The organism is Janthinobacterium rivuli (genome assembly GCF_009208735.1).
In the GTDB taxonomy this organism is placed as follows: Bacteria; Pseudomonadota; Gammaproteobacteria; order Burkholderiales; family Burkholderiaceae_D; genus Janthinobacterium.
In genome coordinates, this window is the sequence record NZ_WFLJ01000020.1 from 113,804 (window position 1) to 162,369 (window position 48,566).

A 48,566-nucleotide genomic window follows, 5' to 3' on the forward strand; every position below is an offset into this window, starting at 1 on the left:
CCAGTTTCTACTACAGCTTCCTGTTCCTGCCGGCCGAACGCCGCAAGGCCATCACGGCCCTGTACGCGTTTTGCCGCGAAGTCGATGACACGGTCGACGAATGCACGGACGAAGCCGTGGCACGCACCAAGCTGGTCTGGTGGCGCAAGGAAGTCAAGGCCATGTACGAGGGCAACCCCACGCATCCCGTGATGCGCGCGCTGCAGCCGCACCTGGACATTTATAAGCTGGAAGAAAAGCATTTGCAGGCCATCATCGACGGCATGGAAATGGATTTGAACCAGACCCGTTACCTCGATTACCAGGCCATGAGCCGCTATTGCTGGCACGTGGCCAGCGTGGTGGGCATCTTGTCGGCCAGCATCTTTGGCGCGACGCGCCCGGAAACCCTGCTGTACGCGGAAAAACTGGGCCATGCCTTCCAGCTGACCAACATCATCCGCGACGTGGGCGAAGACGCGCGCAAGGGGCGCATCTACCTGCCGATCAGCGAATTGCAGCAATTCAATGTGACGGCGGCCGACCTGCTGAACGCGCGCCACAGCGAGAACTTCGAAAACCTCATGCGTTTCCAGGTGGCGCGCGCGCAGAAAGCCTATGACGAGGCGTTCGCCCTGCTGCCAGCAGAGGATCGCCGCGCCCAGCGCCCGGGCCTGATCATGGCCGCCATCTACCGCACCCTGCTCAATGAAGTCGAGCGCGACGGCTACCACGTGCTGAAACAGCGCATCTCGCTCACGCCGATCCGCAAACTGTGGCTGGCCTGGAAGACCTGGGTTCGTGGCTGAGAGTAAGGTGAAGCAACGCTACGCCGTCATCGGCGCCGGTTGGGCCGGTTGCGCGGCGGCCATGGAACTGGCGCGCGCCGGCCATGCCGTCACCGTCTATGAGGCGGCGCGCGTCCTGGGCGGACGGGCGCGCCGGGTCGAACGCGAAAGCACTGTGCTCGACAACGGCCAGCACATCCTGCTGGGCGCGTACACGGAAACCTTGCGCCTCATCAAGCTGGCGGGGCAAGATCCCAGCGAGCTGATCCTCACCCTGCCCCTGCAGATGCGCTATCCGGCCGACAGCGGCGGGATGGACTTCATCGCGCCGCGCCTGCCCGCGCCGCTGCACCTGGCGTGGGCCTTGCTGCGCGCCAAGGGGCTGGAGCGCGCCGACAAGCTGGCCCTGATGCGCTTTTCCACCGCCATGCGGTGGATGGGCTGGCAACTGTACAACGATTGCACCGTCAGCGAATTGCTGCAGCGCTTCGATCAGACGGACACTTTGAGCCGGCTGATGTGGCATCCGCTGTGCCTGGCCGCCTTGAATACCCCGCCCGAGCGGGCCTCGGCCCGCGTCTTCATCAATGTGCTGCGCGACAGCCTGGGCGCGAGCCGCCGCCGCGCCTCCGACATGCTGATCCCGCAGGCGAACCTGAGCGCCCTGTTGCCCGAGGCGGCCGCCCGCTATGTGGAACGGCTTGGCGGCGAAGTGCGCACGGGCGCCAAGATTGCCGCCTTGCACGCGCTGTCCGATGGCCGCTGGCGACTCGATGATGCGGATGTCTTTGACGGCGTCATCGTGGCCACCTCGTCCGTGCAAGCGGCCAGCCTGCTGCAAGGCGTGCACGACGCGCGCCTCGACGACGTCATCAATCGCATGCAAGCGTTCACGCCGGAAGCGATCAGCACCTGCTACCTGCAATACGAGGCCAGCGTGCGCCTGGACTTGCCGTTCTACGCGCTCGTCGATGCGCCGGAGCGGCAGCACTGGGGCCAGTTCGTGTTCGACCGGGGTCAGCTCGACGCGAAGCAGGCGGGCTTGCTGGCCGTCGTCATCAGCGCCTCCGGCCCTGCGGCCGAGCAAGGCCATGGGCCGCTGGCGCAAGCGATCGCCGCGCAACTGGCGCAAGTGTTGCAGCGTCCGGAACTGGCGCAGCCCGTCTGGACCCAGCTGATCACGGAAAAGCGCGCCACGTTCGCCTGCACGCCGGATTTATTGCGTCCCGGAAATGACAGTGGCGTGCCGGGCTTGCTGCTGGCCGGCGACTACACGTCCAATGAAGACCGGACACAAGACTATCCGGCCACCATCGAGGCGGCCGTGCGCAGCGGCGTGGCGGCGGCCAGGATGGTGAACACGGGCAAGGCGTCAAAATAAACTTGACAGTGCATCCCGCCCTGGTGTCGCTCGCCCCCGCGAAATTGCATTCTGTCGCACCGCGCTGGTGCGCTCGCGTGCGCTTGGGTACAGTCTGATCATCGACAACGGCCATGCCACGGGGAATACCATGCACACCACCTTGCACTTGAAAAACAGCTTGAAAGCCCTGGCGTTGCTCGCTTGCGTGGTGCTGGCCACCTTGATCGTCATTCAGGTACAGCAGACGCCACCAGCGCCATTGCTGCTGAGCCAGGCAAGCATGCTGCTGCCGGCCATGGGCTGACGCGGCGCACAGGAAGAATATGATGAACAAGCAAGATTACCTCGACTCTCTGCGGCGCGCACTGGCAGGCTTGCCACCGGACCTGGTGGCCAAGACCCTCGATTATTATGAACAGACCTTCATCGAAGGCGCGGCGGCCGGCCGCAGCGAGCGCGAGGTCGCCGACGACCTGGGCGACCCGAAAAAAATCGCCCTCACCTTGCGCAGCAGCACCCACCGCGAGGCGTTCGAACAAAAGAAAACCCCCGTCAACCTGTTGCGCCTGCTCGTCTCGCTGGTGGGTCTGGCCATCTTCAACCTGTTCATGGTCGTGCCTGCCGCCGTCTACGCGGCCCTGCTGGCCACCCTGTATGCCGTCGGCCTGAGCTTTTACCTGGCCGGCATCGCCATCACGGCCAGCGGCTTGTCCGGCGCCAACGAACTGGTGCTCGATGGCCCGCTGCGCCACGTCTTCATCCATGACGATGACGGCGGCGAAGGCGGCGAGCGGCGCGAAACGCGCATCACCATCGGCGACACGGGCATCGAAGTCGACCACCTGCCCGGCCCCGTCAAGGCTGAGTCAGATTCACAGGCGCCGGGCGCGTCGTCGCGCGTGATGGAGCGGGCCGAAGCGCTGGCCGGTGGCGGCATCCGCATCTCCACCGACATGGACCGCGATGCGCGCACCACGCAAACCGTCTTCGGCGTGGGCATGCTGCTCGGCGGCATCGTCATCTTCCTGCTCAGCCTAGTCGTCACGCGCTATACCTTGATCGGCATCAAGCGCTACGTCGCCATGAATATCTCCCTGCTCAAAGGTCACTAGAAAGGCTGCCATGAAACGCTTGCTCAAAGTTGGCCTGTCCATGCTCTTGCTGGCAATGGTCCTGATCGCCATGTCGTATGCGGCGCTGCGCGCCAAGGGAATCAGCAATCCCAGCAGCGCTGCCGGCCGCGCCGTGCGCAGCGAAACGCGCCCGATTGCCGCCAATATCACCAGCATCGACCTGGCCGGCCCCATCGACCTGGTGCTGCGCCGCGGCGCCACGCCATCGCTGAAGGTCAGCGGCGAGCAGCGCTTGCTGTCGAACGTCGACACGACGGCCGATGGCACGACCCTGCATATCGGCCCGAAAGGCATGCTGTTCCACCATCGACAGCCGCTGCAGGTGGAACTGGTGCTGCCAGCCCTCGTGCGCATGGAAGTGCACGGCAATGGCGACAGCAAGATCACGGGCTTTTCCGGCGACAGTTTCATCCTGGAATTAACAGGATCGGGCGACGTCAGTTTCACGGGACGCTACAAGCAAGTACAAGCCACCGTCAACGGCAGTGGCGACCTCGACATCAATGCCGGCAACAGCGACAGCGTGGTGCTGGAAATGGTGGGCTCCGGGCGCATCGCCGCCAGCGGCAACACGAAATTCCTGCGCGCCGACCTGAGCGGTTCGGGCGACATCGATGCCGAGCACCTGGCCGCCGACAAGGCCAGCGTCAGCCTGCAAGGCTCGGGCACGAGCACCGTCTTCGTGCGCGACGCCGCCAACCTGACCCTGCGCGGCAGCGGCGACATCCACGTCCACGGCAACCCGCGCCAGCGCGAGGCGCAGAAAAGCGGCTCAGGCGAAATTACCTGGCACTAAGGTTCTCTTCCAGCCAACTGACCGCCTGCTCGCCGGCCGCCTTGCCTTGCGCCAGGCAGGCCGTCAGCAGGTAGCCGCCCGTCGGCGCTTCCCAATCCAGCATTTCCCCCGCCACGAACACGCCCGGCATGGCGCGCAGCATGCTGCCGTCGATGCCGTCAAAATCCACACCGCCGGCGCTGCTGATGGCTTCATCGATGGGGCGCGGCCGCTGCAAGGTGACGGGCAGCAGCTTGATGGCGGCGGCCAGCTTGGCTTCATCGGCAAAGTCGGCGGCGCTCAGGCATTCGCGCAGCAAGCCCGATTTCACGCCCTTGATGCCCAGGCGGCTTTGCAAATGGCTGGACATGGAACGGGCGCCGCGCGGGCGCGTCACTTCCTCGAACACGCGTTCCTGGCTGTGGTCGGGCGCCAGGTCGAGCCAGATGGTGGTGTGACCGTCGCGCGCGATCTGCTCGCGCAGCGCGGCCGACAGCGCATAAATCAGGCCGCCTTCGACGCCGCCCGCCGTGATGACGCACTGCCCCTGGCGCTTGACCGTCAAGCCGTCGATGTCATGCGCCGTGATGGCCACCGTGGCCAGGTGCTCGCCCGCGTAACGGCTGCTGAAATGTACGCTCCAGTCCACGTCGAAGCCGCAATTGGCCGGCGCCAGCGCCGCCACGGACACGCCCTGCCCTTGCAGCAGCGGCACCCAGGCGCCGTCGGAACCGAGCCGCGCCCAGCTGCCGCCGCCCAGGGCCAGGATCACGGCGTCGAATGCGCGCAGGCGTTCGCCGTCCGGCGTGGCGAAGGCCAGCTGGCCATCGCGCCAGCCCGTCCAGCGGTGGCGCATGTGAAATTGCACGCCCGCTTCGCGCAAGCGGTGCAGCCAGGCGCGCAGCAAGGGTGCGGCCTTCATGTCGGTCGGGAAGACGCGGTTCGACGAGCCGACGAAGGTCTCCACGCCCAGCCCATGCACCCAGTCGCGCACCTTTTGCGGGCCGAACTGGTCCAGCGCCGGTTTCACACGATGCGCCTGCCGGGCATAGCGCGAGACGAAGGCCTGGTAGCCTTCCGCGTGCGTGATGTTCATGCCGCCGCGCCCGGCCAGCAGGAATTTGCGGCCGACGGACGGCATGGCGTCGAACAGTTCCACCCTGGCCCCCTGCTCGGATGCCGCCTGGGCGGCCATCAGGCCGGCGGGGCCGCCGCCGATGACGGCGATATGAAACGGAGGGGAAGTCGATTGGGTCATGGCAAGCTGGGAAGACGGTGAAAACCCCGGCATTTTAGTCGAGATTGGCCCGAATATGGCCGGGCGATGGCGATCGCGCCAAAAAATGAGGCATACTGCGCCAGACATGCCGCAACGATCGGCAGTTTCATATCACTTGACGACAAGACACGAGAGGAGATAGACATGGGCGCAGGATTCTGGATTTCCCGCTATTTTCTGGCCAGTTCGATTTTATTCATCATCCTGACGGTGGTCGAATACAGCAAGGGCACCACCAGCCAGGCCGACATCCTCAGCGCGCTGGCCTGGTCTATGGTCGCGTCAGCCATCTTCATCGGCTCGAAATACTGGCGCTACAAGAAAGCCATCGCCTGCGCGACGTGCAGCGGGGACAAGGCAAAAACCAAGTCGTCATAAAAAATGGCCGCTTCAGCGGCCATTTTCTCCAGTGGACATTCTCAGCCGCCCGTCACGGGCGGGAAGAACGCCACCTCGTCGCCTTCGCCTATCGCGGTATCGGCATCGCACATCACCTGATTATGCGCCATGCGCAGCGCGCGGCCTTGCGCCAGCGCGTATTCCCAGTTGCCGCCACGCGCGATCAGCAGGGCTCTCACCTCGCCCACCGTCAGCCGTGGAGCGGCCGCTTCGTCCACCTCCAGCACTTCCTGGCCCGTGCCCACCAGCTCGCGCACGCTGGCGAAAAAACGCAGATTGATCTTCATCGATACTTCCTCAGTACAGCAATTCGTTAAACGGGATAAAGCGCAGCATGTCGCCACGCGCGATCGACAGGCCCGGCGGGCAATCGATCAAGCCATCGCCCCACACGGTGGACGTCAGCACGCCGGAACTCTGGTTGGCGAACAGTTCCAGCTCGCCCTCGTCATTGACCCTGGCGCGCAAGAACTCGTTGCGCTTGTCCGCCTTCAGGCGTTCAAACGCGGCCGGCAGCTTGTAGCTGCGCGGCGCCAGATTCCCCGCCACGCCCTGCAGGCGCAGAATGAACGGCCGCACGAACAGCAAAAACGTGACGAAGCTGGAGACGGGATTGCCGGGCAAGCCGACAAAGAACGCATCGCGCACTTCGCCGAAGGCCAAGGGTTTACCCGGCTTGACGGCGATCTGCCACATGTTCAGCCGCCCTTCCGCTTCCACGGCCGGCTTGATATGGTCTTCCTCGCCCACGGACACGCCGCCCGAGGTGATGATCAGATCATTGCCCTGCGCCGCCTGGCGCAGCACGGCGCGCGTCGCCTCCAGGCTGTCGGGAACGATGCCCAGGTCCGTGATCTCGCAACCCAGATTTTCCAGCAGGCCGCGCAAGGTAAAACGATTCGAGTTGTAGACGGCGCCCGGCGCCAAAGGCTCGCCCGGCATGGCCAGCTCGTCGCCCGTGAAGAACACGGCCACGCGCAGCTTGCGCAGCACCGGCACTTGCGCCAGGCCCACCGAGGCGGCCAGGCCCATTTCCTGGCTGCGCAGGCGCCGGCCCGCGCCGAGGATCTCGCCGCCGGCGCGGATATCCTCGCCCTGGCGGCGCACCCATTCGCCCGCTTGCGGCACGTGGTTAACCGTCACCACGCCATCGAGCAAGGTGCACTGCTCCTGCATCACGACGCAATCGGCACCGTCCGGAATCAGGGCGCCCGTGAAGATGCGCGCCGCCGTCCCCGGCTGCAAGGGCTGGCCCACGTGGCCGGCCGCGATGCGCTGCGACACGGGCAGGCTGGCCGCGCCGCTGGCGCAGTCAATCGCGCGCACGGCATAGCCATCCATCTGCGTGTTGTCGCGCTCGGGCACGTTCAGGGTCGACGTCTGGGCGGCCGCCAGCACGCGGCCGTTGGCGCGCATGGTGTCGACCAGCTCCACCTCGGCCAACGGGCGCGCCGCGCCCAGCATGAAGGCTTGCGCCTCGGCCACCGACAGCATCGGTTTGCGTACAGTGCTGGCGTCAGTCATCACAGCCCCGTATTTGAGGCGATGTACGCCTTCATTTTGTCCACGTCCGTGCCCATCACAACGAACTTCTGCGGCAAGTCCTCGATGTTCTCGAAGCCGGCCGGGCGCTCCGCGTCCACGCCCAGCGCTTCGAGGATTGTTTCGTTGAACTTGGCCGCCAGCGCCGTTTCCAGCACGATCATCGGCACGTTCGGCTCCAGGTGCTCGCGCGCCACCTTGATGCCGTCGGCCGTGTGCGTGTCGATGGTGATGCCGTAGTCGTCGGCCACGTCGCGGATGGTGTCGAGGCGGTCCTGGTGCGTGGACTTGCCCGACTTGAAGCCGTACTTGGCCACCAGCTTGAATTCGTCGCCATCGCTGCCAGGCTTGCCGGACAGGTCGAAGCCGCCGTGCGTTTCCACTTTCGTGAACAGCGCGCGTACGCGCCCGCTGTCGCGGCCCACCAGGTCGTAGACGAAGCGCTCGAAGTTCGACGCTTTCGAGATATCCATCGACGGGCTGCTCGTGTGATACGTCTCGGCGGATTTGCGCACGCGGTAGACGCCCGTGCGGAAGAATTCGTCGAGCACGTCGTTTTCATTCGTGGCCACCACCAGTTTCGAGATCGGTAAACCCATCATGCGGGCGATATGGCCGGCGCAGATATTGCCGAAGTTGCCCGATGGCACCGTGAACGACACCTTTTGCTCGTTGCTGGTGGTGGCCGCCAGGTAGCCGCGGAAGTAATACACCACCTGCGCCACGACGCGCGCCCAGTTGATGGAGTTGACGGTGCCGATCTTCTGTTGCGCCTTGAACGGCAAGTCGTTCGACACGGCTTTCACCATATCCTGGCAATCGTCGAACACGCCTTCGACGGCGATGTTGTAGATGTTCGGGTCTTGCAGGCTGAACATCTGCGCCGTCTGGAAGGCGCTCATTTTCTTGTGCGGCGACAACATGAAGACGCGGATGCCCTTCTTGCCGCGCATCGCGTATTCGGCCGCGCTGCCCGTGTCGCCGGACGTGGCGCCGAAGATATTGAGTTCGGCGTCGTGCTTGGCCAGCGTGTATTCGAACAGGTTGCCCAGCAACTGCATGGCCATGTCCTTGAAGGCCAGGGTCGGGCCGTTCGACAGCGCCTGCAGGATCAGGGTGGTCTGGCCGCCCTTGACGACGTTTTCTTCGAGCACGCGCAGCGGCGTGATGTCGGCCGCGTTTTCACCGGCGCGGGCGTTCTTGTAGACTGCCTTGGTATAGGTTTTCGCCGTCAGTGCCTTCAGGTCCGCGGCCGGGATATCGGTGGCGAACTTCTTCAGGATTTCGTAGGCCAGGTCGGCATACGACAATGTGCGCCAGGCGTTGAGCTCGGCACCAGTGACTTGCGGGTAGTGTTCAGGGAGATACAGTCCGCCATCGGGGGCCAGGCCGCCCAGGAGGATGTCGGAGAATTGCTGCGGATTCAATGGCGCTTTTTCAGCGCGGGTAGACACGTAGTGCATAGATTTGAAGAGTCCAGTTGAGCTGAGTGCGGTTGATCATGAATGGCAGCGGATATTATAGTGCCAGCCGCTCCCCAAGGCGAATCGCATGCGTACGCTGCCGTCCTGGCCGGCGCGCTTGTTGTCAAACAGCAGCGCCCGACAGACATAAAACATTGCAATTTGGAAATTTTTTATGACGAGATCAACGCTCCGTACAAAGATGCATGCGCAGACTGGCGCGGGCGCCTGATTTGCGCCACACTGGTGTTTGTCGGCCCGCCTGCGGGCCATTCATGGAACCGGCCATGTCGCTGAGTAAAAAACCGTATCTGCAAAGCGCCGCGCTGCGCCCCGACGCCGTCGTCGACCTCGACCACTATCCATTCACCATCCCCGCCATCCGCGACTTCGTGCACATGGATTTCCACCCCGACGTGACGTTCTTCGTGGGCGAGAATGGCAGCGGCAAGTCGACCATGCTCGAGGCGCTGGCCGTGGCGCTGGGCTTCGGCAAGGATGGCGGCACGCGCAACGTGCGCATCGCCCTGCCCTCGGACGAGGAATCGGGCCTGCACGCGCATCTGCGCCTGAGCAAGAGCTACAAGAAACCGGACGACAGCTATTTCCTGCGCGCCGAAAGCTTTTTCAACGTCGCCACCTACATGGACGACATGCCCGAATACCTGGCCAGCTATGGCGGCAAGTCGCTGCACGCGCAATCGCACGGCGAAGCGTTCATGGCGACCCTGATCAACAAGCTGCGGGGAAAAGGCCTGTACCTGCTGGACGAGCCCGAGGCGGCCCTGTCGCCCAGCCGCCAGATGGCGGCCCTGTCCGTGATCCACCAGCTGGTGCAGGACGACTCGCAGCTGATCATCGCCACCCATTCACCGATACTGCTGGCCTACCCGAACGCGAAAATACTCAGCTTTACGGGCGGCGGCATCCACGAGATGGCCTATGAAGACACGGAACATTACGCCGTGACGCGCGATTTTTTGAATCACTACCCGCGGAGGCTGGAGCAGCTGTTTGAGGAAGATTAAGGCGATTCCGTCTTTATATCAGCGCCCGGGACGTCACGGCGGCGCGAGAAACCGTAGCGAGCAAGCCCAATGTCGCGTTGAGTAGCGCAGCCGTACCAGGGTACGGCGAGCAACGCCGACGCGAGAGTGGGCTGCGCAGTAGGTTTATCGCGTCGCCCTCAGCAAGCTGCGTGGTTCACGGTAATGACGTGAACTGCCAGGCCGCCCAACGACGTTTCCTTGTACTTGTCCTGCATGTCCGCGCCCGTCTGGCGCATGGTTTCGATGACTTCGTCGAGGCTGACGAAATGCGTGCCGTCGCCCTTCAGCGCCAGCGAGGCGGCCGTGATGGCTTTCACGGCGCCCATGCCATTGCGCTCGATGCAGGGGATCTGCACCAGGCCGCCGATCGGGTCGCACGTCATGCCCAGGTGGTGTTCGATGCCGATTTCGGCCGCGTTCTCGATCTGTTCATTGGTGCCGCCCAGGGCCGCCACCAGGCCGGCCGCCGCCATGGCGCAGGCCACGCCCACTTCGCCCTGGCAGCCCACTTCGGCGCCCGAGATCGAGGCATTGCGCTTGCACAGCATGCCGATGGCGGCGGCCGTCAGCATGAAGCGGCGCACGCCGCCGACCGGATCGCTGGGGCGGCAATCCTGCGCATAGTAGCGCAGCACGGCCGGGATGATGCCGGCGGCGCCGTTCGTCGGCGCCGTCACCACGCGCCCGCCGGCCGCGTTTTCCTCGTTCACGGCCATCGCGTACAGGCTGACCAGGTGCACGGCGTCGTGCGGCAAGTCGTTGGCGCGGTTGTCGGACGCCTTCGCCTCCTGCGCCAGGCGCCACAATTTCGCGGCGCGGCGCTTGACGTTCAAGCCGCCCGGCAGGTTGCCCGTCGTTTCCAGGCCGTGCGCGATGCAGTCGCGCATGACGTGCCAGATGCGGTCCAGGCCCGCATTCAATTCCTCGTCGCTGCGCTTAACGCACTCGTTCGCGCGCAGCATTTCCGGAATCGACAAGCCGCTTTCCAGGCCATGCGCCAGCAACTGCTCCATCGTGTCGAAGGGGAAGACGACGCGAGCAGCAGCGGCCGACTCCACCGCCGCTTCCGCCTGCGCCTCGCCCGCTTCGCGGATAAAGCCGCCGCCGATCGAGTAATACACCCTGTCGACGCGGCTGCCGTCCGCCAGTTTCAGGGTGAAGCGCATGCCGTTCGGGTGTTCGGGCAGCGATTCGCTCTTGTGCCAGACCAGGCCCGTGGCGGCCGTGAATGGCACCACGCGCGTGCCCAGCAGCGCGATCTCGCCGGCCGCCTCGATGGCGGCCAGCTTGCTGTCGACGGCATCGGGCGCGACGTCCTGCGGCGTTTCGCCCATCAGGCCAAGAATGACGGCCTTGTCCGTGGCATGGCCCACGCCAGTCAGCGCCAGCGAGCCATACAGGGCCGCCTCGACGCCCACCACCTGGTCCAGCGGACCGTATTCGACCAGAAAACGCCGCGCCGCCACCATCGGCCCCACCGTGTGGGAACTCGACGGCCCGATGCCGATCTTAAATAAGTCGAATACGCTCATATCCATGTAGTGTCTCTTTATATTGGTATGTTTTTATGAATTGCGGTGCTGGACTCAGGCTGCCTTGGCAGCCTGCCCCGCGTCGACATTGGCCAGCATGTCGGTGACCATCTGCTCGACGCCGATCTGCGCCTTCCAGCCCCAATCGGCGCTGGCCTTGCTGTCGTCCAGGCTTTGCGGCCAGCTGTCGGCGATGGCCTGGCGGCTGTCCGGCTTGTAGCTGATCTTGAAGTCCGGCACCATGTGCACGATGGCCTTGGCCAGCTGCTCGGGGTTGAACGACACGCCCGCCACATTGTACGAAGAACGGATCTTGATCGATGCCGCCGGCGCGTCCATCAATTCGATGGTGGCGCGGATGGCGTCGGGCATGTAAATCATCGGCAAGGTGGTGTTCCCATCGAGGAAGCAGTCATAGCGTTCGCCGCGCAAGGCCGCATGGAAGATGGCGATCGCGTAATCCGTGGTGCCGCCGCCCGGAGGCGACTTGTAGCTGATGATGCCCGGGTAGCGGATGCTGCGCACGTCCACGCCATACTTGTTGAAGTAGTACTCGCACAGGCGCTCGCCGGCCAGCTTGCTGATGCCGTACATCGAGGTCGGATCCATCACCGTCATTTGCGGCGTGTTCACCTGCGGCGTGTTCGGGCCGAAGGCGGCGATCGACGACGGCCAGAAGATGCGCAGCGGCTTGCCCGCCTCGCCCCGCTCGCGCGCCAGTTCCAGGATATTGAGCAAGCCATCCATGTTCAGGCTCCACGCCTTCAATGGCGCCGCCTCGCCCGTGGCCGACAGCATGGCCGCCAGCTGGTACACCTGGGTGATGTTTTCATCGGCGATGATGGCCGCCAGGCCGTCCTTGTCCAGCACATTCAATTGCGCATAGCGCTTGGCCTGGTACAGATTATGCGTGCCGATGTCGCTGGCGATGACGTTGTCCGCGCCGTGCTGCAGCGCCAGCGCGCCCACCAGTTCACTACCGATTTGGCCGTTTGCGCCGATGACTAAAATGCGTTCCATTGTCTTGTCCTGATATCTTGTTAGTTATTCGTCGTGGTCGTAGGCAGCAGGCCCAGTTCCTTGCCCGCCTGCTCGAAGGCGGCCAGCACTTGCACCAGCTGTGCGCGCGTATGCGCGGCCGACAGCTGTACGCGGACACGGGCCTGGCCCATCGGCACGACCGGGTAGAAGAAGCCCGTCACCAGCACGCCCAGTTCATACAGGCGGGCGGCGAATTGTTGCGCCACCGGGGCGTCGAACAGCATCACGGGAACGACCGGATGGGTGCCCGGCTTGATGGTGAAGCCGATGCGCTCGATCTCGCTGCGGAAGAACGCCGTGTTGTCATGCAGGCGGTCGCGCAGTTCCGTCGACTTGGCCAGGCGGGCCAGCACCGACAGCGAAGCGCCGGCGATCGATGGCGCCAGGGTGTTCGAGAACAGGTAGGGGCGCGATTTCTGGCGCAGGGTGTCGATGACTTCCTTGCGCGCCGAGGTGAAACCGCCCATGGCGCCGCCCAGGGCCTTGCCCAGGGTGCCCGTGATGATGTCGATGCGGCCCATCACATTGTGGTGTTCGTGCGTGCCGCGGCCCGTCGCGCCCATGAAGCCGGAAGCGTGGCATTCGTCGATCATCACCAGCGCGCCATACTTGTCGGCCAGGTCGCAGATCTTGTCGAGTTGCGCGATCGTGCCGTCCATCGAGAACACGCCGTCCGTGACGATGACTTTATGGCGCTTGCCGGCGGCGATCGCCGCTTGCAGCTGCACTTCCAGGTCGGCCATGTCGTTGTGCGCATAGCGGTAGCGGCCAGCCTTGCACAGGCGGATGCCGTCGATGATGGAAGCGTGGTTCAGCGCGTCGGAGATGATGGCGTCGTTTTCATCGAACAGGGGCTCGAACACGCCGCCGTTGGCGTCGAATGCGGCCGCGTACAGAATCGTGTCCTCGGTGCCCAGGAAGCTGGAGATGGCCTGTTCCAGCTCCTTATGCACGGTTTGCGTGCCGCAGATGAAGCGCACGGACGACAGGCCGTAGCCATATTTTTGCGTAGCGGCAATCGACGCTTCCTGCGTCTGCAGGTCGCCGGACAGGCCCAGGTAGTTGTTCGCACACATATTGATCAGGGTACGGCCATCGTCACACACCACTTCGGCGCCCTGGCGCGAGGCGATCACGCGCTCGGGCTTGTACAAGCCCTGCTGGCGCAGTTGATCGAGATTCTGTTGCAGACCGCTGAAAAAGGTGTTCTTCGCTTGCTCGCTCATGATGTTCCTTGTGTGTCCCTGTTGTATGCGTATGGTGTCCGTGTGCTCTCAGCCGTCATAGGAGGAACCGTCGCTTGACCGGCGCGCGCACAATGCTGTACCGTGAAGCGCTGTTTGAAGTCTACACGTTTCCGTGCTTTTCCTCAAAATCCACTATTTCGAACTGAAATTCAATATAGTGGATATTACCCAAGCCTATTGAACTTTGCAAGCCACCTGCCGATGAAAACCAGCGTTTCGACCAATTCCCCCCCTGAAGTGGGTGCCACACTGCAACGGCTGCGCCTGGCGCGCGGCCTGACACTCGAGGATTTGTCGCGCATCGCGGGCGTCTCGAAGTCCATGCTGTCGCAAATCGAGCGCGAAAAAGCCAATCCCACCATCGCCATCACGTGGCGCCTGGCCAACGCCCTGGGCGTGCAGATCGGCGAATTGCTGTCGAGCGCGGAAAAAGCCGTGGAAACCATCCGCATCACGGACGCCCATGAAACCCCCACCCTGCCCGGCGACCACGCGGGCTACGTGCTGCGCATCCTGGGGCCGATGGAACTGGCCGGCAAATACGAATGGTATGAAGTGACCCTGGCGCCGGGCGGCGAACTGGCGTCGCAGCCGCACGACCCGGGCACCACCGAGCATTTGACGGTGATCCACGGCAACCTGGAACTGGAAGTGGGCGCGGCGAAGAAAAAGGTCAAGAATGGCGGCACGGCGCGCTATCCGGCGGACCAGCCGCATACGATACGCAATCTGGGCAAGACGGAAGGCAAGGCCTTATTGGTGGTAATCCATAGATAGTTGCTTTTCAGCGGTGTGCAATAAGCTCTTTCGCCCATGCTAAGATTTTGGATTAGACAAGATTTTCACTGTCTTTCATGGAGCCTTAGCAATGACGATTTCCGACAGCACCACCACCTTCCACAACAAGAAAGTCGTCCAGTACGACCCGGACCTGCCGTTCGACGCCTCGCCCGGCATCGTCTACCGGCTGTCGCTCGAATACGACGACAAGCGCAAGATGGACGAGCTGATCGCCGGCTTCCTCGCCAAGGCCGACAAGGGCGCGCTCGAAGCGCTGATCATCGGCATGTGGGGCGACCCATACGAATCGGGCGCCGATGAAGTGATGGCCGCGCTGATCGCCCACGCCGCCGAACTGCCCAACTTGCGCGCCCTGTTCATCGGCGACATGACGTACGAGGAATGCGAAATCTCGTGGATCGTGCAAGGCAGCTACAAGCCCCTGCTGGACGCCTTCCCGCTGCTGGAAGAATTGCGCATCCGCGGCGGCAATGAGCTCGTCATCGAACCGTTCGCGCACCAGCACCTGCGCCGCTTCACCATCGAAGCGGGCGGCCTCGATCAAAAGATCGCCGAAGCGCTGGCGCAATCGAGCATGCCGCAGCTGGAGCACCTGGAATTGTGGCTGGGCACGGACGACTATGGCTTCTCGGGCGACGTCGACCTGTACCGCAAGGTGCTGGCGCAGCTGACCGTGCCCACCCTGCGCTACCTGGGCTTGCGCGACGCGGAAATCGCCGACGACCTGGCCGTGTGGCTGGCGGAAGAACCGCTGGTGGCGCAGCTCGACACCCTCGACCTGTCGCTGGGCACCATCGGCGACCTGGGCGCCGTGGCCGTGCTCAATCACACACAGCTGGGCAAGTTGAAGCGCCTGGACCTGTCGCACCATTACATTTCCGAGGAAAACCAGGCGAAGCTGAAGGCGCTGCCTTTCGAGGTGGTGCTGGACGACCCGCAGGAAGCCGATGAAGACGACGGCGAAAGCTACCGCTACGTGGCCGTGGGCGAATAAGCGGAGCGGCACCCCTTGCAAACGCCTCTCACCCTGCTGGCCACCGCCGGCAGCAAGCGCGTCCTCCTGATGCAGGCGGCGCGCGCGCAACTGCGCCTGCCGCCCGCGCACGTGCTGGAATGGCGCGACTGGCTGGCGCAGCCGACGCTGCTCGATGCTGCGCTGAGCCAGCCAGGCCTGCTGAAAGTCGAGCCACCGGGCGACGATCCCGCCGCCCATTTGTTATTGCTGCAGGCGGGCTGCCGGCTGCAGGATCGCGCCCCCGTGCCTGCGCCCGAACATGGCGAGCTGCTGGCCATGGATGCGTGGTTTGCCGGTTTCAACGCCGCCATGCAGGCGCTGGCGACACAACTGGCTGGCTGGCCGCGCGCGCGCGTGGTCAACGCGCCCGCCGAGATCAGCCTCATGACGGACAAGCTGGCCTGCCAGCGCCATCTGGCCGCGCACGGCATCGCCATCCCCGCCCTGCTGGGGCCCGTGCATGGCTACAACCATCTGCAGTCGCTGCTGCACGAACACGACCTTGACCGCGTCTATCTGAAACCGCGCTATGGCTCGTCCGCCTCCGGCGTCGTCGCCTACCGCAGGAATAGAGCTGGCCGCCAGCAAGCCACCACTTCTGCAACATTATCGCGGGCGGACGGCCAGATACGCTTGTTCAACGTCAAGCGCATGGCCCGCTACGAGACGCGGCACGACATCGCCGCCCTCGTCGACGCGCTGGCCGCCCAGGAACTGTACGCGGAAGCGTGGCTGAACAAGCCGCGCTGCGGCGACAGCCACTACGACCTGCGCGTCGTCACGCTTGGCGGCCGGCCCGCGCACCGGGTGGCGCGTATCGGCGACCGGATGATGACCAATCTGCACCTCGACAACCGGCGCGGCGACGCATCCGGCCTGTTGAACGCAGCCGACCTGGCGGCGCTGGAAACGGCCAGCGCCCAGGCCGCGCGCGCCTTCCCCGCCAGCCACGTGACGGGCTACGACCTGGTCGTGCGCCAGGGCCAGGCCCACGTGCTGGAAGCGAACGCCTTCGGCGACCTGCTGCCAGGCCTGCTGTGGCAAGGCGCGGACACTTATACAGCGCAATTGAACCATGTTTAACGACACACCGGCCATCCCCGACATGCACGCCATCGTCGGCAGCCACGACATCATCTTCCTCACGCTCGACACCCTGCGCTACGACGTGGCGCAAGCCCTGTACGCGGCGGGCGAACTGCCCGTGCTGGGGCGCTTCTTGCCGCCGGGAGGCTGGGAACGGCGCCACTCGCCAGCCACGTTCACGTATGCGGCGCACCAGGCCTTCTTCGCCGGTTTCCTGCCCACGCCGGCCGCGCCGGGACGCCATCCGCGCCTGTTCGCTTCCGCCTTCGCGGGCAGCGAAACGACGTCAAAGCACACGTTCGCGTTCGAGGAAGCGGACCTTCCCGCCGCGCTGGCCGCGCGCGGCTACCGCACCATCTGCATCGGCGGCGTGGGTTTCTTCAATAAACAGACGGCGTTGGGCACGGTGCTGCCGTCGCTGTTCCAGGAAAGCCACTGGAGCGCGGGCATGGGCGTGGCCAGCCGCCATTCGACGCAAAAACAGGTGGCGCTGGCCATAGCCCGCCTGGCGGACGGCGACCAGCGCACCTTTTTGTTCATCAACGTGGCCGCGCTGCACACGCCGAACCGCGCCTACCTGCCAGGCTGCCGCGCCGACTGCCTGGAAAGCCATGCGGCGGCCCTGCGCTATGTGGATGGCGCGCTGGCGCCATTGTTCGCCGCCTGCGCCGCGCGCGCGCCCACGTTCGCCATCGTCTGCTCGGACCACGGCAGCGCGTATGGCGAGGACGGCTACCGCGGCCACCGCATCGCCCACGACAGCGTGTGGAGCGTGCCCTACGCGCACTTCCTCATCGCCCCCGATACCGATACACATTCCCAGGAGTCCCCACCGTGAACCCAGCCGAACAACCTGGCACCCTGGCGCAGCGCATGCGCCACACGCCCTACCAGGCGTATTCGTACTCGTATCCGCACAAGGCGGCCTACCGCGCCTTGCCGCAGGCGGCGCCGCTGGCGCCCGTGTGGGCGCGGCAGGACCGCTCCGCCCTGTTCGCGTACATCCACATCCCGTTTTGCGAGATGCGCTGCGGCTTTTGCAACCTGTTCGCCATGGCCCGCCCCGGCGCCGACATGGTCGAACGCTACGTGCGGCAAGTGCTGGTGCAGATGCGCGCGCTCGACGGCGCGCTGGGCGAACGGCGCTTCGCCCGCTTTGCGCTGGGTGGCGGCACGCCCACCTATCTGTCGCCGGCGCAGCTCGACACCCTGCTGTGCGGCGCGCGCGACATCCTCGGCATTGATTTGCAGGCCACGCCGGCCGGCATCGAGGCGTCGCCCGAAACCATCACGGCGGAACGCCTGGCCGTGTGCCGCGCGCACGGCATCGACAGGGTCAGCCTGGGCATCCAGAGCTTTGCCGCCGGCGAGATGCGCGCCCTGGCCCGCCCTCAGCAAAACGCCACCGTCCATCACGCCATCGGCCTGATACGCGCGGCCGGCTTTCCCACCCTGAACCTGGACCTGATCTACGGTATCGCCGGCCAGACGGTGGCCAGCCTGCTGGCCTCCATCGACAGCGCGCTGGCCTTCGCGCCAGAGGAAATCTACCTGTATCCGCTGTACGTGCGCGAGCAGACGGGCCTCGGCAAGATCGCGCGCCGCCAGGGCGCGGATTCGCTCAACCCCATCATGCTGGCGCGCGATGGCGACAGCCGCCTGGCCCTGTACGCGGCCGCGCGCGACCATTTGCGCGCGCAAGGCTATGAGCAAGTTTCGATGCGCATGTTCCGCGCACCGCATGCGCCGGAACAGAATGGTCCCTCCTACTGCTGCCAGAACGATGGCATGGTGGGCCTGGGCGCGGGCGCCCGCTCGTACACGGCCAGCCTGCATTATTCGAGCGAGTACGCGGTGGCGCGCACGGAGACCATCGGCATCATCGACAACTACCTGGCGCTGGACGAGGCGCGCTTCGCGCAGGCGGAACACGGCTATGTGCTCGACGAGGCGGAGCAACGCCGGCGCTACGTGATCCAGTCGCTGCTGACGGAACCGGGCCTGGACCGCGACGCTTACACGGCGCGTTTCGGCAGCCGCTGCGAAGCGGACTTGCCGCAACTGGCCGAGCTGCACGCGCTGGAATTGGTGGAGCAGGATGGTCCGCTGCTGCGCCTGAACGACCGTGGTTACTCGTATGCCGACACCATCGGCCCATGGCTGGCCTCCGAGACGGTGCGCGCGCTGATGGCGCAAGAGGGCCAGGCGTGCTGACAACGCAGCCTGGCACCTTGTCGCTGCTGTACCGGGGCACGCTGGCGAGCTGCAACTACGCGTGCGGCTACTGCCCGTTCGCCAAGAAGCGCGACAGCCGCGCCGCGCTGGCCCGCGACGCGCGTGAAGTGATACGCTTCACGGACTGGGTGGCGCGGCAGACGCGCCCCATCGGCGTGCTGTTCACGCCATGGGGCGAAGCGCTGGTGCGGCGCCACTACCGCGCCGCCATGCAAACCCTGGCCAGCATGCCCCACGTGCGCCAGGTGGCGCTGCAGACGAATCTGTCCGGCCCCCTGGACTGGCTGCGAGGGATGGATGGGCTGAACAAGATCGGCCTGTGGTGTACCTACCACCCTGACCAGACGACGCTGGCGCGCTTTCTCGCACGCTGCGCGCGCCTGGACGCCATGGGCGTGCGCTATTCCGTCGGCGTCGTCGCGATGAATGAACACCTGGACGCCATCCGCGCCCTGCGCGCGGCCCTGCCGGCGCACGTCTACCTGTGGCTGAACGCGTATGACCGGCGTGGTCCCGGCTACTACGGCGAGCAAGACCTGGCCTGGCTGGACGCCGTCGACCCGTGGTTCGCGCAAAACCGCAGACCATCCCCTTCGCGCGGCAAGCCGTGCCTGGCGGGCGAAGCGTCGCTGTCCGTCGATGGCGATGGCGAGCTGGCGCGCTGCCATTTCGTGCCCGAGCGGCTGGGGAATCTGTATGTGGATGAACTGGAAGACATGCTGCAGGAACGCCGCTGCCCGCGCTTCAAGTGCGATTGCTATATCGGCTATGCGCAGCGCAAGGATTTGCCATTCCAGTCCACGTTTGGAAACGGCGTGCTGGCGCGCATCGCGCCTTTGCACCGGACGTAAAAAAGCGCGGGCCAACCGCACCCGCGCTTTTTACCTGAATACTACCCGATTACTGCGCCGCCACCTTGGCCGCTTCCGCAGGCACCGCCGGCGTCATCTTCAAGGAACGGCTGAGGAAGCCCCAGCGATCGGCCACTTCCTCGATCTGCTTGGTCGTCGGCTTGCCTGCGCCATGGCCCGCCTTGCTGTCGATGCGGATCAGCACGGGCGCCGCGCCGCCTTGCGCTGCCTGAGCGGCGGCGGCGAACTTGAAGCTGTGGGCAGGCACGACGCGGTCGTCGTGGTCGGCCGTCGTGATCATGGTGGCGGGATAGCAGCCGCCCGCCTTCAGGTTGTGCAGCGGCGAGTATTTCACCAGCGCCTTGAACTGTTCGGCGTCGTCCGACGAACCATAGTCAGGCACCCAGCCCCAGCCCACGGTGAACTTGTGGAAGCGCAACATGTCGAGCACGCCCACTTGCGGGATGGCCGCGGCGAACAGGTCGGGACGCTGCGTCATGGCCGCGCCCACCAGCAGGCCGCCATTGCTGCCGCCGCCGATCGCCAGCTTCGATGGCGAGGTGACCTTGTTGTCCACCAGCCATTGCGCCGCGCCGATGAAGTCGTCGAAGACGTTTTGCTTGTTCAGCTTGGTACCAGCCTGGTGCCATGCTTCGCCGTATTCTCCGCCGCCGCGCAGGTTGGCCATCACGTAGACGCCGCCCATTTCCACCCAGGCAAGATTGGCCACGGAGAAGCTTGGCGTGAGCGAAATATTGAAGCCGCCATAGCCGTACAGATAGGTCGGATTCGTGCCGTCGAGCTTCATGCCTTTTTTCGAGACGATGAACATCGGCACCTTGGTTCCGTCGCGGCTGGTGAAGAATTGCTGGCGCGTTTCAAAGGCGTTCGGATCGAAGTCGACCTTCGGCTGGCGGTACACCGTGCTCTTGCCCGATTTCATGTCGTAGCGGTAGATGGTCGCTGGCGTCGTGAAGCTGGTGAAAGAATAGAACGTTTCCGTATCACCACGCTTGCCCGCGAAGCCGCCGGCCGAACCGATGCCCGGCAAGGCCACTTCACGCACCAGCTTGCCGTTCAGGTCGACGATCTTGATTTGCGTTTGCGCATCTTTCAAGTAATCGAGCACCAGCTGGTTGTTGATCAGATTGACGGCGACAAGGGTTTCCGCGCTTTGCGGCACGATTTCCTTCCAGTCAGCAGGCGCGGGCTTGCGCGTGTCGATGGCGATCACGCGCGATTTCGGCGCCTTGTTATCCGTCTTGAAGAAGAACACGGGACCGTCATTGTCGATGAAGGAATACGACGCATCGAACGCTTCCAGCAAGCCGACCACCTTGGCATTCTTCTGGCGCAAGTCCTTGTAGAAGATGCGGTTCTTGCGTTCCGTGCCCTGCGTGGCCGTGATGATCAGATAATTGCCGTCGTCGCTGACGGTGCTGCCGCCGAACGCCCATTCCTTCTGGTCGGGACGGTCGAAGACGAGCACGTCGTCGCTTTGTGGCGTGCCGATCTTGTGGAAATACAATTTCTGGAAGTAATTGATATCGGCCAGCTTGGTCGCTTCGTTCGGCGCGTCATAGCGGCTGTAGAAGAAGCCGGTGTTGTCCTTGGTCCACGAGGCGCCCGAGAACTTGGCCCACTTGATGTGGTCCGTCAAATCCTTGCCCGACTCGATGTCGCGCACTTTCCACTCGTTCCAGTCGGAACCGGAGGCGGACGTGGCATACGCCAGGTATTTGCCGTTCGGGCTGATCGAGGTGCCGGCCAGCGCCACCGTGCCATCCGTGGACAGGGTGTTCGGGTCCAGCAACAGGCGCGGCTCGTCCGTCAGTTTTTTCACCGTGTACAGCACGGCCTGGTTCTGCAAGCCGTCATTGCGGCTGTAGAAATAGCGGCCGCCCTGCTCCGTTGGCGTAGAGAAACGCTCATAATTCCACAGCTTGGTCAGGCGCTGCTTGATCGCGGCGCGCTCGGGAATGGTGCCCAGGTACGACTGCGTCAGCTTGTTTTGCGCCGCGACCCACTCGCCTGTTTCCGCGCTGTTGGCGTCTTCCAGCCAGCGGTACGGGTCGGCAATGGTGGTGCCGAAATAGTTGTCTTGCTGGTCGACTTTTTTGCTGAGCGGATACGTCACGGCGGCACCGTCGCCGCCCGGGCACGATGGCGTCGCAGCGTTTTGCGCGAGGGCATTGCCACCGAAAGCGGCCAGCAAGCTGAATATGAGGGTTGCACTACGTAATTGCATGGGTTTTTGTCTCATTGTTGGATGTCGAGGAAAGCAGGCCGCACACACACGCCGCGGCTGCCCATGTTGACTTTCGCCAAGAGAAATCATAGCGCGGATCGCCACTTTTAAAGCACAGTTATCCGGTGGATTTGCCGTCTTTTGTTTGGGGAATTCACAGGAATCACCGTGATAAATCGCGTTTTTGGCGAGAATCGGCAAACTGACGGCTAGGGAAGAAATATTATCAAAAGCTAATACGTTTCATCAAGCCGTCATAAATCTTCTTTACTATCGGCAACATGTTCATGGCCCGTCCAGAGGCCGTGCCGCCACATCCGCCTATGCACACTCTCGCCCTCCCCACCGCCACCGGCGCGACGCCATCGAACGTGGCTTACCTGAAGCCGCCCTCGGCCCCCATGAGCATCGAAGGGACGGATGCCTTGCACGAGATCCTGGCGGGCCGCAAGCTCAGTGCGCTGTTCCAGCCCATCATCCACATGCACAGCGGCGACATCATCGGCTACGAAGGCTTGATACGGGGGCCGTCCGACAGCCCCCTGCACGCGCCGATGAATCTGTTCAAGGTGGCGCGCGCGCATGACCTGACCCTGGAAGTGGAGCACCTGTGCCGGCAAGTGGTGCTCGAACGCTTCGCCGAACTGCAACTGCCGGGCAAGCTGTTCCTCAACGTCAGCCCTGAATGCCTGTTGCTGCGCAATGCGCGCCATGGCGAAACGCTGGAATACATCGAACACATCGGCATCAATCCGGACCGTGTCATCATCGAGCTGACGGAAAACCAGCCCACCTACGATTACGAACTGATGCGCGAAGCGGTGCTGCACTATCGCAACATGGGTTTCCAGATCGCCATCGACGACCTGGGCGAAGGCTTTTCCAGCCTGCGCCTGTGGTCGGAACTGCGCCCGGAATATGTGAAAATCGACATGCATTTCATCCAGGGCATCAATAACGACCCCGTGAAACTGCAATTCGTGCGCTCGATCCAGGAAATCGCGGAGAAATCGGGCACTCTCGTGATCGCCGAAGGCATCGAGGCGCAAACGGAATTGCTCGTCTTGCGCGACCTGGGCGTGGCCTTCGGACAAGGCTATCACCTGGGCCGGCCCCATGCCGTGCCGGCGCGCGCCCTGCCAGCCGAAGTGGTGCAGGCGTTGGGGCGCAACGGCGTGGCCGTGTATCCGCAGCGCAGCAGCCTGGAAAAGAACGGCGCCAGCATCCGCAAGCTGCTGCACCGCGTGGCGGCCGTCTCGCCGCAAGTCAACAATAACGAGGTGTACGACATCTTCCTGAAAGACCCGAAGCTGATGATCATCCCCGTCGTCGACGACGGCATGCCGCTGGGCCTGATCAGCCGCTTCGAGATGATCGACCACTTCGCCCGCCCCTACCAGCGCGAACTGTATGGCAAGAAATCATGCAGCCTGTTCATGGATGCGACGCCCCTGATCGCCGACCACGAGACGAGCTTGCAGGAACTCAGCTACACCATGGTGCAGTCGGACGCCCATCACCTGTTCAACGGTTTCATCATCACCGAACGCGGCCGCTATCTGGGCATGGGCACGGGACATGACCTGATGCGTGAAATCACGCAGATGCAGATCAACGCAGCCCGTTACGCCAACCCGCTCACGCAACTGCCCGGCAACGTGCCCATCAACGAGCATATCGACCGATTGCTGCACAGCGGCGCCCGCTTCTGGGTCTGCTATTGCGATCTCGACCACTTCAAGCCCTTCAACGATGTGTACGGCTACCGCAAGGGCGACGACGTGATCCAGCTGACGGGAGAAATCCTCAGCAGCCACTGCGACCCGAACCGCGACTTCATCGGCCACATCGGCGGCGACGATTTCATGATCCTGTTCCAGAGCGAAGACTGGGAAACGCGCTGCCAGGCCATGCTGGACGACTTCGCGGCCGCCATCCTCGCCTATTACAGTACCAGCGACTGCGAACGGGGCGGCTACATCAGCGAAGACCGGCAAGGCAAGAAAGTGTTTTATTCCTTGATCAGCCTATCCTTGGGCGTCATCAAGGTCGAGGCGCACCAGTACTACACGCACCATCAAATTGCCACGCAGGCAGCCGAAGCGAAGAAGCAGGCGAAGAAAATCCACGGCAACAGCCTGTTCCTGGACCGGCGGCAAGGCGTGGGCGTGACGCGCATGGATGCGTAGTCAGGGGCGATAGCGGGAAGCCGGACGGAAATGGTCTACGCGCGATCAAATACGCACGAGGTCGCCAAACGCATTGCTGCTGCGCGCATCGGGCACGAATGCCAGGCGGATCAAGTGGCCATCGCGGCGCGCCTGCACGCGGCAGCCGCCCACGGGCACGTCCACGAACAGGCCGCCATATGCCGTGTCCGGCTCCAGGCCGCCGCCCGTGACGTCTTCCCCGGCGCCGATGAAGACGCGGCCCGAGACGATCGCCAGATGCACGCTCGCGTGCGGTTCGGCAAGTTCGGCGTGCAAGGCGATGTCATACGCGCCATCGCCGCCCACGTTGAAAAACGCCACCTGCCCCCCATTCACGGCCGCCAGTTCCGCGCCGGGAATACTCCACCAGTCGCAATCATCTTCCAGCTTGTGGCGCACGAGCGCAGGATCGAACACGCACACGGTTGCCGTGCCGGTCACGATTCTGATGGACGTGCCTCGTGTCATGCCGCCAGCGGCGCCGGTCCCAGCAGGGGCTGGCTTTCCATGTACTGTGCGCTGGCCCCCGCATCCCACGGGAAATGGCCATCGCGCGACGGCCAGACGATCTGGTACACGGTGAACTCATCGCCCTGGTAATACCAGCGCGCATAGCCGACATAGTCGCGGTATTGTTCGACGGGCACGCGCACGAAGGCGCACGGATGGCCTTCCAGCAAGGCCTCCGTGGTGGCCGTGAAATCCGTGACGGCGCCGCTGCGCACGGCGTCCAGCGCCACGTCGAGTATCTGGTGGGCCATGGAACGCGGCAAGCCCATGATGAGAAATTCGGGTTGGCCGAAGCTGTGGCAGGCACCTATCGTGAAGGCATAGCCGGGACCGTCTTCATCGGCACTGATATGCACGCCATGCCAGCCATGCGTGGCGATGTCGTCGATGACTTTTTGCTCGGATGCGTCCTCGCCTGCCTGCCTTACCATGTTCCACCTTTCACTGTGCTCAACACCATGTCGCCTTCGCGACATGCCTGTCGGCAATTATCGCATGCGGCGCGCGTGCATGCGCGCACGGTGACGGTGCCTCAGTCGCGCGGCGGCTGCGGCGGGGAGCGCCCCTGATGCCACTGCCGCATGCGCTGCTGCGCCTCCTGCAGCTGTGCCGGCTCCAGCCTGGCGGCTGCCGCTTCACGGGCCCTGGCCGCCCCGCTATCGCCACCCTCGGCCGCCAGCGCCAGCCACATGTAGCCGCAAACGGGATCTTTCTCCACGCCGCGCCCGCTGTTGTACATGCCGCCCAGGTTGTACTGCGCCAGCGCATGGCCCTGGCCAGCCGCGCGCGCATACCATTGCACGGCCAGGCCATCGTCCTGCGGCACGCCATGGCCATTCGCATACATGACGCCCAGGTTGTTCTGCGCGCTGGCGTCGCCCTGCTCGGCCGCCGTGCGGTACCAGCGCACGGCGCACACCTCGTCGCGCTCGACGCCCTGGCCATTGGCATACATCACGCCCAGGTTGAACTGCGCATTCGACGCGCCCTGGGCCGCCGCCCTGGCATACCAGTCCAGCGCCTGGCGCAAGTCGCGGGCGACGCCACGTCCGCCCGCGAACATGCCGCCCAGATTGTATTGCGCCATGCAGTGGCCTTGCAGGGCGGCACGCCGGTACCAGACGACGGCGCGCGCCTCGTCCTTGTCCACGCCCTGGCCGCGCGCCAGCATCAGGCCCAGGTTGAACTGGGCGTCGGCGTCATCCTGCTCGGCCGCCCGCTGCAGCCAGGCGTAGGCGCGCAACTGGTCGGGCGCCACGCCCAGGCCCTCCGCATAGGCCACGCCAAGTTGCCGCTGCGCCACGGCCAGGCCCTGCGCGGCGGCCTGGCGGAACCAGGCCAGCGCCTGCGCATCGCTTTGCGCCACGCCCTGGCCCCGCTTGTAGACGAGCCCCAGGTTCAGCTGCGCCTGCGCATCGCCCTGCAAGGCGGCCTTGCGGAACCAGGCCAGGGCCAGCGCATCGTTCTTTTTCGCGCCCAGCCCCTGCGCATAGGCTTCGCCCAGCAAGGATTGCGCGCTGGCCACGCCCTGTTCCGAGGCGCGGTAAAACCATGCCAGGGCCAGCTCGTCGCTCTGCAGCACGCCCCGTCCCTTGCGGTACATCTGCCCCAGGTTTTGCTGGGCCGAGGCATCGCCCTGGGCGGCCGCGCGGCGAAACCACAGCACGGCGTCCTCGTCGCTCTGCGCCACGCCGCGGCCGTGGTAATACAGGGCCCCCAGGTGATTCTGCGCGAACGCCAGCCCTTGCAGCGCGGCCAGCCGCAGCCAGACGAAGGCGCGCGCATCGTCCTGCGCCACGCCCTCGCCCTTCTTGTACATCAAGCCCAGGTTGAACTGCGCGTAGGCATTGCCCTGCTCGGCAGCCGTGCGGAACCAGATATACGCCTGGTGGCTATCTCTGGCAGTATGGTGCTTGTCCATGTGCGCCCCCATCCACATTGCGCTTGCCGGCAGCACGCGCAAAACGGCGGCCCAGGGCGGCGAAATCGTGTGTTGCTTAAATTTTAAATTCGATACGGGGAAAGGACTTGAGCAGGCTCAAACGAAATAACAAAATTATATCGTTTTGATGAGCCCGCTTAGAGGGGAAACGGAGATCAGCGGCGCGACGGGTGCTTTTGCAGGAATTGCTGGACCTTGGCGGCGGCCAGCTTGTTCAGCGACACCAGCAAATCCGCGTCGACATCGGCGATGCCATAGCTGCTGCGCAAATGCCGGCCGATATGGATCAGCACTTGCGCCGCCACTTCCGCATCGGACTCGGCCCTGTGGGCCGCGCTCTTGAAGGCGATGCCCAGCTGGCTGGACAGCAAGCCCAGCTTGTAGCTGGTCATGCCGGGAAACACGCGGCGCGACAGTTTCAATGAACACACAAGCGACTGATGCGCGGGCGTCAGGTTCAGCCTGGCGCTTTCCGCGCGCAGGAATTTTTCATCGAAGCTGGCATTGTGCGCCGACAAGGCATCGCTGCCGATGAAGTCCAGCAACTGCGGCACCACCTCGGCCACGGGCGGCGCCTTGTCGACCATCGCCTGCGTGATGCCCGTCAAGCCGGTGATGAACGAGGGGATGCGCGCATTGCAGTTGATCAGGGTCACATAACGGTCCGTGATCTGCCCGCCCTCGATGCGCAGCGCCGCCACTTCCGTGATGCGGTCTCCCATGTCGGGAGACAGGCCGGTCGTCTCGAAGTCGATCATGACGATCGGTTTGTCAAACACATTCATGAAGTCAGGCTCTTTCTGCGTTGCTGCGGTGGGCCAGCTTAGCCGAACTTGCGTACGGCGTCCAGCGCCAAACCCGCACCGATACTGCCGAACAGATCGCCCTCGACCTTGCGCGCGGCCGGCACCAGGGCGGCGATCTTTTCGCGCAGCAGGCGCACGCCGGACGAGCCGCCCGTGAAGAACACGGTGTCGACGGCTTCCGGCGCCACGCCCGCGTCGCGCAGCAGGCGCAGCACGGTCTCTTCGACGGAACCGCACAGGTGGCCGATGGCATCATCGAATTGCGTACGTTTCAACAACAGGCTTTGCGCGGGCGACAAACGGTCCAGTTCCAGCTGCACTTCGGCCGCGTCGGACAGGGCAATCTTGCCCTCTTCCACTTTCATGGCCAGCCAGTGGCCGGCCCGCTCGTCGATCAACTTTTGCAGACGCCCCATCTTGTCTTGCTCGCGCGCATCGCGGCACACGTCGGCCAGCTGCACCCAGATCTTCTTGGTGTAGGCCAGGTTGATCGTGTGCCAGGTGGCCAGGTTGAAATAATAGCTGGACGGCACTTCGCTATTGTTATGCAGACGGCTGCCATAGCCGAGCAAAGGCATGACGGAAGACAGGCTCAGATATTTATCGAAGTCCGTGCCACCGATGTGCACGCCGCCGGTGGCGAGGATGTCGTCGCGCCGCTCGGTTTTTTTCGCCCGTTCCGGCGACAGCCGCACCAGCGAAAAGTCGGAAGTACCGCCGCCAATGTCGGCGATCAGTACCAGCTCTTCCTTGGCGATTTGCGACTCGTAATCGAAGGCGGCGGCAATCGGCTCGAACTGGAAGGCGACGTCCTTGAAACCGACGGAACGGGCCACTTCGGCGAGCGTATCCTGCGCCAGCTGGTCGGCTTGCGCATTGTCGTCGATAAAGAAGACGGGACGGCCGAACACGGCGGACGAAAATTCGCGGCCGGCGGACTGCTCGGCGCGGCGCTTCACTTCGCCGATGAATTGCGCCAGCAACATGCGAAATGGCAGCGCGCGGCCGCCCACTTCCGTCTGGCCATCGATGAGGCTAGTGCCCAGCAAGCTTTTCAGCGAGCGCATCAAACGCCCCTCGTAACCGGCCAGATAGCCGGCCAGCGCCGCGCGGCCAAAACTGACTTCCTCGTCTTCCGCATTGAAGAAGACAACGGACGGTAAGGTCGTCTTGCCATCTTCCAGGCCGAGCATGGTGCTCTGCCCGGGACGTGCCCAGCCTACCGTGGAATTTGACGTGCCGAAATCGACGCCGCAAGCATTGGCCATGTCGACCCTTCCCTGAATAAAGGGGCGTTATGTTATCAGAAGGCAGGCCATTGCACCAGCAAAACCGGTTCGGCGGGGTCAACAGCATAAGCTTGCTTTGCATCAAGTACCCGCCGCGCGCAAAAGCTACTCTTGGGAAACTAACGCCGAGCAACTCGGTCAGCTCCCGGAGACCCATCGTGCCCCTTACCCGCCTGCGCCGCCCGCGCCACCTGCCCGCCGCTGTGCTGGCGACCTTCCTCGTTTCCCTGGCCGGCTGCGGCGGCGGTTCGGCCGATACCCAGGCCAGCGCCGGCTGCGCGCTGCACAGCACGGCAGGCTGCGGCGGCAGCCCGCCCCCCGTCGTGCCGCCCGTGACCCCGCCTGTCACGCCGCCCGTGACACCGCCCGTGATTCCGCCCGTCACGCCACCCGAGCCGGCCAGCCTGGCCAGCGCCGTCAACCTGGTGTTTTCCAGCACGGAACTGGCCTCGGCGGGACTGGCCGGCAGCGAGGTGGCCGTCACCGCCCTCGTCAAGGATGGCGCCAACCTGGCCTTGCCAAACGCAAAGATTACCTTTGCCGCCGATTCCGGCATGCTCGGCAGCGTCGACGCCGTGACGGACAAGAATGGCCAGGCGCGCGCCTTGCTGGGGACCGGAGGCGCCAACAGCAACCGCAGCATCACCGTGACGGCGAATGTCGGCACGCGCAGCGGCAAGGGCACCGTGGCCGTCACGGGCAGCAGCGTGGACCTGCTGGGACCAGCCGCCCTGATGCTGGGCCAGGGCGCCGATCTCACCGTCACCGTGCGCGACTCGGCGGCAAAACCCGTGGCCGGCGCCGCCATCGCCTACAGCACCGGCGCCGGCAACGGCGTGCGCGTCAAGGATGGCGGCGCGGCGCTCAGCAATGCGCAAGGCCGGCTGGTGTTGCGCCTGACGGCGGGCAGCCTGGGCAAGGATGCCGTGTCCGTCAGCGCGCTGGGCGCCGCCGCCACGCAAGCGTATGCGGTGGCGGGCAGCGACCTGCGCCTGAGTCCGGCCGTGGTCCAGGACGCCAGCGGCGCGGACGTGCTGCCGGAGGTCGCCACCCTGGCATGCCAGCCCATCGACGCGCGCTATGACAAGGCGGGCGTGGCGCAAGCGGGCAGCGCCAGCCTGTCGACCTCGCGCGGCAGCCTGTTTGCGGACAGCGCCTGCAGTCAGGCCTTGCCTGCCAGCTTGATTTTCAGCAATGGCAACTTGCCGCGCAGCTATGTGCAGTCGGCCAACGCAGGCGTGGCCACCGTCACGGCCGCCGTGGCCGGTGGGCCCACGGCGCAGACGCGGCTGGAATTCGTCGCGTCCCTGAGCGGCGCCAGCAAGCTGGCCGTGCAGGCGGAGCCGGCCGTGCTGCGGGCGAACACGACCACTTCGGCGGCCTCGGCCGACAACGCCAGCACAAGTATCAGCACAATCAGCGCCGTGGTGCGCGATGGCGCGGCCAACAACCTGGTCAAGAACGCGCCCGTGCTGTTCAGCATCTTGAGCGACCCCAGCGGCGGCTACCTGCGGCAGGCGGGCCGGGTGCTGACGGGCAGCGACGGCCTGGCGCGCGCCGTGTATGTGGCGGGGCCGGCCGACAGCGGCCGCGACGGCGTGCTGATCCAGGCCCGCATCGAAGGCGCGCCGCAAGCGGCGGCCACAGCCCTCGTGCGACTGACGGTGGCGCGGCAAGCGCTGTCGATCAAGCTCGGCACCAGCAGCCTGCTGCGCGAGTATTCAAGCAGCGTGCTGCAAAAGGACTTTACCGTGTTCGTGTCCGACAGCGCCGGCAACGCCGTGTCCGGCGTCGCCATCACGGCCGCCGCCTGGCCCAGCCGCTATGCCAAGGGATCGTACGTATGGCAGGCGGACAAGCCCGAGTTCCCCGACACGGGCGTCTGGCACCTGGCCCTGCCCCACTACAGCTGCGCCAATGAAGACGTCTTGCGTAACGGTATTTTTGACGCCGCCTACGACCGCAACGGCAATGGCGTGCTGGACCCGGGCATCCCCCTGACCGTCAGCGCCAGCGGGCTGAGCGACGCGCTGGGCATGGCCACCGTCACCGTCAGCTATCCGCGCAACTATGGTTCCTGGGTGCACGTGGCCCTGACCGTGCGCGGCACCGTCAGCGGCACGGAAGCGAGCACCACGGCGGACTTTCCGTTACCCACGCTGGCCAGCGATTTCGGCACCCGCCGCGTGGACCCGCCGGGTCGCCTGAGCCCCTATGGCAGCGGCCCCTGCGACAGCCCCGATTGAGGGGCGGTCAGGCACTTGTCATTCAATCACATTTTTTGCAACATGGATAAGAAAACACTCTTGCCATAGGGCAATCTTTTACGCTATGCTCATTCTGCCCGCCCTGGCCGCCACGAGCGGCCGGGCCTGCAAGAATTTGTTGAGACAGGTTGCTTGCCAGACCAATATGCGAAAAAAGAATACTGTAGCCCGGACACCCAGCACCACCAGCCGCGCCATACCCGGCGCGGGACGGCGCGTGACCTCGTATGACGTGGCCCTGCTTGCCGGCGTGTCGCAATCGGCCGTGTCGCGCTGCTTCAAGCCGGGCGCCAGCATCTCGCAAGCCACGCACGCCAAGGTCATGCAGGCGGCCATCAGCCTCGACTACATCCCCAACGCGGCCGCGCGCAGCCTGATCACGCGCCGCTCGAACCTGGTGGCCGTCATCATTTCCAACCTGGCCAATCTCTATTATCCGCAAGTATTGTCCGACCTGAGCCAGCAAATCGCCCGCCAGGGCAAGCGTCTTCTATTGTTTACACTGGAGCGCGAAGCGGACATCGGCAAGGTCTTGAACGACGTGTGGCAATACCAGGTCGATGGCGCCGTGGTGGCCGCCTGTCTGTCGGACGAGCAGATGGCGGAATTCGGCCGGCGCGACGTGCCGCTGGTGCTGTTCAACCGGAGCCCGCGCGAACACGCCGTGCATGCCGTCCTGTGCGACCAGGCCGAAGCGGCGCGCCTGCTCGTCTCGCGCCTGGCCGAGGCCGGCCACCGCCAGTTCGCCATCATCGACGGCCCCGGCGACTCGGCCGTCGCGCAGGAACGCAAGGCTGGCGTGCTGGACCGCTTGCTGGCCCTGGGCTTGCCCGCGCCCATCGTCGTCAGCGGCAACTACGATTACGCCAGCGGCGGACGCGGCTTGCGCAAGGTCATCGACCGCCTGGGCCGCGTGCCGGACGCCGTCATTTGCGGCAACGACATCATGGCCATCGGCTGCCTGGACACGGCGCGCCACCAGATGGGCATCCAGGTGCCGCTGCAAATGTCGGTGGCCGGTTTCGACGCGCTGGAAGCATCAGGCTGGCTCAGCTACGACATCACCACCCTGCGCCAGCCCGTGCAAAAGATGGCCACCGACGCCGTCGCCATGCTGGGCGAACTGATGGAGCGGCGCGGCGGCAGCGCCGAGCGGAGACGGTATTGCTCGTATCTGGTGGAGGGGAGTACGGCCAGACTGACCAGCGAACCGGCGTATATGGCGCAACGTCTCGGCATGATGGCCGCCGCCTGAAAACAAAAAAACCTCGCATCGCTGCGAGGTTTTTCACTTGCAAGACCAGGGAATCAACCGAAGATCTTGCCCTTAAGCATATTCAAACCCTGGCTGACGAGGTCATTGCCTTCCGGTACCTGACCATTTGGCGTCAGCTTGTCGATCAGCTGCGGCAGCAAGGCTGCCAGGCCGCCCGAGGCCGCGTCCGGTGCGACGCCCGCTTTTTCGGCGATCTGGGTGATCGTGTCGGCACCCAGCGCATCCTTGATCTGTTCGCCGGAGACGGGCGCATTGGCGCCGGTGCCGATCCAGCTGGCCACCTGGTCGCCCAGGCCGCTTTCCTGGAATTTCTGCAGCAGGCCGGGCAAGCCGCCATGCTGGTTGACCAGGTCCATCACACTGGCCATCAATCCCGATGGCGCTTCCCCATCCGCACCCTTGTTGCCCAAAGCGCTCATCGCCTGTCCTGCAAGTTGGTCTAGCAAACTCATCGTATTCTCCTGAACGCTATCGATTCGTGCCGCGTGACCACGGCGTCGGCATGGCGCAGACTATTCTCCACCATGGAAATCATTATACTATGAATAATAAACATACCATAATTGCAATTACAATTGCAATTTCGAGACGAACGCACGGACAGGCTCAATGTCGAGTCGCCCACCTCCATCATATTTAGTTCAGCACAACTTGCAAGCGTAAATTGACGGTTCGCAAAAACGTGTAGAATTAATTTTCCTACTTACTGAGGAGTATCAACACATGAACATCAATAAAGCGGTAGATAAGGCTTACGAGAAAAAAACGTTCAAGGAAATCGCTGATGCCCCCGTCGATGCGCTGCAAGGCGTCAGCGAGAAGGATGCGGAACTGCTCAAGCAGGCATTCAATGTCAAGACCGTGCGCGACCTGGCGAACCTGAAATACGCGAAGTGGGCGCGCGCCATCGTCACCCTGGCCGACACGGAAGAATAAACCGGCCCATGCCCCGGGCATTCCCGTCAGCACAGCCCGCCCCAGTCGGCGGGTTTTTTCATGCCATCCCAATATCGGCTCGCAAGCCGCTAGCGGGGCGGAGGCGCCATTGGCTACGCCGCTGACCCTGCCCGGCATCTGCTGGCCCCTGCACGCGAGCACGGGCCATCTCGCCGTCACCACGTCCCACATCACGGGCCACTTTCGCGCCGGCGCGGGAGAGGATGCCATCATCGTCTGCGATCTGCTGCCAGCCGGAAAATTTCGCAATGGCGCGGCGCGCCACTGGTGCCGCACGCACCAGTGCTACTGGGGCACGCAAGCCGACCTGGCCGGCTGCCCATCCGCGCAGCCCATGCAGTGCCGCCAGCACGCCAGCCCCATGGGCTATGTGCTGTATCCGACGCTGTTCGACCCCAGCCAGTTTCACGCCACCACCTTGCGCCTGGGCCAGGACGGTTTGATCCGACTGCGCGCCCGGGCCGCTGACGGCGGCGCCCTGTTCAGTCGCGACCTGCCTGCCCTGGCCATCGACTGCCGCGCCCTGCCCGGCCTGTTCCCTCGCGACGTCGTGCAACTGAACGTCACGCCAGCCGCCGCGCAGGCATTCGCCGCCGCCTTGCAGGCCGGCGCGCCGCTCGACTGCAGCGACTGCGCGCGCTGCGGCCACCCGCACCTGGACCTGGGCGACTTCGCGCTGGCGCCGCACCGGCGCCACAGTTGCGGCCATTGCGGCCATGACGCCTCGCACAGCGCCGCGCCCATCGTCTCGACACCCCTGTGGCGCTTGCGCCACCACATCACGCAATGCTTCTGAAGGTGCGCCGGGCCACAGTCGGCCCGTTCGCTTGTGCGTAGACTGTCCCCATCACCACCACGAGGACGCTTCCATGCCACACGCGCAACACCAGGATGACGATGGCCAGCCAGGCGATGAGGGCGATCTGTCCGACCTGCTCAGCGAATTGCGCATCCTCTTGCCGGGCGCGCAGATGCTAACGGCCTTCCTCATCATCCTGCCCTTCAACGGCGGCTTCGCGAAGATCGTGCAAACGGAAAAGATCGTCTTCCTGCTGACGTTTTTTCTCTCCATGACCAGCCTGGTGCTGCTCAGCGCGCCCGCCATCCAGCACCGCGTGATGCGCCCCCTGCAAGACCGCGAACGTTTCAAGCGCGTGGCCGACCGCATCATGATGGCGGGGGCGCTTTCGCTGGCGCTGGCGTTCATCCTCGGCACCAATCTGGTGATGTCGGAAGTGTTCGGCCACCTCGCCGGCATCATCGCCTGCGTGCTGATGGGGTCACTCATCGTTTGCATGTGGTGGTGGCTGCCCTTGCACTTGAAGCACGCGAAGAAAATCTAGAACACCTAACCAAACCTACTGCGCGTCGCGATTTGCGGCCTCCGATGCTCACTGTGCTCAAGCACAGCTCCGCTTCTCAGCCACAACTCATCCCGCTCGCTACGGTTTTGTTAAATGTTGCTAAGCGGCTGCGCCCGCCTGCCGCAGCAAGGTTGCGCGGAAGATGCCCACCAGCGGACGCAGGTTCACCTTGTGCCAGGCCAGCCACAAGGGCGTGCGGTAGCTGAACCAGGGCAATTCCCGCACGACGACGCCGGCCGGCGCGTGCTGGCGCAGGCTGTGCTGGATCATGGCCATGCCCAGCCCGGCCGCCACCAGACCCAGCGCCGTCAGCGGCTCCGTCGCTTCCATGCGGATGTCGGGCGTAAAACCGGCGCGCGCGCAGGCGGCGATGAAGTTGTCGTGTTTCAGCACGCTTTCCTTGTGCAGCACGGCGATCCACTCCTGGCCCGCCAGATCCTCGGGCGTGAGATCGGCCTTGTGCGCCAGCGCGTGCGTCTCCGGCAGCGCCAACAGCATGGGGTCGCTCAGCACTTGCGCGCAATCGAGGTCCGGGTCGTTCGGCAGCGGCGGCTCGCACAGCAGCGCGATGTCGAGGCTGCGCTGGCGCAAGCCTTCGATCTGCTCGGCCGAATGCAGGTGGTACAGCGCCACGTGCACCTGCGGCCGCGTGGCCCGCAAGGCGCGCAAGCCATCGGGCAACACGCCCGCGTGCATGGCGTTCTCGATGTAGCCGATGCACAAGCCCCCTTCGTCGCCGCGTCCCAGGCGCTTGGCCAAAGCTTCCAGGCGGTTGCCGTGGGTGATGAAGGCGCGTGCTTCGGCCAGGAAGGTATGACCGTCGCGGGTCAGGCGGATGCGCTGGGCGCTGCGCTCGAACAGGGTCAGGCCCAGCTTGTCTTCGAGCTGGGCGATTTGCCGGCTCAGCGGCGATTGGGAAATATGCAGACGCTCGGCGGCACGCCCCACGTGTTCTTCCTCGGCGACGGCGATGAAGTATTGCAATTGGCGTATGTCCAGCATGTCAGACCTTTCAGGACTCAAGTTCGGCAAATTATGTCTTGGACAGGCTTAACTTGTCCAGCTATTCTGTCTGCACTGACGCACTCATTGAAGGAAAACACCATGACGATCAAACACTTACTGACAGGAAAACTAGGTTTCGGCACTGCGCCGCTGGGCAATATGTTCCGTAACATTCCGGAACAGGAAGCGCTGGCGACCGTCGACGCGGCGTGGGAATCGGGCATCCGCTACTTCGATACGGCCCCTTTCTACGGCGCCGGCCTGGCCGAGTTGCGCCTGGGCGCCGCCCTGAAACAGCGCCGCCGCGACGATTACGTACTCAGCACCAAGGTCGGCCGCCTCATCCTCGACGAACTGGAAGACCCCGCCGCCCGCGCACTGGGCGAAAAAGGCGGCTTGTTCGAATTTGGCCGCAAGAACCGGATCGTCGACGATTACTCGGCGGACGCCACGCTGCGCTCGATCGAAGACAGCCTGAAACGCCTGGATACGGATCGCCTCGACATCGTCTGGGTGCACGACATCGCGCAAGACTTTCATGGCGACAACTGGCTGGCGCAATTCGAGATTGCCCGCACGGGCGCCTTCCGCGTGCTGACCCGCCTGCGCGAAGAAGGCGTCATCAAGGCCTGGGGCGTGGGCGTAAACAAGGTGGAACCGCTGGAACTGACCCTGGACCTGGCCGAAGCCCAGCCGGACGCCTTCTTGCTGGCCGGCCGCTACACCCTGCTCGACCATGAACGGGCGCTGCAGCGCCTGATGCCCGCCGCGGCAAGACAAAACGTCGACATCGTCGTGGGCGGCCCCTACAGCTCGGGCATCCTGGCCGGCGGCGCGCACTTCGAATACCAGATGGCGTCGCCCGAGATCATTGCCAAAGTGGAACGCATCAAGGCCATCGCCGCGCGCCATGGCGTCAGCGTCAAGGCCGCAGCGCTGCAATTTTCCTTGGCCAATCCTGCCGTGGCGGCCGTGATCCCCGGCGCCAGCCGTCCGGAGCGCCTGGCCGAAGACCTGGCGGCCTTGAACAGCGTCATTCCCGCCGCCTTCTGGCATGACATGCGCACCGAACAGCTGGTGGCGGCCAACGCTCCGCTGCCAGGCGGTTCCAATTAATATAGAAGGGATATCACCATGGCACACACCACCACCTCGATCGACATCGCCGCCACGCCAGCGCAAGTGTGGCAACTGATCGGCGGCTTCAATGCCCTGCCCGACTGGCTGCCCTACATTCCCAGCAGCAGCTTGAGCGACGGGGGCCGCATCCGCCACCTGGTCAACCCGGCCGGCGACGTCATCGTCGAGCAGCTGGAAGCGTACGACGACACGGCGCGCAGCTACAGCTATTCGATTTTGCAGGCGCCGTTTCCCGCCACCGATTACCTGTCCACCCTGCAAGTGGAACCACTTGCAGGCAGCGCCGGCGCGCGGGTCACCTGGTCGGGCCGCTTCACGCCGGTCGGCGCGAGCGAGCAGGAAGTCACGGACTTGTTCCACGGCATCTATGTGGCGGGCCTGGCGGCGCTGCAGCAAACGCTGGCGAAGTAGCACGCAAAGAAGACCATTTCCGCCACAGGCAGTTTTTCTTCGCCTGCTCTGTGGCGGAATCGTGCGCATTCCGTGTTATCGTTAACAACAACGGCAATCAATCTTGTGTGCAGTGCAGCAGATTTTAGCCAGTGCCCTGCAGAGCTTGGCCGAATCTTTTACAATGTTGTCCTTGGGCAGTTCCTATCGCCCGAAAATACCGGCCATCCGTCGACTCTGGTGGCGCATCGCCACCTCCGGCAGGGCCATTGCGCGCCCCGCCGCCCTGTCATTCTTTACCCAACTAACAAGAACATGCACGCCTCCGTAGATCCCCTGATTCCGCGCGTCACCGCGCCTTTTGGCGCTGGTTATGCCGACCTGGCCCTGGCCATCGGCGGCCTCGCCATCGGCACGGGCGAATTCGCCTCCATGAGCATCCTGCCCGTGGTGGCCGACGACCTGGGCACGACCTTGCCGCAGATGAGCCACATGATCAGCGCCTACGCGCTGGGCGTGGTCATCGGCGCTCCCCTGATCACGATCTTCCTGGCGCGCATGCCGCGCCGTCTGATGCTGATTTGCCTGATGCTGATGTTCGCTGGCGGCAACTTGCTCAGCGCCATCGCGCCCAACTACGGTTTGCTGGTGGTGGCCCGCTTCGTGGCCGGCATCCCGCACGGCGCCTACTTTGGCGTGGCAGCGCTGGTGGCGGCCGCATTGGCCGAACCGGACCGGCGCGGCCAGGCCGTGGCCAGGGTCCTGATGGGCTTGACCGTGGCGAATATCTTCGGCGTGCCGCTGGCCACGTATATCGGCCAGACCCTGGGCTGGCGCTCAGCCTTTTTGCTGGTCGCCGCGCTGGGCTTATTGACCATGCTGATGGTGCGCATCTTCGTGCCCATGGTAGCTGCCGGCGATTCGAGCCCGCGCCGCGAACTGGGCGTCTTCCGCCGCCTGCAAGTGTGGCTGACCCTGCTGATGGTGGCGATCGGCTTCGGCGGCATGTTCGCCGTCTACACCTTCATCACGCCAACCTTGCTGGAAATCACGAAAGTGTCGCCGCTGGTCATCTCGATCTTGCTGGCCATTATCGGTGTCGGCATGACGGTGGGTAACTTGATCGGCGGCTGGCTGGCCGACCGCTCGCGCCTGTGGACCATCTTTGGCGTGCTGCTGTGGAACGTGGCCGCCCTGGCCGCCTTTACCTATACCAGCAGCAATGTCTGGCTGACGGCGATCAACCTGTTCGCCATCGGCGCCGGCATCGCCGTCGCCCCAGCCGTGCAGACGCGCCTGATGGACGTGGCCGGCGACGCGCAAACCGTGGCCGCCGCCCTCAACCACTCCGCCTTCAACATCGCCAACGCCCTGGGCGCCTGGGCCGGCGGCATCGCCATCGCCATGGGCATGGGTTTGCGCTCGACAGGCTGGGTCGGCGCCATGCTGGCCTGCGGCGGCATCGTCGTGCTCGGTATTTCCGTGCTGGTGGAAAACCGCAGCCGGAGTGTGGGCGGCGCGCAGCCGGCTTGATGCTGACGAGAGCGGCAGCCTGCACAGGCGGCCGCTCTGTTGCCAGCGCTTGATCTTCGATGGCAATCGCCACCGCCGCCTCGCAATGCATGGCCGTGGTGTTAAATAGCGGCACCTGCTGGATCAGCAGCGGTATCTCCGTACATCCCAATATCACGCCCGGCACGCCTTGCCGCCGCAGTTTTTCTATGATGGAGAGGAATATCTTCCGGCTGGCATCCGTAAAGACATTCTGCACCAGTTCCGTATAGATGATGTCGTGCAGGATGTCCCGGTCGGCCGCATCGGGCGTCACCGTGGTGATGCCGCGCTGCTCCAGCGCGTCGTGATAAAAGCGACCCGCCATCGTCCGCTTGAGGCCAGCAAACCGACCTTAGGCACGTCCGACTGCCGCACCCGTTTCGCCGTTTCCTCGACTCCGCTGTTTTTTTGTGTTGCACCTCAATTTCCAGGCAAAAAAAATGCGTAAATTAGACGCTGAGGCAACTCAAGCAGAGGCGTGGCCAGGCTTATGAAACATCAGTGCTCTCGCCGTTGAGTGCACGCCAGGCATAACGCACGGCAGAGGCATCGTCGGACTTCTTGACGGACTGTGCCCCGGATGCCAGATTATCCTGTTCGAACTGGCGCAATTGCTGCAGCAGCGTATCGAGCTCCGTTTCACCGCAGCGCCGCACCAGCCCTTCCATCGAATACAGGCCATAGGTATCGACCAATCGGTAAAAACCATCCGTCATGGCCAGCAGTTGCGATTGCCTGTCCATGTCAAACGCATATTGCCTGGCCTTCAATTCCCCTTGTGGATACATACACAGTATCGTCGGCGCATCGTGCATGTTCTGAAATGCGCGGCGCTCCCGCAGCATCGGCAGCAAGGCCGCGAATACCTGCGTCTTGTCCTCGATTCCTTGCGCCTTTAATCGCGCAATGGCCGCCTTCAGTATGTCCTCCTGCGCATTCTCATAGGGATCGATATCGCGCACGTCCCCGGCTGCATTCGAGACAAACACCTTGCAATCGCCCAGCGCGTAGATCTGCACGGCGGCGCCAGCACCGCCCTCGATAATGCGTGCCCACGTCACGGCGGCAATGGGATAGGCATACGCAGGAATGTGCGTCAGATCAAGACTCGCCTCCACGTCGCGCTGGAAACGCGCCAATGCCAGCTTGATGCTGTCGTGTTGACTCAAGCCGTGCGTGACCACCTCCTTCAACACGGCGGAAAAAGTCGACACGAACCAGGCGGCGTCGCCCGCGACCGTATCGAAGTAATTCTTCTCGGAGACCGAGCTTGCACCATCAAAAATCAGGATATCCACGATTCCTGCATTGTGCAGATAAACCGTTACCAGATCTTCATTATTCTTTGCGCCGGCGGCATCGGAGACGTGGACAATTTTCATCAGTTGTAGGGGATTCTTCTCGTAAGGATTGTTGGCAAGGCCGGTAAGGCCATCCGCTAGCCCCGCATGACATCATGCCGGTTCGACGTCTCGCGGCCGTATTCGCGCTCGAACGCAGCCAGGCTCTCCGCCTGCGCCCACAGGGTGGCAATATATCGAAATTCATCCTCGAACGGCAGCTCGAAATCGGCCACGTCCATCGCATACTCGCAGTTGCGGCTCAGCATGACGAGCCAGTCGGGATAGCCAAGCGCCGGATACAGACGGGTAAAGATGGCATCGAGCGATGACACGCTTTCCCGGCCTGCCAGGTAAGCGGCGCGCAGTTCGACGATACATTTGCCTGCCAGAAACTGGTCAGCCGGCCGCTCTACGCCACGGTGGCGCTCGATGATCACCTCGGCCAGCGGCAGCGCCTCGTCGCGGCCACGGGCGCTGGCCAGCAGCACGATCTCCAGGTCGTCACCTTCCTGATCGAGTCGCAAGCGTTCCACGGCCCAGTCCACGCAGCGGTCGGCATGGCCAAATCCCATGCGCAGCTGGAAAACGGCGATTTCAAGTTCTGTCAGTTGTTCCATTACCTTCAATTCACGCATACTATTCTGCACCCGCCTGCAGCATCTTTTGCAGCACCGCATCGAGCTCATAAAAATCCACGGGCTTGGTCAGGTGCAGATCAAAGCCAGCATCGGACGCCATCTGGCGGTCCTTGTCCTGGCCCCAGCCCGTAACGGCCACGAGGATGGCGTCCTTGCCGCAGGGTTCGCTGCGCAACAGCCGCGCCACCTCGTAGCCGTTCATGTGCGGCAAGCCGATGTCGAGCAAGATCACTTGCGGCATGAAACTGCGCGCCGCCGCCATGCCGGCCGGGCCGTCGTAGGCCGTGCGCACGTCATAGCCAAGGATATCGAGCGCCAGCGCCAGGCTTTCTGCCGCGTCGGCGCTGTCATCGATCACCAGCACCTTGCCCTCGCGCGTGCCGGCCAGCAGGCGGCGGTTGACCGGCGTTGGGGCCTGCAGCGGCACGGCGGGCAGCGGCAGGCGCAGCGCGAAGGTGCTGCCCTGTCCCACGCCGTCGCTGCGCGCGCTGACGCTGCCGCCATGCAATTCGGCCAGGCCGCGCACCAGCGACAGGCCGATGCCCAGGCCGCCCTGGGCGCGCGACAGGGCCGGTTCCAGCTGCGAAAACAGGTCGAACACCGTGTCCAGGTGCTCGGGCGCGATGCCGATGCCCGAATCGCGCACGCTGATGTGCACCTCGTTGTCCAGGCACGCCACCTCCAGCCCGATGACGCCGTTGGCAGGCGTGTACTTGACGGCGTTGGTCAGCAGGTTGGCGATCATCTGTCCCAGGCGCGTGGCGTCGGCATCGAGCCAGATGGGCTGCGGCCATTGCTCCACAAGCACCTTGTGGCCCGCTTGCGCGGCCAGCTCCGCCACGCTGTGCAGGGCCGCTTCCACCACGGGCCCCAGCTCCACGCTGGCGCGGCGCAATTCCAGTCGGCCCCGCGTGATGCGCGACACTTCCGTCAAGTCGTCGACCAGATGCGTCATGTGGCCCACTTGCCGGCCCAGCACGTCGCGCGCCCAGCGCAGCTGCGGGTCGTCCAGCTGCGCCAGGCGCAACACCTCCAGCACGTTGCGCATGGGCGCCAGCGGGTTGCGCAGCTCGTGCGCCAGGGTGGCCAGGAACTCGTCCTTGCGCCGGTCGGCGGCCGCCAGCTGTTCGTTGAGCGCGCCAGCCTCCTTGCGCGCCAGTTGCAGCTGCTGCTCGTACTGGCGCCGGTCGGCGGCGACAAAGGCGGCGATCTCGTCGTAGCGCGCGCCGTCATGCACGCGACGCACGGCGTTGAACAGCATGGGGATGGATGCCCCCTGGCGCTGGCGCATGTCGAGCAGGATTTCCGACACGCTGCCCTGCACCTGCATCAGCGGCAGCCAGTGCGTCTGGTGGAATACGCGCCCGCCGATGGTCAGCAAGTCCTGCAATTTCTTATTGCCGATCAACTCCGCGGCGCCATAGCCGAGCCAGCCGCAAAAGGTGGCGTTCGCCTGCACGATGGTGCCGTCGGCAGTACACAGCAGCAAACCGCAAGCGGCATGCTGGAACAAGGTACTGGTATCGGGCAAGGAAGGCATCGTGTCGCGCATTACAGGTGCAAGCCGTCGAGGAAGTGACGGATGGCGCGGTAGCTGGCATCGGGCGCGCTCATGTGCGGACAATGGCCCACATTCTCGACCACGTGCAGGCTGCTGCGCGGCAGCATCTCGCGCAAGTATTCGCACACGGGCGGCGGCGCGATGAAGTCGTCGCTGCATTGCACGATCAGGGCGGGCGTGCTGTTGTGCGGCAAGATGGCGCGGTGATCGGACAAGAACGTGGCTTGCGCAAAATGTCGGGCGATGACGGGATCCGTGCGGCAAAAGCTGTTCTGCAAGTCCAGTCCCAGCGCCGGCTGGCCGGGCGCGCCCATGATGGCAGGCGCCATGCTCGCGGACCAGCCCAGGTAATTGCTGTCCATGGCGCGCAGCAGATCATCGATGTCCGCGCGCGTAAAGCCGCCCCGGTAGCCGGTGGCAGGCTCGTCTATGTAACAGGGCGATGGCGCCAGCATGACTTGCGCGGCGAACAGGTCCGGCTCGGCGATGCTGGCAAGCAAGGCGCTCATGGCGCTGACGGAATGGCTGATGCAGACCACGGGGCCATCGCCGGCGCCCTGCACGGAATCGACCACCTCGCGCAAGTCGTCGGCGTAGCCGTCGAGCGTCGCATGACGGCGCACATCGTAGGCGCGCAGATCGGAGCGGCCACTGCCCACCAGGTCGAACAGCACGGTCCGGTAATGCGGGCGGAACTGCGGCTCCAGATAGCGCCACATCGTCTGGTCGCAACCGAAACCATGGGCAAACACCAGGGTTGCCAGCCCCTCTCCAGCGACACGGACGTTGTTGCGACTGTGAATATGCATGCCCACCCCGTTCGATTGTTTCCGCAAAAATACATTTATTATCATCTTTATACGCAAGAATACCCCGGCAGGCCACAATGCGCCACCCTGGAAGCGACGCTACTCTACCCGCCTTTTTTCCACAACACCGTTCTTTCCAGCTATCGAGGTTTTCCCGGAATCACTTTCTTATTGATAGCTACCCCCCTTTCCCATACGCCAGCTAATACCGGCCGCCACCGCCCGCATAATCCCCGGCCAGGCCTGCTTATCGCGTCAGAAACGTATTATCGCCATTACAGCAAGAAACTCACACATATACACGGCCATATCAGTTCATTTAAGCTTCAAGCATTTTTATACGCAGATAGGCTTCAATTCACGGCAGTTAGTGGATTCTCCTTTTCCAATATCCATATGCACGCCGCCGTCATACCATACTTTTGATAGCAATATTCTACCGAAACACATTAAATTATCTTATTTTTATATATATTTTGCGTATTTAACCAGCCTCATATAGGAAATTCCTTATATCGAAAATTAATGATAAAGATGATAATTTCTGTGAAAATACGGAAATGATATTTAATACTTAAGCAATTATTAAATTAGTGACTTTCGGTACGCCAGCAGCCAATTCAGACACGGGAAAACCTTGAATTCATGGGCGTTCCAGGGTCAAATGCGTGACCGCGGCACGCTACACATCCGCGCGAATAATGCCGTCGCCCGTAAAGCCGCAGCATATATGCCATATTTTCAATATGACAAAATAATCAATGAATATGACGTAATTTTCTGATTTTTCTCTTGTCATATTCAATAACATCAATATTTTCCATGTTTTTGTAATTTACTAAAACTTACAAGTAGTTAACAGTACCAAGGCTGCACCCATCGTGCCTTTTAGCGTATTGCTCGCGTATCTGGCGCCCGGCCACTTTCCCATCCCCTCGATGTCCTTCCGGTCGATTCATTTCCGCCAGCCGACCTGGCCAAAACCCGCATCGCAGCGGCCATGCCAGCCAGTTATTGCGCCATCCCTGACTTCCGATTCGCACCGGGAGAGTGCACCCAGGCTGCCGTGCCGATATCCATCTGCGGATATAAGCCCCTTTCCGCCGCAGCGCCGCAATTAGCGCGGCAGCGCGGATCATGGCGCCCGCCCGTGCGCACGAATAATCGAAAAATTGGCTAAAAAATCATTATTCAAACCAAGTGTTGTTATTAAGTTGAAAACACCAAGATGCCCTGGAAATGAAAAACACGATGCTATATTCGCAACGCTGATTTCCCGCCCCGATCCCGTTCCAGCCCGCCTGGCACGGACCGGACTGACTCACTGCCTCACTTTTCGGTGTACACCATGGCTCTGACAGACTATCTCCACACTCTCCGGCATGGCCGCCAGGCAAACGCCACGGCCAGTCCCGCCCCATGCGCCCCGCTGGCACAGGAGCAGGCCGATTTCTGGCGCCGGCAGCTGCACGGCGCCCCCGCCCTGCTGGAATTGCCCGGCGAACGCTCCCGGCCGGCCCGCCAAAGCTGGCGCACGGGCAGCGTACCCTTCGCCATCGATGCTGCTACGGCCACGCAAGTGCGCCAGCTGGCCCGGCACTGCGGCGCGGCGCCGCTGGCCGTGCTGTTGACGGCCTGGTCCGCTTTCCTGGCCCGCCTCAGCGGACAGCAGGACCTGATCGTCGGCACGGCGCAGCCCGATGCCTTCGCCCCGCTGCGCCTGCGCCTCGATGACGCCAGCACGGGCAACAGCCTGCTGGCGCAGGCCGACGCCGCGCTGGCGGCAGCGGCGCGCCACCGCGCCGGCAGCCTGGCGCAGCTGGTCGAGACGCTGCAGCCGCCGCGCAGCGACAGCTTTCATCCCCTGTTCCAGGCCGTGCTGGCCTACGGTGCCCACCCCGCGCAGGACACGCCCTTCGACCTGGCGCTGGTGCTCGATGATGCCGCCGGCGGCGCCTATGCGGGCCGGCTCGACTTCGCGCTGGACCTGTTCGACGGGGAAGGCATCGCCGCCTGGGCGGACAACCTGCTACAGCTGCTGCACGCGCTGCTGGCCGATCCCGCCAGGCCCCTCGTACTCCTGCCCCTGCTGCCGCCCGCACAGCGGCAACTGCTGCTGCACGACTGGAACGCCAGCGCCCTGCCCCTCGGTGCGCTGCGCAATGCGCACGACTTCGTCGATGCGCAGGCGGCCCGCACGCCGCAGGGCACGGCCATCGAGCACGGCGGCCACAAGGTGAGCTACGGCCAGCTGGCGCGCCGCGCCGACGCCATCGCCGCGCGCCTGCTGGAACGGGGCGTGCAGCCGGGCGACCTGGTGGGACTGCACCTGCGGCGCGGCCCCCAGCTGGTGGCGGGCCTGATGGGCATCCTCAAGGCGGGCGCCGCCTACGTGCCCCTCGACCCCGCCTATCCGGCCGAGCGGCTGGCCTTCATGCTCGACGATTCGGGCGCGCGCCTGGTACTGGGCGAACGCGCGCTGCAAGCGCAGCTGCCCGCCGGCGCCCGCGAATTCGTCGCCATCGACGATATCGCCGAGCGCGCGGCGGGTGCAGCGGCCATCAGCGTGGCCGTCGATCCCGCCTCGCCCGCCTACGTGATCTACACCTCCGGCTCCACGGGGCGCCCCAAGGGCGTGCTGCTGCCGCACCGCGCGCTGGTGAACTTTTTCGCCGCCATGCTGCACCAGCCTGGCATCACGGCCGCCGACACCATCTGCGCCGTGACCACCCTTTCCTTCGACATCGCCGTGCTGGAACTGCTGCTGCCCTTCACCGTGGGCGCCAAGGTCACCATCGCCGACACGGCCACGGCGGCCGATGGCCTGGCCCTGGCCGCGCTGATCGACGCCTGCGGCGCCACCCTCGTGCAAGCCACGCCCGCCACCTGGCGCATGCTGCTCGATGCGGGCTGGCAGGGCCGCGACAGCCTGCGCATCATCAGCGGCGGCGAGCCGATGACGCGCGAGCTGGCCGACGGCTTGCTGGCCAGGGTGGCGCAGCTGTGGAACCTGTACGGCCCCACGGAGACCACCATCTATTCCACGGGCGAGCAAGTGCTGCCCGGCGATGGCCTGGTCACCATCGGCAAGCCCGTCAGCAATACCCAGGTCTACCTGGTCGACCGCCATTTGCAGCCGGTCCCCGTGGGCGTGCCCGGCGAACTGCTGATCGGCGGCCTGGGCGTGGCCAGCGGCTACCATGCGCGGCCCGACTTGACGGCGGAAAAATTCATCGCCGACCCGTTTTCCGGCGTGCCCGGCAGCCGCCTGTACCGCACGGGCGACCTGGTACGCTGGACCCGCGACGGCCGCCTCGACATGCTCGGCCGCATCGACAACCAGGTGAAACTGCGCGGCTTCCGCATCGAGCTGGGGGAAATCGAGGCCGTGCTGGCCAGCCATCCGGCCTGCCGCCAGGCCGTCGTGGTCTGCCGCGAAGACCGGCCCGGCGACAAGCGCCTGGCAGCCTACGTGCGCGCCGACGCGGCGGACCTGGCGCAGGCGGACGGCGCGCCCCTCATCGCCAGCCTGCGCGCGCTGCTGGCGCAGGCCGTGCCGGCCTACATGGTGCCGCCCGCCTTCGTGCTGCTGGAACAGTTCCCCATGACGCCGAACGGCAAGGTGGACCGCCGCGCCCTGCCCGTGCCCGGCCGCGCCGCCCTGTCCGGACGGCAGGTGGAGGCGCCCGTCGGCTTGCAGGAAATGCTCGTGGCGCGCCTGTGGCGCGAACTGCTGGGACTGGAACAGGTGGGACGGCATGACGACTTCTTCGAACTGGGCGGCCATTCGCTGCTGGCCGGCCAGCTCGTCTCGCGCCTGCGCCAGGCCAGCGGCACGGCACTGACCCTGGGCCAGCTGTTCGGCGCGCCCACGGTGGCCGGCCTGGCCGCCATTCTCGATGGCGCCCCGGCCGGCGCCGCCCTGCCCGCGCTGTCGGCGCAGGCGACACCGGATGGCGACAAGGTGGCGCTGTCGTACACGCAGCAGCGCCTGTGGTTCCTGAACCAGCTCGACGCCGCCGCCGGCGCCGCCTACCACATGCCCGTGGCGTGGCGCCTGCGCGGGCCGCTGCAGGCCGATGCCCTGCGCCAGGCGCTCGACGCCCTGCTGCGGCGCCACGCCATCCTGCGCACGCACTTCGGCGCCAGCGACGGCGTGCCGCACCAGGTGGCGGGCGCGCCGTTCGCCTTCCCCCTGCGCCAGGAAGACCTTTCCGGCCTGCCGGCGCCGCAGCGCGAAGCGGCGGCGGCAGCCCTGCACGGGGAGGAAATCGCCCGCCCCTTCGACCTGGCGTGCGGACCGCTGCTGCGCGCCCTGCTGCTGCGCCGCGCGGACGACGAGCATGAGCTGCTGCTGGTGCAGCACCATATCATCAGCGATGGCTGGTCGCTGGGCGTGCTGTGCGGGGAACTGGCAGCCCTGTACGCCGCCTTCGCCGCCGGCCTGCCCGACCCGCTGCCGCCGCCCGCGCTGCAGTATGCCGACTACGCGCGCTGGCAGCGCCATGCCGCGCATGCGGCGTCCCTGCAGGCGCAGCAGGCGTACTGGCGCGCGCAGCTGGACGGCGCGCCGCCCCTGCTGGAACTGCCGCTCGACCATCCCCGTCCCGCGCGCCAGAGCTACCGCGGGGCGCGCCTGGCGTTCGCCCTGGAGGCGCCGCTGGCCTTAGCGCTGCGCCGGCTCAGCGCCCGCCACGGCGCCACCCTGTTCATGACCCTGCTCGCGGGCTGGAGCGCGCTGCTGTCGCGACTGGGCGGCCAGGACGACATCGTCATCGGCACGCCCGTCGCCAACCGCCCGCTGCCCGAACTGGAAGCGCTGCCTGGCTTCTTCGTCAACACGGTGGCCCTGCGCGTGCGCCTGCACGGCGACCCCACGGTGGCCGAACTGCTGGCGCGCGTCCGCGCCACGGCGCTGGCCGCCTACGAACACCAGGACCTGCCGCTGGACCAGGTGGTCGATGCCGTCAAGCCCGTGCGCAGCCTGGCCTACAGCCCCCTGTTCCAGAGCGTCGTGGCGCTCAACAACACGCCGGCGCCGGACGGCGAAGGCGCCCTGTTCGATCCGCGCCCCCTGCCGCTGCCGCAGGCCAGCACGCATTTCGACCTGTCCCTGCTGCTCGACGACGATGGCGAACACGTGAGCGGCCACCTGGAATATGCGAGCGAGCTGTTCGACGCCGACGGCATCGCGCGCCTGGCCGCTAGCCTGCAAGCCGTGCTGGCGGCCATGGCGGCCGACGACGGCCTGACGCTGGGCCGCTTGCCGCTGATGGATGCGGCGGCGCGCCGGCAGGTGCTGCTGGACTTTAACCGCGCCACCGTCGCGCCGACCCGCCAGGACAGCGTGCCTGCGCTGTTCGCGCGGCAGGCGGCGCGCACGCCGCAGGCGCTGGCCCTGCGCCATGGCGCGCGCAGCCTGACCTATGCCGCCCTCGATGCGCAGGCCAACCGCCAGGCGCACGCGCTGCTGGCCGCCGGCGTGCGGCCGGGCCAGCGCGTGCTGGTGCTGCTCGAGCGCAGCGATGCGCTGGTGATCACCTTGCTGGCCATCCTCAAGGCGGGCGCCGCCTACGTGCCGGTGGAAGCGAACTGCCCGCCCCAGCGCCTGGCGCACATCCTCGCCGACGCCGCGCCAGCGCTGGTGGTCAGCAGCGCCGCGCTGGCCGCGCGCCTGCC

General features: G+C 64.6%; 42 protein-coding genes and 1 pseudogene (1 of these 43 cut by a window edge). 23 read left to right on the top strand and 20 right to left on the bottom strand.

Annotation, left to right across the window (positions count from 1 at the left end):
- The 5 genes from hpnD to GCN78_RS23980 all read left to right on the top strand — a co-directional run.
- A protein-coding gene (gene hpnD / locus GCN78_RS23965) for a presqualene diphosphate synthase HpnD (protein WP_139092815.1) crosses the window boundary here: on the top strand, window positions 1–788 show its 3' portion. It extends 46 nt beyond the left edge of the window; 788 of the gene's 834 nt are visible here — the last part of the coding sequence; its start codon lies off the left edge, out of view; the stop codon is at window positions 786–788.
- Window positions 789–795: 7 nt separating this feature from the next.
- Complete coding sequence (gene hpnE, locus GCN78_RS23970; protein ID WP_319633148.1) at window positions 796–2,148, top strand: hydroxysqualene dehydroxylase HpnE; 1,353 nt, start codon at window positions 796–798, stop codon at window positions 2,146–2,148.
- A gap of 130 nt (window positions 2,149–2,278) precedes the next feature.
- Window positions 2,279–2,434, top strand: a complete 156-nt coding sequence (locus tag GCN78_RS29440) for a hypothetical protein (protein WP_193316848.1) — start codon at window positions 2,279–2,281, stop codon at window positions 2,432–2,434.
- A 19-nt stretch (window positions 2,435–2,453) separates the two neighbouring features.
- On the top strand, window positions 2,454–3,242 hold the full coding sequence (locus GCN78_RS23975; RefSeq protein WP_226939798.1) for a DUF1700 domain-containing protein: 789 nt from the start codon (window positions 2,454–2,456) through the stop codon (window positions 3,240–3,242).
- 10 nt (window positions 3,243–3,252) lie between these two features.
- Window positions 3,253–4,059, top strand: coding sequence for a head GIN domain-containing protein (locus tag GCN78_RS23980; RefSeq protein ID WP_152253941.1), 807 nt, complete (start codon window positions 3,253–3,255; stop codon window positions 4,057–4,059).
- On the opposite strand, the gene GCN78_RS23985 is transcribed toward GCN78_RS23980, so the two are convergent.
- The gene (locus GCN78_RS23985) at window positions 4,046–5,296 is read right to left on the bottom strand and encodes a TIGR03862 family flavoprotein (protein WP_152253942.1); all 1,251 of its coding nucleotides are present in this window, start codon (window positions 5,294–5,296) and stop codon (window positions 4,046–4,048) included. The genes GCN78_RS23980 and GCN78_RS23985 overlap by 14 nt on opposite strands.
- Before the next feature lie 165 nt (window positions 5,297–5,461).
- Between GCN78_RS23985 and GCN78_RS23990 the strand changes: the two genes are divergently transcribed.
- Window positions 5,462–5,695 (top strand): hypothetical protein, encoded by a 234-nt coding sequence (locus GCN78_RS23990; RefSeq protein WP_152253943.1) that lies wholly within the window; start codon window positions 5,462–5,464, stop codon window positions 5,693–5,695.
- A 41-nt stretch (window positions 5,696–5,736) separates the two neighbouring features.
- On the opposite strand, the gene moaD is transcribed toward GCN78_RS23990, so the two are convergent.
- The 3 genes from moaD to thrC are packed head-to-tail and all read right to left on the bottom strand — an operon-like array spanning window position 5,737 to window position 8,721.
- Window positions 5,737–6,003, bottom strand: a complete 267-nt coding sequence (gene moaD / locus GCN78_RS23995) for a molybdopterin converting factor subunit 1 (protein WP_152253944.1) — start codon at window positions 6,001–6,003, stop codon at window positions 5,737–5,739.
- A gap of 10 nt (window positions 6,004–6,013) precedes the next feature.
- Window positions 6,014–7,240 carry a molybdopterin molybdotransferase MoeA gene (locus GCN78_RS24000; RefSeq protein ID WP_152253945.1) on the bottom strand — a complete coding sequence of 409 codons (1,227 nt, stop codon included), beginning with the start codon at window positions 7,238–7,240 and terminating at the stop codon, window positions 6,014–6,016.
- A complete protein-coding gene (gene thrC, locus GCN78_RS24005; RefSeq protein WP_152253946.1) occupies window positions 7,240–8,721 on the bottom strand; it encodes a threonine synthase in 1,482 nt (493 codons plus the stop codon). The genes GCN78_RS24000 and thrC overlap by 1 nt, the downstream gene beginning before the upstream one ends.
- A 287-nt stretch (window positions 8,722–9,008) precedes the next feature.
- On the opposite strand from thrC, the gene GCN78_RS24010 reads away from it, so the two are divergent.
- Window positions 9,009–9,749, top strand: coding sequence for an AAA family ATPase (locus GCN78_RS24010; RefSeq protein ID WP_193316849.1), 741 nt, complete (start codon window positions 9,009–9,011; stop codon window positions 9,747–9,749).
- Between the two features lie 158 nt (window positions 9,750–9,907).
- Here GCN78_RS24010 and GCN78_RS24015 read toward each other — a convergent pair whose 3' ends face one another.
- Genes GCN78_RS24015 through kbl form a run of 3 tightly spaced genes read right to left on the bottom strand, consistent with a single transcriptional unit; the run spans window position 9,908 to window position 13,569 of the window.
- Window positions 9,908–11,308: an L-serine ammonia-lyase gene (locus tag GCN78_RS24015; RefSeq protein WP_152253948.1), complete on the bottom strand. Its 1,401-nt coding sequence runs from the start codon at window positions 11,306–11,308 to the stop codon at window positions 9,908–9,910.
- 48 nt (window positions 11,309–11,356) lie between these two features.
- Entirely contained in the window at window positions 11,357–12,322 is a 966-nt protein-coding gene (locus GCN78_RS24020; protein WP_152253949.1) for an NAD-dependent epimerase/dehydratase family protein, read from the bottom strand.
- Between the two features lie 20 nt (window positions 12,323–12,342).
- Entirely contained in the window at window positions 12,343–13,569 is a 1,227-nt protein-coding gene (gene kbl / locus GCN78_RS24025) for a glycine C-acetyltransferase (protein WP_152253950.1), read from the bottom strand.
- 222 nt (window positions 13,570–13,791) lie between these two features.
- Between kbl and GCN78_RS24030 the strand changes: the two genes are divergently transcribed.
- From GCN78_RS24030 to GCN78_RS24055, 6 genes are all read left to right on the top strand, one after another.
- Window positions 13,792–14,367, top strand: a complete 576-nt coding sequence (locus GCN78_RS24030; protein ID WP_070218654.1) for a helix-turn-helix domain-containing protein — start codon at window positions 13,792–13,794, stop codon at window positions 14,365–14,367.
- Between the two features lie 91 nt (window positions 14,368–14,458).
- Entirely contained in the window at window positions 14,459–15,385 is a 927-nt protein-coding gene (locus tag GCN78_RS24035; protein ID WP_152253951.1) for an STM4015 family protein, read from the top strand.
- 15 nt (window positions 15,386–15,400) lie between these two features.
- A complete protein-coding gene (locus GCN78_RS24040; protein ID WP_152253952.1) occupies window positions 15,401–16,489 on the top strand; it encodes an STM4014 family protein in 1,089 nt (362 codons plus the stop codon).
- Complete coding sequence (locus GCN78_RS24045) at window positions 16,482–17,330, top strand: STM4013/SEN3800 family hydrolase (protein WP_152253953.1); 849 nt, start codon at window positions 16,482–16,484, stop codon at window positions 17,328–17,330. Before GCN78_RS24040 ends, GCN78_RS24045 begins: the two co-directional genes overlap by 8 nt.
- Window positions 17,327–18,706: an STM4012 family radical SAM protein gene (locus tag GCN78_RS24050; protein ID WP_226939799.1), complete on the top strand. Its 1,380-nt coding sequence runs from the start codon at window positions 17,327–17,329 to the stop codon at window positions 18,704–18,706. Before GCN78_RS24045 ends, GCN78_RS24050 begins: the two co-directional genes overlap by 4 nt.
- Window positions 18,700–19,578: an STM4011 family radical SAM protein gene (locus GCN78_RS24055; RefSeq protein WP_152253954.1), complete on the top strand. Its 879-nt coding sequence runs from the start codon at window positions 18,700–18,702 to the stop codon at window positions 19,576–19,578. The genes GCN78_RS24050 and GCN78_RS24055 overlap by 7 nt, the downstream gene beginning before the upstream one ends.
- Window positions 19,579–19,627: 49 nt before the next feature.
- Here the strand turns inward: GCN78_RS24055 and GCN78_RS24060 are convergent, their stop codons facing one another.
- A complete protein-coding gene (locus tag GCN78_RS24060) occupies window positions 19,628–21,826 on the bottom strand; it encodes a prolyl oligopeptidase family serine peptidase (protein ID WP_193316851.1) in 2,199 nt (732 codons plus the stop codon).
- Window positions 21,827–22,227: 401 nt separating this feature from the next.
- On the opposite strand from GCN78_RS24060, the gene GCN78_RS24065 reads away from it, so the two are divergent.
- Window positions 22,228–24,015 carry a GGDEF domain-containing protein gene (locus GCN78_RS24065; RefSeq protein ID WP_152253982.1) on the top strand — a complete coding sequence of 596 codons (1,788 nt, stop codon included), beginning with the start codon at window positions 22,228–22,230 and terminating at the stop codon, window positions 24,013–24,015.
- A 45-nt stretch (window positions 24,016–24,060) separates the two neighbouring features.
- Here the strand turns inward: GCN78_RS24065 and GCN78_RS24070 are convergent, their stop codons facing one another.
- The 5 genes from GCN78_RS24070 to GCN78_RS24090 all read right to left on the bottom strand — a co-directional run bounded on the left by GCN78_RS24070 (window position 24,061) and on the right by GCN78_RS24090 (window position 28,562).
- Window positions 24,061–24,504 (bottom strand): DUF6386 family protein, encoded by a 444-nt coding sequence (locus GCN78_RS24070; RefSeq protein ID WP_152253955.1) that lies wholly within the window; start codon window positions 24,502–24,504, stop codon window positions 24,061–24,063.
- Complete coding sequence (locus GCN78_RS24075; protein ID WP_152253956.1) at window positions 24,501–24,977, bottom strand: DUF4262 domain-containing protein; 477 nt, start codon at window positions 24,975–24,977, stop codon at window positions 24,501–24,503. Before GCN78_RS24075 ends, GCN78_RS24070 begins: the two co-directional genes overlap by 4 nt.
- 101 nt (window positions 24,978–25,078) lie before the next feature.
- Entirely contained in the window at window positions 25,079–26,467 is a 1,389-nt protein-coding gene (locus GCN78_RS24080) for a tetratricopeptide repeat protein (RefSeq protein ID WP_152253957.1), read from the bottom strand.
- Between the two features lie 176 nt (window positions 26,468–26,643).
- Window positions 26,644–27,273, bottom strand: coding sequence for a 3'-5' exonuclease (locus GCN78_RS24085; RefSeq protein ID WP_193316852.1), 630 nt, complete (start codon window positions 27,271–27,273; stop codon window positions 26,644–26,646).
- 38 nt (window positions 27,274–27,311) lie between these two features.
- The gene (locus GCN78_RS24090) at window positions 27,312–28,562 is read right to left on the bottom strand and encodes an Hsp70 family protein (RefSeq protein WP_152253958.1); all 1,251 of its coding nucleotides are present in this window, start codon (window positions 28,560–28,562) and stop codon (window positions 27,312–27,314) included.
- A 179-nt stretch (window positions 28,563–28,741) separates the two neighbouring features.
- Here GCN78_RS24090 and GCN78_RS24095 point away from each other — a divergent pair, with 179 nt between their 5' ends.
- Both GCN78_RS24095 and GCN78_RS24100 read left to right on the top strand, forming a co-directional pair.
- Complete coding sequence (locus tag GCN78_RS24095; protein ID WP_152253959.1) at window positions 28,742–30,829, top strand: Ig-like domain-containing protein; 2,088 nt, start codon at window positions 28,742–28,744, stop codon at window positions 30,827–30,829.
- 238 nt (window positions 30,830–31,067) lie between these two features.
- Window positions 31,068–32,105, top strand: a complete 1,038-nt coding sequence (locus tag GCN78_RS24100) for a LacI family DNA-binding transcriptional regulator (RefSeq protein ID WP_226939800.1) — start codon at window positions 31,068–31,070, stop codon at window positions 32,103–32,105.
- A 53-nt stretch (window positions 32,106–32,158) separates the two neighbouring features.
- Here GCN78_RS24100 and GCN78_RS24105 read toward each other — a convergent pair whose 3' ends face one another.
- Complete coding sequence (locus GCN78_RS24105; protein ID WP_152253961.1) at window positions 32,159–32,578, bottom strand: YidB family protein; 420 nt, start codon at window positions 32,576–32,578, stop codon at window positions 32,159–32,161.
- A gap of 271 nt (window positions 32,579–32,849) precedes the next feature.
- On the opposite strand from GCN78_RS24105, the gene GCN78_RS24110 reads away from it, so the two are divergent.
- From GCN78_RS24110 to GCN78_RS24120, 3 genes are all read left to right on the top strand, one after another.
- On the top strand, window positions 32,850–33,062 hold the full coding sequence (locus tag GCN78_RS24110; RefSeq protein ID WP_102299139.1) for a hypothetical protein: 213 nt from the start codon (window positions 32,850–32,852) through the stop codon (window positions 33,060–33,062).
- 109 nt (window positions 33,063–33,171) lie between these two features.
- Window positions 33,172–33,879, top strand: a complete 708-nt coding sequence (locus GCN78_RS24115; RefSeq protein ID WP_152253962.1) for a hypothetical protein — start codon at window positions 33,172–33,174, stop codon at window positions 33,877–33,879.
- A gap of 73 nt (window positions 33,880–33,952) precedes the next feature.
- Window positions 33,953–34,426 carry a DUF6328 family protein gene (locus GCN78_RS24120; RefSeq protein ID WP_152253963.1) on the top strand — a complete coding sequence of 158 codons (474 nt, stop codon included), beginning with the start codon at window positions 33,953–33,955 and terminating at the stop codon, window positions 34,424–34,426.
- A gap of 120 nt (window positions 34,427–34,546) precedes the next feature.
- Here GCN78_RS24120 and GCN78_RS24125 read toward each other — a convergent pair whose 3' ends face one another.
- On the bottom strand, window positions 34,547–35,449 hold the full coding sequence (locus GCN78_RS24125; RefSeq protein ID WP_152253964.1) for a LysR family transcriptional regulator: 903 nt from the start codon (window positions 35,447–35,449) through the stop codon (window positions 34,547–34,549).
- A 102-nt stretch (window positions 35,450–35,551) separates the two neighbouring features.
- Here GCN78_RS24125 and GCN78_RS24130 point away from each other — a divergent pair, with 102 nt between their 5' ends.
- The 3 genes from GCN78_RS24130 to GCN78_RS24140 all read left to right on the top strand — a co-directional run bounded on the left by GCN78_RS24130 (window position 35,552) and on the right by GCN78_RS24140 (window position 38,515).
- On the top strand, window positions 35,552–36,568 hold the full coding sequence (locus GCN78_RS24130; RefSeq protein WP_152253965.1) for an aldo/keto reductase: 1,017 nt from the start codon (window positions 35,552–35,554) through the stop codon (window positions 36,566–36,568).
- 18 nt (window positions 36,569–36,586) lie between these two features.
- Window positions 36,587–37,003 (top strand): SRPBCC family protein, encoded by a 417-nt coding sequence (locus GCN78_RS24135; protein WP_152253966.1) that lies wholly within the window; start codon window positions 36,587–36,589, stop codon window positions 37,001–37,003.
- A 294-nt stretch (window positions 37,004–37,297) separates the two neighbouring features.
- Window positions 37,298–38,515 (top strand): MFS transporter, encoded by a 1,218-nt coding sequence (locus GCN78_RS24140; RefSeq protein WP_152253967.1) that lies wholly within the window; start codon window positions 37,298–37,300, stop codon window positions 38,513–38,515.
- A 133-nt stretch (window positions 38,516–38,648) separates the two neighbouring features.
- Here GCN78_RS24140 and GCN78_RS30055 read toward each other — a convergent pair.
- The 5 genes and pseudogenes from GCN78_RS30055 to GCN78_RS24165 form a co-directional block, all read right to left on the bottom strand.
- A pseudogene (locus GCN78_RS30055) lies at window positions 38,649–38,861 on the bottom strand (aspartate/glutamate racemase family protein); the annotation flags it as partial.
- Window positions 38,862–39,024: 163 nt separating this feature from the next.
- Window positions 39,025–39,918: a hypothetical protein gene (locus GCN78_RS24150; RefSeq protein ID WP_152253969.1), complete on the bottom strand. Its 894-nt coding sequence runs from the start codon at window positions 39,916–39,918 to the stop codon at window positions 39,025–39,027.
- 56 nt (window positions 39,919–39,974) lie between these two features.
- The gene (locus GCN78_RS24155) at window positions 39,975–40,496 is read right to left on the bottom strand and encodes a hypothetical protein (protein ID WP_152253970.1); all 522 of its coding nucleotides are present in this window, start codon (window positions 40,494–40,496) and stop codon (window positions 39,975–39,977) included.
- Window positions 40,497–40,515: 19 nt separating this feature from the next.
- Window positions 40,516–42,069, bottom strand: coding sequence for a hybrid sensor histidine kinase/response regulator (locus GCN78_RS24160; RefSeq protein WP_226939801.1), 1,554 nt, complete (start codon window positions 42,067–42,069; stop codon window positions 40,516–40,518).
- Entirely contained in the window at window positions 42,069–42,887 is an 819-nt protein-coding gene (locus GCN78_RS24165) for an alpha/beta fold hydrolase (protein ID WP_152253971.1), read from the bottom strand. Before GCN78_RS24165 ends, GCN78_RS24160 begins: the two co-directional genes overlap by 1 nt.
- A gap of 1,348 nt (window positions 42,888–44,235) precedes the next feature.
- On the opposite strand from GCN78_RS24165, the gene GCN78_RS24170 reads away from it, so the two are divergent.
- The coding region (locus GCN78_RS24170) for a non-ribosomal peptide synthetase (RefSeq protein ID WP_152253972.1) at window positions 44,236–48,566 on the top strand (4,331 nt) is incomplete at its 3' end.

Excerpts from the sequence above, each read along its gene's own strand:
- GCN78_RS29440 (WP_193316848.1), top strand. The coding sequence starts at position 2,279 with ATGCACACCACCTTGCACTTGAAAAACAGCTTGAAAGCCCTGGCGTTG.
- GCN78_RS23975 (WP_226939798.1), top strand. The coding sequence starts at position 2,454 with ATGATGAACAAGCAAGATTACCTCGACTCTCTGCGGCGCGCACTGGCA.
- GCN78_RS23980 (WP_152253941.1), top strand. The coding sequence starts at position 3,253 with ATGAAACGCTTGCTCAAAGTTGGCCTGTCCATGCTCTTGCTGGCAATG.
- GCN78_RS23985 (WP_152253942.1), bottom strand. The coding sequence starts at position 5,296 with ATGACCCAATCGACTTCCCCTCCGTTTCATATCGCCGTCATCGGCGGC.
- GCN78_RS23990 (WP_152253943.1), top strand. The coding sequence starts at position 5,462 with ATGGGCGCAGGATTCTGGATTTCCCGCTATTTTCTGGCCAGTTCGATT.
- moaD (WP_152253944.1), bottom strand. The coding sequence starts at position 6,003 with ATGAAGATCAATCTGCGTTTTTTCGCCAGCGTGCGCGAGCTGGTGGGC.
- GCN78_RS24000 (WP_152253945.1), bottom strand. The coding sequence starts at position 7,240 with ATGACTGACGCCAGCACTGTACGCAAACCGATGCTGTCGGTGGCCGAG.
- thrC (WP_152253946.1), bottom strand. The coding sequence starts at position 8,721 with ATGCACTACGTGTCTACCCGCGCTGAAAAAGCGCCATTGAATCCGCAG.
- GCN78_RS24010 (WP_193316849.1), top strand. The coding sequence starts at position 9,009 with ATGTCGCTGAGTAAAAAACCGTATCTGCAAAGCGCCGCGCTGCGCCCC.
- GCN78_RS24015 (WP_152253948.1), bottom strand. The coding sequence starts at position 11,308 with ATGGATATGAGCGTATTCGACTTATTTAAGATCGGCATCGGGCCGTCG.
- GCN78_RS24020 (WP_152253949.1), bottom strand. The coding sequence starts at position 12,322 with ATGGAACGCATTTTAGTCATCGGCGCAAACGGCCAAATCGGTAGTGAA.
- kbl (WP_152253950.1), bottom strand. The coding sequence starts at position 13,569 with ATGAGCGAGCAAGCGAAGAACACCTTTTTCAGCGGTCTGCAACAGAAT.
- GCN78_RS24030 (WP_070218654.1), top strand. The coding sequence starts at position 13,792 with ATGAAAACCAGCGTTTCGACCAATTCCCCCCCTGAAGTGGGTGCCACA.
- GCN78_RS24035 (WP_152253951.1), top strand. The coding sequence starts at position 14,459 with ATGACGATTTCCGACAGCACCACCACCTTCCACAACAAGAAAGTCGTC.
- GCN78_RS24045 (WP_152253953.1), top strand. The coding sequence starts at position 16,482 with ATGTTTAACGACACACCGGCCATCCCCGACATGCACGCCATCGTCGGC.
- GCN78_RS24060 (WP_193316851.1), bottom strand. The coding sequence starts at position 21,826 with ATGCAATTACGTAGTGCAACCCTCATATTCAGCTTGCTGGCCGCTTTC.
- GCN78_RS24065 (WP_152253982.1), top strand. The coding sequence starts at position 22,228 with ATGAGCATCGAAGGGACGGATGCCTTGCACGAGATCCTGGCGGGCCGC.
- GCN78_RS24070 (WP_152253955.1), bottom strand. The coding sequence starts at position 24,504 with ATGACACGAGGCACGTCCATCAGAATCGTGACCGGCACGGCAACCGTG.
- GCN78_RS24075 (WP_152253956.1), bottom strand. The coding sequence starts at position 24,977 with ATGGTAAGGCAGGCAGGCGAGGACGCATCCGAGCAAAAAGTCATCGAC.
- GCN78_RS24080 (WP_152253957.1), bottom strand. The coding sequence starts at position 26,467 with ATGGACAAGCACCATACTGCCAGAGATAGCCACCAGGCGTATATCTGG.
- GCN78_RS24085 (WP_193316852.1), bottom strand. The coding sequence starts at position 27,273 with ATGAATGTGTTTGACAAACCGATCGTCATGATCGACTTCGAGACGACC.
- GCN78_RS24090 (WP_152253958.1), bottom strand. The coding sequence starts at position 28,562 with ATGGCCAATGCTTGCGGCGTCGATTTCGGCACGTCAAATTCCACGGTA.
- GCN78_RS24105 (WP_152253961.1), bottom strand. The coding sequence starts at position 32,578 with ATGAGTTTGCTAGACCAACTTGCAGGACAGGCGATGAGCGCTTTGGGC.
- GCN78_RS24110 (WP_102299139.1), top strand. The coding sequence starts at position 32,850 with ATGAACATCAATAAAGCGGTAGATAAGGCTTACGAGAAAAAAACGTTC.
- GCN78_RS24120 (WP_152253963.1), top strand. The coding sequence starts at position 33,953 with ATGCCACACGCGCAACACCAGGATGACGATGGCCAGCCAGGCGATGAG.
- GCN78_RS24125 (WP_152253964.1), bottom strand. The coding sequence starts at position 35,449 with ATGCTGGACATACGCCAATTGCAATACTTCATCGCCGTCGCCGAGGAA.
- GCN78_RS24130 (WP_152253965.1), top strand. The coding sequence starts at position 35,552 with ATGACGATCAAACACTTACTGACAGGAAAACTAGGTTTCGGCACTGCG.
- GCN78_RS24135 (WP_152253966.1), top strand. The coding sequence starts at position 36,587 with ATGGCACACACCACCACCTCGATCGACATCGCCGCCACGCCAGCGCAA.
- GCN78_RS24140 (WP_152253967.1), top strand. The coding sequence starts at position 37,298 with ATGCACGCCTCCGTAGATCCCCTGATTCCGCGCGTCACCGCGCCTTTT.
- GCN78_RS24150 (WP_152253969.1), bottom strand. The coding sequence starts at position 39,918 with ATGAAAATTGTCCACGTCTCCGATGCCGCCGGCGCAAAGAATAATGAA.
- GCN78_RS24155 (WP_152253970.1), bottom strand. The coding sequence starts at position 40,496 with ATGGAACAACTGACAGAACTTGAAATCGCCGTTTTCCAGCTGCGCATG.
- GCN78_RS24160 (WP_226939801.1), bottom strand. The coding sequence starts at position 42,069 with ATGCGCGACACGATGCCTTCCTTGCCCGATACCAGTACCTTGTTCCAG.
- GCN78_RS24165 (WP_152253971.1), bottom strand. The coding sequence starts at position 42,887 with ATGCATATTCACAGTCGCAACAACGTCCGTGTCGCTGGAGAGGGGCTG.